The sequence below is a fragment of the Rufibacter immobilis genome, from assembly GCF_003721565.1.
Taxonomy (GTDB): Bacteria; Bacteroidota; Bacteroidia; order Cytophagales; family Hymenobacteraceae; genus Nibribacter; species Nibribacter immobilis.
The window spans coordinates 401,092-458,762 of record NZ_RJJE01000009.1 but is presented as its reverse complement, the minus strand read 5'-3'; the positions used below and the strand labels follow the sequence as shown (position 1 = coordinate 458,762).

General features: G+C 53.3%; 46 protein-coding genes (2 of these 46 only partly in view). 27 read left to right on the top strand and 19 right to left on the bottom strand.

What is annotated here, in order from left to right:
- On the top strand, positions 1-909 hold the 3' portion of the coding sequence (locus EFA69_RS09165) for an isoaspartyl peptidase/L-asparaginase family protein (protein ID WP_123132796.1). 135 nt of this gene lie to the left of the window's left edge; the window shows 909 of its 1,044 coding nt (coding positions 136-1,044); the start codon falls outside the window, past its left edge; its stop codon occupies positions 907-909.
- A 64-nt stretch (positions 910-973) separates the two neighbouring features.
- Here the strand turns inward: EFA69_RS09165 and EFA69_RS09160 are convergent, their stop codons facing one another.
- The gene (locus EFA69_RS09160) at positions 974-2,605 is read right to left on the bottom strand and encodes a hypothetical protein (protein ID WP_123132795.1); all 1,632 of its coding nucleotides are present in this window, start codon (positions 2,603-2,605) and stop codon (positions 974-976) included.
- A 157-nt stretch (positions 2,606-2,762) separates the two neighbouring features.
- Here EFA69_RS09160 and EFA69_RS09155 point away from each other — a divergent pair, with 157 nt between their 5' ends.
- Complete coding sequence (locus tag EFA69_RS09155) at positions 2,763-4,694, top strand: hypothetical protein (RefSeq protein WP_123132794.1); 1,932 nt, start codon at positions 2,763-2,765, stop codon at positions 4,692-4,694.
- A 123-nt stretch (positions 4,695-4,817) separates the two neighbouring features.
- Here EFA69_RS09155 and trxA read toward each other — a convergent pair whose 3' ends face one another.
- The 3 genes from trxA to dnaE all read right to left on the bottom strand — a co-directional run bounded on the left by trxA (position 4,818) and on the right by dnaE (position 10,130).
- The gene (trxA, locus tag EFA69_RS09150) at positions 4,818-5,144 is read right to left on the bottom strand and encodes a thioredoxin (RefSeq protein ID WP_062542637.1); all 327 of its coding nucleotides are present in this window, start codon (positions 5,142-5,144) and stop codon (positions 4,818-4,820) included.
- Positions 5,145-5,562: 418 nt separating this feature from the next.
- Complete coding sequence (locus tag EFA69_RS09145; RefSeq protein ID WP_123132793.1) at positions 5,563-6,108, bottom strand: REP-associated tyrosine transposase; 546 nt, start codon at positions 6,106-6,108, stop codon at positions 5,563-5,565.
- Between the two features lie 386 nt (positions 6,109-6,494).
- Positions 6,495-10,130: a DNA polymerase III subunit alpha gene (gene dnaE / locus EFA69_RS09140; RefSeq protein WP_123133431.1), complete on the bottom strand. Its 3,636-nt coding sequence runs from the start codon at positions 10,128-10,130 to the stop codon at positions 6,495-6,497.
- A gap of 287 nt (positions 10,131-10,417) precedes the next feature.
- Here dnaE and EFA69_RS09135 point away from each other — a divergent pair, with 287 nt between their 5' ends.
- The 5 genes from EFA69_RS09135 (at position 10,418) to EFA69_RS09115 (ending at position 14,928) form a co-directional block, all read left to right on the top strand.
- A complete protein-coding gene (locus EFA69_RS09135; RefSeq protein WP_123132792.1) occupies positions 10,418-10,726 on the top strand; it encodes a DUF3817 domain-containing protein in 309 nt (102 codons plus the stop codon).
- A gap of 242 nt (positions 10,727-10,968) precedes the next feature.
- A complete protein-coding gene (locus tag EFA69_RS09130) occupies positions 10,969-11,664 on the top strand; it encodes a response regulator transcription factor (RefSeq protein ID WP_317125627.1) in 696 nt (231 codons plus the stop codon).
- Positions 11,661-13,034: a sensor histidine kinase gene (locus EFA69_RS09125; protein WP_123132791.1), complete on the top strand. Its 1,374-nt coding sequence runs from the start codon at positions 11,661-11,663 to the stop codon at positions 13,032-13,034. Before EFA69_RS09130 ends, EFA69_RS09125 begins: the two co-directional genes overlap by 4 nt.
- A gap of 466 nt (positions 13,035-13,500) precedes the next feature.
- Positions 13,501-13,962: a hypothetical protein gene (locus EFA69_RS09120; protein ID WP_123132790.1), complete on the top strand. Its 462-nt coding sequence runs from the start codon at positions 13,501-13,503 to the stop codon at positions 13,960-13,962.
- Between the two features lie 39 nt (positions 13,963-14,001).
- On the top strand, positions 14,002-14,928 hold the full coding sequence (locus tag EFA69_RS09115; RefSeq protein ID WP_123132789.1) for a bestrophin family protein: 927 nt from the start codon (positions 14,002-14,004) through the stop codon (positions 14,926-14,928).
- A gap of 71 nt (positions 14,929-14,999) precedes the next feature.
- Here EFA69_RS09115 and EFA69_RS09110 read toward each other — a convergent pair whose 3' ends face one another.
- Positions 15,000-15,896 (bottom strand): cyanophycinase, encoded by an 897-nt coding sequence (locus EFA69_RS09110; protein WP_245964528.1) that lies wholly within the window; start codon positions 15,894-15,896, stop codon positions 15,000-15,002.
- A gap of 295 nt (positions 15,897-16,191) precedes the next feature.
- Between EFA69_RS09110 and EFA69_RS09105 the strand changes: the two genes are divergently transcribed.
- Entirely contained in the window at positions 16,192-17,535 is a 1,344-nt protein-coding gene (locus EFA69_RS09105) for an MFS transporter (protein WP_221175698.1), read from the top strand.
- Positions 17,536-18,062: 527 nt separating this feature from the next.
- On the opposite strand, the gene EFA69_RS09100 is transcribed toward EFA69_RS09105, so the two are convergent.
- From EFA69_RS09100 to EFA69_RS09085, 4 genes are all read right to left on the bottom strand, one after another.
- Positions 18,063-20,243 carry a LysM peptidoglycan-binding domain-containing protein gene (locus tag EFA69_RS09100; RefSeq protein WP_123132788.1) on the bottom strand — a complete coding sequence of 727 codons (2,181 nt, stop codon included), beginning with the start codon at positions 20,241-20,243 and terminating at the stop codon, positions 18,063-18,065.
- A 206-nt stretch (positions 20,244-20,449) separates the two neighbouring features.
- Positions 20,450-21,094, bottom strand: a complete 645-nt coding sequence (locus EFA69_RS09095; protein ID WP_123133427.1) for an O-methyltransferase — start codon at positions 21,092-21,094, stop codon at positions 20,450-20,452.
- Between the two features lie 952 nt (positions 21,095-22,046).
- Positions 22,047-22,640, bottom strand: coding sequence for a redoxin domain-containing protein (locus tag EFA69_RS09090; protein ID WP_123132787.1), 594 nt, complete (start codon positions 22,638-22,640; stop codon positions 22,047-22,049).
- 27 nt (positions 22,641-22,667) lie between these two features.
- Complete coding sequence (locus EFA69_RS09085; RefSeq protein WP_123132786.1) at positions 22,668-23,327, bottom strand: 4'-phosphopantetheinyl transferase family protein; 660 nt, start codon at positions 23,325-23,327, stop codon at positions 22,668-22,670.
- 84 nt (positions 23,328-23,411) lie between these two features.
- On the opposite strand from EFA69_RS09085, the gene EFA69_RS09080 reads away from it, so the two are divergent.
- From EFA69_RS09080 to folB, 3 genes are read left to right on the top strand one after another with little or no spacing between them, the layout of a single operon-like run.
- On the top strand, positions 23,412-24,344 hold the full coding sequence (locus EFA69_RS09080; protein ID WP_123132785.1) for a WD40 repeat domain-containing protein: 933 nt from the start codon (positions 23,412-23,414) through the stop codon (positions 24,342-24,344).
- The gene (locus EFA69_RS09075; RefSeq protein ID WP_123132784.1) at positions 24,341-25,366 is read left to right on the top strand and encodes a DivIVA domain-containing protein; all 1,026 of its coding nucleotides are present in this window, start codon (positions 24,341-24,343) and stop codon (positions 25,364-25,366) included. Before EFA69_RS09080 ends, EFA69_RS09075 begins: the two co-directional genes overlap by 4 nt.
- A 9-nt stretch (positions 25,367-25,375) precedes the next feature.
- A complete protein-coding gene (folB, locus tag EFA69_RS09070) occupies positions 25,376-25,747 on the top strand; it encodes a dihydroneopterin aldolase (RefSeq protein WP_123132783.1) in 372 nt (123 codons plus the stop codon).
- Positions 25,748-25,972: 225 nt separating this feature from the next.
- On the opposite strand, the gene EFA69_RS09065 is transcribed toward folB, so the two are convergent.
- Positions 25,973-28,402: a penicillin-binding protein 1A gene (locus EFA69_RS09065; RefSeq protein ID WP_123132782.1), complete on the bottom strand. Its 2,430-nt coding sequence runs from the start codon at positions 28,400-28,402 to the stop codon at positions 25,973-25,975.
- Between the two features lie 482 nt (positions 28,403-28,884).
- On the opposite strand from EFA69_RS09065, the gene EFA69_RS09060 reads away from it, so the two are divergent.
- Positions 28,885-29,913, top strand: coding sequence for an LLM class flavin-dependent oxidoreductase (locus EFA69_RS09060; RefSeq protein ID WP_123132781.1), 1,029 nt, complete (start codon positions 28,885-28,887; stop codon positions 29,911-29,913).
- A 94-nt stretch (positions 29,914-30,007) separates the two neighbouring features.
- Here EFA69_RS09060 and EFA69_RS09055 read toward each other — a convergent pair whose 3' ends face one another.
- From EFA69_RS09055 to EFA69_RS09040, 4 genes are all read right to left on the bottom strand, one after another.
- Positions 30,008-30,754 carry a DUF72 domain-containing protein gene (locus tag EFA69_RS09055; RefSeq protein ID WP_123132780.1) on the bottom strand — a complete coding sequence of 249 codons (747 nt, stop codon included), beginning with the start codon at positions 30,752-30,754 and terminating at the stop codon, positions 30,008-30,010.
- Between the two features lie 94 nt (positions 30,755-30,848).
- The gene (locus tag EFA69_RS09050; protein ID WP_148041312.1) at positions 30,849-31,220 is read right to left on the bottom strand and encodes a hypothetical protein; all 372 of its coding nucleotides are present in this window, start codon (positions 31,218-31,220) and stop codon (positions 30,849-30,851) included.
- Entirely contained in the window at positions 31,193-31,489 is a 297-nt protein-coding gene (locus tag EFA69_RS09045) for a hypothetical protein (RefSeq protein WP_123132778.1), read from the bottom strand. Before EFA69_RS09045 ends, EFA69_RS09050 begins: the two co-directional genes overlap by 28 nt.
- Before the next feature lie 11 nt (positions 31,490-31,500).
- Positions 31,501-32,019 carry a GAF domain-containing protein gene (locus tag EFA69_RS09040; RefSeq protein WP_123132777.1) on the bottom strand — a complete coding sequence of 173 codons (519 nt, stop codon included), beginning with the start codon at positions 32,017-32,019 and terminating at the stop codon, positions 31,501-31,503.
- 438 nt (positions 32,020-32,457) lie between these two features.
- On the opposite strand from EFA69_RS09040, the gene EFA69_RS09035 reads away from it, so the two are divergent.
- The 11 genes from EFA69_RS09035 to EFA69_RS08985 all read left to right on the top strand — a co-directional run bounded on the left by EFA69_RS09035 (position 32,458) and on the right by EFA69_RS08985 (position 47,289).
- The gene (locus EFA69_RS09035; protein WP_123132776.1) at positions 32,458-33,486 is read left to right on the top strand and encodes a quinone-dependent dihydroorotate dehydrogenase; all 1,029 of its coding nucleotides are present in this window, start codon (positions 32,458-32,460) and stop codon (positions 33,484-33,486) included.
- Between the two features lie 84 nt (positions 33,487-33,570).
- A complete protein-coding gene (locus EFA69_RS09030) occupies positions 33,571-36,234 on the top strand; it encodes a DNA translocase FtsK (RefSeq protein ID WP_123133426.1) in 2,664 nt (887 codons plus the stop codon).
- A gap of 42 nt (positions 36,235-36,276) precedes the next feature.
- Positions 36,277-36,930, top strand: a complete 654-nt coding sequence (locus EFA69_RS09025; RefSeq protein WP_123132775.1) for a LolA family protein — start codon at positions 36,277-36,279, stop codon at positions 36,928-36,930.
- A gap of 961 nt (positions 36,931-37,891) precedes the next feature.
- A complete protein-coding gene (pyrF, locus tag EFA69_RS09020; protein ID WP_123132774.1) occupies positions 37,892-38,719 on the top strand; it encodes an orotidine-5'-phosphate decarboxylase in 828 nt (275 codons plus the stop codon).
- 102 nt (positions 38,720-38,821) lie between these two features.
- On the top strand, positions 38,822-40,117 hold the full coding sequence (locus tag EFA69_RS09015; RefSeq protein ID WP_183906730.1) for a DUF2851 family protein: 1,296 nt from the start codon (positions 38,822-38,824) through the stop codon (positions 40,115-40,117).
- Positions 40,114-41,421 (top strand): hypothetical protein, encoded by a 1,308-nt coding sequence (locus EFA69_RS09010; protein ID WP_123132772.1) that lies wholly within the window; start codon positions 40,114-40,116, stop codon positions 41,419-41,421. The genes EFA69_RS09015 and EFA69_RS09010 overlap by 4 nt, the downstream gene beginning before the upstream one ends.
- Positions 41,422-41,558: 137 nt before the next feature.
- Entirely contained in the window at positions 41,559-42,191 is a 633-nt protein-coding gene (locus tag EFA69_RS09005) for a NeuD/PglB/VioB family sugar acetyltransferase (protein ID WP_123132771.1), read from the top strand.
- A 1,015-nt stretch (positions 42,192-43,206) separates the two neighbouring features.
- Positions 43,207-44,658 (top strand): circadian clock protein KaiC, encoded by a 1,452-nt coding sequence (gene kaiC, locus EFA69_RS09000; RefSeq protein WP_123132770.1) that lies wholly within the window; start codon positions 43,207-43,209, stop codon positions 44,656-44,658.
- A 65-nt stretch (positions 44,659-44,723) separates the two neighbouring features.
- The gene (locus EFA69_RS08995; protein ID WP_123132769.1) at positions 44,724-45,026 is read left to right on the top strand and encodes a circadian clock KaiB family protein; all 303 of its coding nucleotides are present in this window, start codon (positions 44,724-44,726) and stop codon (positions 45,024-45,026) included.
- A 300-nt stretch (positions 45,027-45,326) separates the two neighbouring features.
- Positions 45,327-46,295 (top strand): oxygen-dependent tRNA uridine(34) hydroxylase TrhO, encoded by a 969-nt coding sequence (gene trhO / locus EFA69_RS08990; RefSeq protein ID WP_123132768.1) that lies wholly within the window; start codon positions 45,327-45,329, stop codon positions 46,293-46,295.
- A 130-nt stretch (positions 46,296-46,425) separates the two neighbouring features.
- Positions 46,426-47,289, top strand: coding sequence for a nucleoside phosphorylase (locus EFA69_RS08985; RefSeq protein ID WP_123132767.1), 864 nt, complete (start codon positions 46,426-46,428; stop codon positions 47,287-47,289).
- Positions 47,290-47,369: 80 nt separating this feature from the next.
- On the opposite strand, the gene EFA69_RS08980 is transcribed toward EFA69_RS08985, so the two are convergent.
- Positions 47,370-47,669 (bottom strand): hypothetical protein, encoded by a 300-nt coding sequence (locus tag EFA69_RS08980; protein ID WP_123132766.1) that lies wholly within the window; start codon positions 47,667-47,669, stop codon positions 47,370-47,372.
- A 154-nt stretch (positions 47,670-47,823) separates the two neighbouring features.
- Positions 47,824-48,843, bottom strand: a complete 1,020-nt coding sequence (locus EFA69_RS08975) for an acyl-CoA reductase (RefSeq protein WP_123132765.1) — start codon at positions 48,841-48,843, stop codon at positions 47,824-47,826.
- A 123-nt stretch (positions 48,844-48,966) separates the two neighbouring features.
- Here EFA69_RS08975 and EFA69_RS08970 point away from each other — a divergent pair, with 123 nt between their 5' ends.
- Together EFA69_RS08970 and EFA69_RS08965 are read left to right on the top strand one after the other, a co-directional pair.
- Positions 48,967-49,314 carry a 4Fe-4S binding protein gene (locus tag EFA69_RS08970; RefSeq protein ID WP_123132764.1) on the top strand — a complete coding sequence of 116 codons (348 nt, stop codon included), beginning with the start codon at positions 48,967-48,969 and terminating at the stop codon, positions 49,312-49,314.
- Positions 49,315-49,675: 361 nt separating this feature from the next.
- A complete protein-coding gene (locus EFA69_RS08965) occupies positions 49,676-52,309 on the top strand; it encodes a valine--tRNA ligase (protein WP_123132763.1) in 2,634 nt (877 codons plus the stop codon).
- Between the two features lie 126 nt (positions 52,310-52,435).
- On the opposite strand, the gene EFA69_RS08960 is transcribed toward EFA69_RS08965, so the two are convergent.
- From EFA69_RS08960 to EFA69_RS08950, 3 genes are all read right to left on the bottom strand, one after another.
- Positions 52,436-52,978, bottom strand: coding sequence for a hypothetical protein (locus tag EFA69_RS08960; protein WP_123132762.1), 543 nt, complete (start codon positions 52,976-52,978; stop codon positions 52,436-52,438).
- A gap of 189 nt (positions 52,979-53,167) precedes the next feature.
- A complete protein-coding gene (locus EFA69_RS08955) occupies positions 53,168-54,541 on the bottom strand; it encodes a dihydrolipoamide acetyltransferase family protein (RefSeq protein WP_123132761.1) in 1,374 nt (457 codons plus the stop codon).
- A gap of 159 nt (positions 54,542-54,700) precedes the next feature.
- Complete coding sequence (locus EFA69_RS08950; RefSeq protein ID WP_123132760.1) at positions 54,701-55,963, bottom strand: competence/damage-inducible protein A; 1,263 nt, start codon at positions 55,961-55,963, stop codon at positions 54,701-54,703.
- A gap of 58 nt (positions 55,964-56,021) precedes the next feature.
- Between EFA69_RS08950 and EFA69_RS08945 the strand changes: the two genes are divergently transcribed.
- A complete protein-coding gene (locus tag EFA69_RS08945; protein WP_123132759.1) occupies positions 56,022-56,768 on the top strand; it encodes a DUF4197 domain-containing protein in 747 nt (248 codons plus the stop codon).
- Positions 56,769-57,029: 261 nt separating this feature from the next.
- Positions 57,030-57,671 carry the 5' portion of an erythromycin esterase family protein gene (locus EFA69_RS08940; RefSeq protein WP_123132758.1) on the top strand. Its footprint extends 639 nt past the window's final position, so only the first 642 of its 1,281 coding nucleotides appear in the window; the start codon lies at positions 57,030-57,032; its stop codon lies off the right edge, out of view.

The following is a 57,671-nucleotide window of genomic DNA, read 5'->3' as shown; positions in this document are numbered from 1 at the left end:
ATGACCCCAGAGCGGGAGAAAGCCTATCAGGAGGTCCTGAACCAAGCCTTGCAGACGGGTTATGCCATCCTGAAGAAAGGCGGCTCCAGCCTGGATGCCGTGGAGGCTACCGTGCGGGTCATGGAAGATTCGCCGCTGTTCAACGCCGGTAAGGGCGCGGTGTTCACCAATGAAGGCAAGAATGAACTGGATGCCGCCATCATGGACGGGAAAACCCGCAAAGCCGGGGCCATTGCCAGCGTGACCACCATCCGGAATCCCATTTCCACGGCCCGCGCCGTCATGGAAAAGTCTGAACACGTGATGATGATTGGTTCCGGCGCCGAGAAATTCGCGAAAGAGCAGGGTCAGACTATCGTAGATCCGTCTTACTTTCGTACCGAGACCCGTTTCCAGCAGCTCCAGAAAGCCAAAGCCAATGAAAAGGTGCAACTAGACCATACAGACACTACCAGCAGCATCATCAAGAGCGAGAACATCTTCACTGAAGGCCGGAAATTCGGGACTGTGGGCGCCGTAGCCTTGGATGCCAACGGAAACTTGGCCGCCGCTACCTCCACCGGTGGCATGACCAACAAGCGCTACGGCCGCGTGGGCGATGCGCCCATCATTGGTTCCGGCACCTACGCCGACAACGCCACCTGCGCGGTATCGGCTACGGGGCACGGGGAGTTTTTCATCCGCGCGGTGGTAGCCTATGACATTGCCGCCATCATGCGCTACAAAGGTGCCTCTGTGAAAAAAGCCGCCGATGAGGTGGTTATGGACAAACTGGTGAAGTTTGGCGGCGAAGGCGGGGTCATTGCCCTTGACAAAAACGGAAACTTCGCCATGCCTTTCAACTCAGAGGGCATGTACCGCGGCTACATCAACAATAAGAAAAGCGAAGTGCTCATCTACAAAGACTAACGCCAGTTTCCGTTTAGGGGCTGTTTTTTCAAAAAGAGGCCGGAAACGCTCCGGCCTCTTTCTTTTACCGGGTGCTGTCTTTGGGGAGCACGAAGAGCTTCACCTTCCCCCGCCGGGCAAGCAGCCGTGCCGAAGGGAACTGGGGCAGAATGGTTTTCTCTTTCTCGCGGGCCATCAGTTCAGGGTGTTCCAGCACGCCGTTGTTGATGAGCAGAAACACCGTGTCCGTTCTCTGGGCCATGGAGGGCAAGTAAGCCGAATATTTCTGATAGGTATAATTCTGAGGGGTATCAAACCCATAGAAATAGGGGTGCCGCCGCAGCATGATAGAATCGGTTAAGACTATATAATTCCCTGCGGGATGCTTGAGGTGCCGGTCAATGATTTCTTTCTGTTCTGCGTAGTAAGAAACCGTGGGCTTAAAGATGAAATAGACGGGTCTAATGCACAGCACCAGCGCCACCACGGCCAGCCCCAGAGCAAAAGGCACCGGCTTTCTGTAAAGAAACAGCCCCATAAAGAAAACCACCAGCGGCGCATACATAACCGCCAGATTCTTCTCACCCAGCCCGGCACACAAGCCAAACAGCAAGACCAGCACAAGAAAAGCAGCGCGTTGGGGCCAAACTTTTTCCAGCGCCAGTCCGGCGGCTAAGCAGAACGTGGGCAGCAGCGGGTGGAACATGCGGGGCAGCAGGGGCATGGGTTTGTAGAAATCTACCGTGGCCGTCCCGAACCAGATAGGCAAGAGCATGCTCAGCAGCGCCACCAGCCAGAAACTGTGCGACCGGCGCAGGTGCAGCAACGCAGTCCGGCCTGTGCGGAAAAAGGAAAGCGCGGCAAAAGCCAAGGGAATTGCCAAACCAGACCCAATGAAGAAGAGCAGCGGTTTATAGGTGAGGCGTGGCAGCAGCGTAGTTGCCCGGGAGTCTAGGTATTCCTGTTTGGTTTCAAGGGTATTGGTGGCCTTGATGTCATAGAGCCGTTGCAGAGCATCGCCGGAGAAGATTTTGTACAGGAGAAAATAGGCCGCCAGCAGCAAAGCGCCCGCCAGCAGGGCCGCTGCCCAGAACCGCCAATTCTCCCGCCGTTTCAGATGGTACAGAAGCACACACAGGTAAAAAGGCACGGTATAGACAATGGTTTCCTTGGTGAGAAACGCCAGCAGGTTCAGGGCCGCAAAAGTAACTCCCCAGAACACCTCCTGTGTGGAAGACGGAAACGGTTGCCGGGCCTTGTAGAGTACCATGAGGCAGGCCGTAGTGAAGAACAGCACAATGTTGTCTGGGTACAGGTAGTTTGCCGTGTTTAGCTGGAAGTAGTACAGGCCCAGCAGCACCAAAGCCCAGGCCGTAGCTGCGGGGTGCTTCCGGTGCAGCCCCGCGTACAGCAGCAAAAGAGTGCCCAGGGTGCATAGCAGCGGCCATAGGGTAGTGGTATAGATGTTCATGCCCCATAGCCAGTAAAACAGAGACGTGGGCACAAACACCATAAACCGGTGGCAGAAAGAATAATTGTCAAAATGGAAGCCGCCGTGCAGCAATTGGTGGGCGTACAGGCTATAGGAGTAATCGTCTCCGAAGTAAAAGCCTTCATGCTCCGCGAAAAAGTACAGCAAAGTGAAACCACAGACAAATAGAAGCCAGAAAAGCGGGCTTTGGCCGGTGCGGCGAATGTTCTGTAAAAAAGAATGCACAGGATTCTGTTAATTTAAGCGGTAAGTTCAGCAAAAGGCCTGCGCTTTGCAACAAACTCTTCTTTGGAATGCTCTCACTTTCAGCGAACTTTGCATTTGCATACTGGGTTGGGTAGTATCTTCGTTAGAGGAATAATCATAAAAATCAGTGTTTTTCATGAGGTTAGGGAATATTGGACGAATCTGCTTGCTGTTTCTGTTGCTGTGCTCTTTCAACACGCGGGCGCAGGTCATGATAGAAACCCGGCTAGGGTATAATTATCTGGACAAGTTTGAGTTCACAGACGAGTGGCAGTACCTCACCACTGACATGTACCTGTTCAATGCCGGGCAGTTCACCAAAGTGATCAACGAACTGGAGCAGGGCACCACCAAGGCCCGCCGGCGCGATTACATTAACCTGGAGTCTCTGTTTATCTCGGCGCAGCTCAAGAACGCGAAGCTATTTGGGCAGGAACCGGTGGTGTACCCGCTGTATAACTTCGCGCTGGAGCCCGCCAACGACAAGAAAAACTACTCCACCCGCATCTCAGACAACATTGACGCCATCCGGATTATTGACAAACTCCCTCTGGCCGCCGATGAACGCAACATTGACGCTACGGTAGAAGCCAAACTGTTTACCTCAGACAGCCGCGAGCTTTTCTTCAACATCATTGCCAACCAGCTCACCAATATAGCCAAGCAGGTAACTCCGCAGGCGGCCATGCTTTCGCTGGTGGGGGAGTTTGGGAACCTGATCCGGAACAGCGCCCAGCGCAAAGAATACAAATTCAGCTCCACCATCAGGCTGTATGAAGGCCAGAATTTTGATACCCGGCTGCACTCAGTGCGGGTGTATATCTTTGTGCCGTCGTTTGCCAAACTGCCCGCGCTGCGCACGCCCCGGCTCACCGAGTTGCTGAGCAACAGCCCGCAGGGGTTTGAGCGCCAGAAGCTGGAGGCGGCCCTCAACTACAAAGACTACCCGGTACTGGTGGTGGCCAACTACAAGTCACTATACCGCATGGATGCCCTCTCGGGCAGCGACATCACCTCTGAGACCATTGAGCGCCGCCGCATCAGAATTGAGCAGGCGTTCACGGCCGGTCTGGTCACCGAAGATGCCTACAAGCAGGAAAAGCTGTTCATTGAGTTCCTCCGCAACTTCTCTGACCTGAAGCAGAACCTCAACAACTACCGCCTCAACTACAAGAACAACAGCCCCGAGGTAAACGCCAAAACGCTGTTCACCGTCATTCAGGAATACAAACGCTTGCGCGCCCTTGCCGGGCAGCGCGACCGCGAGTTCTCCCGCAATTACACTTACCAACGGGTGTTCAAGAACGAGTACAGCACTATTCTGGCCGCCGCCGACAGCTACCTGGAAACCGATTACAACCTCAAGAACGGAAAAGAGCTGGTGAACACCGTACTGGATCTGGAGCAGGAGCAAACCCGTTCCTATTCTGTGGCCCAACGCGAGCAGTACCTGAGCAAACTCTACGCGGTGGAATTACCTACCCCGGAGTTTTTGGCCAGTACCCTGGAAGGCGAGGGCATCTACCGGCACCTGAACCGGCTGGAGTCTGCCCAGTTCAATGACGTATACGCCAAAGAGGTAACCCGCCTGCGCGATGCCGCCCCCACCGAGGAGAACATCACCTTGCGGAATACCCTTTTGGAGAAAGCAAACTCCACCAAATGCCGCAGTTGCCGCGAAGAGGTGAAGCTAGCCGCCCGTCAGTTCAACCAGCGCCTGGAAGAGCAGCAGTTGGAAAAAGAGAAAGTACGTTTGCAGGAACTCAATCTTCAGGCGGAACGAAAAATCCTAGCCTATCTCAAGCAGGACGACTGCATGGACAATGCCTTTAAAACCCAGTACCCTTCGGAAGCTCTGCCCGAGTACGTGCAGCGCCTTTATGAGAAGAAAGTGGAACTGAAGAAGCACGTGGCCGAACTGGATACCCTGTACAAAACCCCGCCCAAAGAACTGAAACTGGAGACGGTGCGGGAGCACAACCAGCGCCTCAACGGTTTCATGCGCCGCCTGGACCAAGCCTACGCCGATATTTGCACCGCCGAAAAGAACCTCTGCGGGTGTGAGTAGAAGAGTCAGCTTTTTCAACTGGCCCAGTTGCGTTTAGGGGCTGTTTTTCCAAAAACAGCCCCTAAACAGAAAAGCCCCTCCTGAGAAAGGAGGGGCTTTTCTGTTACAGCGGAGCAGCTATGCTTAGGCTAACTGACCGTCTAATTTCTGAGCCAGTACGTTCTTAGGAACGGCGCCCACTTGTTTGTCTACCACCTGTCCGTTTTTGAAAACCAACAGCGTAGGAATGCTGCGGATACCGAATTTGGCAGAAGTCTGCGGATTGGCATCTACGTCTACTTTCCCTACTACCACGCGGCCTTCATAGTCGCCGGCTAGTTCTTCCACTACCGGACCTACCATGCGGCACGGACCGCACCACTCGGCCCAGAAGTCTACAAGAACGGGTTTATCTGAATTGATGATCTCCTCAAAGTTGGCATCGGTGATCTCGATTGCTTTATGTGCCATAATCGTCTGGTTTATATAAGTATCTAATTTGAGTAAAGGCTCTGTTCAAAAATAGAACCAAAGCCAAAGAACAAGTAAAATAACGCTTTTGTGTCAGGTTTGTCAATATCCTTAAGGATACCGTTTAGCGGCCGTTTTTCTGAAACAGGGCCTGAAACGTCAGTATATCTACTGATTTAATTCTAAAAGGTTAGACAGACCAAAGAAGATCACCTATGACAGAATGTCAACTGCTGTGCTCAGGTGATGCCGCTATTGCTCCAGTCCCAGGGAGAGGCTATAAAAAACTTGGCTTTTCTAGTAAAAAGAGGTGGAAGCCAACTTTAAACCGGAAAAGCCAAGAACCCGAAGGTTTGTTACAAAGGTAGGGAAAGTTTGTGGAAGGGCCAAAGGATTGGCGAGACTACGTTGTATAGACTTACTCAACGGGTAAGATTTTTAGCAGCCCTTTGCTGCCCGTATAATCAAGCGCTGAACTGTACAGATAATGTGCTGGTTCCTGTACTAGTTCTGCCCAAACCGGATTCTGGTGAATGTACTCTATTTTCTGTTGTAGAAACTCGTTGGAGTGAATCTCCTTCGCCTCGTTGCCGTCTTGCCAGAATTTATGGTTGGTCACTTTGCTGTGCACGTTGGCCGGGAACCGAAACCGGTGCAACATCCATTCCCTCCGACTTTCATGTTCTTGCTGAATGGCCTCCACTATGCTTCGGCTGGTAAACTTCTTAAAATCCCGCAGAATGTCTGACAAGTGGAATCCTTCTTTGGCCGAAGCAATTAGATGTAGGTGGTTGCTCATGAGGCACCACGCGTACAGTTCTAAGCCTTTCTTTTCCTGGCAAAACTTAAGTGAATCTAGAATGATGTGGCGATACACGGGTCTGGTGAAAACATCAACCCAATCAACCACCGTCAAGGTCAAATAATACAGATAACCTTCATGGATTTTGTTCTTGACGCTCATGCAGAAAAGTACGTCACCTCTGTCATTCCTGTTTCTATTTGGCGTACTAGTTCAGGTGTTGCTATTTGCTGTCAGGGATTTACCAATCCCGAATCACTCTGTCGGGGATTTCCTAATTCCCGTTGCTGACCAATTGAGAAAGTGTGGGCACGGGGATTGATAAATCCCTGACAGAGAACTTCCGGATTAGTAAATCCGGAAGAGCAGAAAGAGCGGGAATAAGTCCGGAAGAGCGGGAAATGGCTGATGTCGTTTTGTCCATTCCGTTTTCAGCCTCTTTTTACAAAAACAGCCCAAAAACAGAAAAGCCCAGCCAAAGAACCAATGTCCTCAGCTGAGCTTTCAGAAGTCTTGCTACTTGATACGTGCTACCTGATACCGCGAAGCTATATCAACTGGCAAGTAGCCACCTCCAAATCCTTCACGTTCTGCAAGAACGCCTTTGGGTCAATGCGGTAACGGCGGGAGAACAGTTCCACCGTTAATCGTTCGCCGGGTTCGGTTAAGACCAGTTCCAGTTTCTTCTGGCCGGGGCTGTTGATGGCGGCTTCCTCCAGGCGGTCAATGAGCAGGGCGTTGATGTTCCGGATGTCAATGTCCATGCGCACGCCTTTGGCCATTTTATCGGCCACGTCACTGAGTAGTTGCATAGAGACAGGCTTCAATTCCCACTGGTCTTCAGACTTATAGCGCAGGGTTACTTTTGCCCGGATGAACAGGTACATGCCTTCTTTGATGTACGGTGAGAACTTCACGAAGTCTTCGCCGAACAGCGCCAAACCCATGGTATTGTCATAGTCTTCAAAAGAGAAGAGCATGAACGGGTTGCCATTTTTACCGGTGCGTACCACCACGTTGCTCACAATGCCGGCCACATTCACATCGCGGTTCTTGAATTCGGCAATGCGGTCCAGACTACAGGTGCAATAAGAGTCAATCTCCAGCTTGAACTGGTCTAGTGGATGTCCGGAGAGGTAGAAACCAATTACTTCCTTCTCGCGGCGCAGCATTTCCGTCAGGGTCCAGGGCTGCACGTCTGGTACTTTGGGCAGCGGCATGTCCACGGCTCCGCCTCCTCCGAAGAGCGACTGCTGGGCAGCATTTTTCTCGGCCTGGAACTGGTTCCCGAAGCGAACGGCCTTTTCAATCAGGTTGATGCTTTCACCTTCTGGGGTTTCCAGATATTGGGCGCGGTGGTAGCGTTCAAACGAATCAAAAGCACCGGCTTGGGCAAGACTTTCAAATGTCTTTTTGTTCACGGCGCGCAGGTTCACGCGCTTCGCGAAGTCAAAAATATCGGTGTACGGGCCGTTCTTTTCGCGTTCCTCAATGATGGCTTCCACGGCGGCTTCACCAGTGCCTTTCACAGCGCCCATCCCGAAACGGATTTGCCCCTGCTGGTTCACGTTGAACTGGTGGATGGATTCGTTCACATCGGGCCCCAATACCTGAATCTGCTGCTTGCGCGCCTCCTCAATAAAGAACGTCACCTTTTTGATGTCGTTCATGTTGTGGGTGAGCACCGCGGCCATGTATTCCGCAGGGTAGTGCGCCTTGAGGTAACCGGTCTGGTAAGCGACTACGGAGTAAGCGGCGGAGTGCGAGCGGTTGAAGCCGTACTGCGCGAACTTCTCCATCACGTCAAACACCTCAGAGGCGTGCTTGGCCGGAATGTTATGAATCTCTTTGGCACCGGCCACGAATTTCTCGCGCTCCTGAGCCATCTTCTTCATGTCCTTCTTACCCATCGCACGGCGCAGCAAGTCGGCACCACCCAGAGAGTAGCCCGCCAGAATTTGGGCCGTTTGCATAATCTGCTCCTGGTACACCATGATTCCGTAGGTATTCTTCAGGATAGGTTCCAGCAGGTCATGCGGGTATTCCACTTCCTCCTTGCCTTGCTTCCGGTTAATGAAGTTCGGGATGAACTGCATCGGGCCCGGACGGTACAAGGCGTTCATGGCAATTAAGTCCTCAATATTGGTGGGTTTCAGGTCTTTGAGGTACATGCGCATGCCCTCAGACTCGAACTGGAACGTCCCGATGGTATCGCCGCGCTGGTAGAGGGCGTAGGTTTTCTCATCGTCCAGCGGAATGTTGTCAATGTCAATCTCCACCCCGTGATTCCGCTTGATGAGGGCCATGGCGTCTTTCAGTATGGAGAGGGTTTTCAGGCCCAAAAAGTCCATCTTCAGCATGCCCGCGCTCTCAATCACCTTCCCGTCAAACTGCGTCACCAACAAGTCAGAGTCCTTGGAGGTAGACACCGGTATGTAGTTGGTGATGTCATCTGGCGCGATGATCACGCCCGCCGCGTGAATACCGGTGTTCCGCACGGAGCCTTCCAGTTTTTCAGCGAGCCGAAGGGTTTCACCTTTCAGGTCGTTCCCTTCTCTAAACGCAGCCAGTTCCGGAGACTCCATAAAGGCCTTGGCTAGCGTAGTGCCCGGTACTTCGGGGACCAGTTTTGCCAGTTCGTTCGCTTCTGACAACGGTAAATCAAGGGCGCGGGCTACGTCTTTGATAGACGATTTGGCAGCCATGGTACCGAAGGTGATGATCTGGGCCACCTGCGTTTTGCCGTACTTGTCTACCACGTAGTCAATCACGCGCTGGCGGTTCACGTCATCAAAGTCAATATCAATATCGGGCATGGATACCCGCTCCGGATTCAGGAAACGCTCGAACAGCAGCGAGTACTTGATGGGGTCAATGTTGGTGATCCCCACGCAGTACGCCACGGCAGAACCCGCCGCCGAACCCCGGCCCGGACCTACGGCCACCCCCATGTCACGGCCTTTGTTGATGAAGTCCTGTACGATCAAGAAATACCCGGCAAAACCCATGGTCTCAATGATGCCCAGCTCGTAGTTCAGGCGTTCCTCTACCTCAGGGGTAATGTCAATGTACCGCTTCTTAGCGCCCTCAAAGGTGAGGTGGCGCAGGAATAAATCGGCGGTAGGGTGCTCCGGAGGGAGCGGGAAGTTGGGCAACAGGATATCGCGCTGCAGCTTGGGTGGCGTGATTTTGTCTACAATCTCGTTGGTGTTGTCTACGGCAAAAGGAACGTCCTTGAACAGCTCGTTCATTTCGGCCTGAGACTTGAAATAGAACTGGTCGTTGGGGAAGCCGAAGCGGTCAGCCGGGCGTGGTTTCTGCAGTTCTTCGTCAATGCGGTAAAGCATGCGGCGCACGTTCTCGTCGTGGCTGTAACTCTGCCGAATATTATCTAAGGTGTCATAAATCACTTCGCCGCGGCCGCTCATCAACCGGAAGTAGTTCGTCCTGAAGTCGCCCACAGGCACGCTCTGCTGCTCACCGGTATTTACGCACAACAGAATATCATGCGCGCTCCAGTCGGTTTGGTCTACGTAGTGCGAGTCATTGGTACAAATGACTTTCACGTTATACTTGATGGCCCACTTGAGCAGCACCTGGTTCACGTCTTCCTGAGACATGCCGGTGCCGTCAATGTTCATGAGGCCGTGGCGCTGAATCTCAATGTAGAAATCGTCGCCGAATAAATCCAGCCACCACTTCAACAGCTTTTCGGCTTCTTCTTCGCCTTTCCACAGAATGGCCTGCGGCAACTCGGCGCCAATGCAGCAACTGGTGGCAATGAGGCCTTTGTGGTATTTCACCAGCAGTTCCTTGTCAATGCGGGGCCATTTGCTGTAGAGGCCGTCAATATAGGAGTAGGAGCAGAGCTTGGCCAGGTTCTGGTAGCCTTCCTGGTCTTTGGCCAAGAGCAACTGGTGGTGGCGTACATCTTTCTGTTCTTTAGAGAAACTCTTCTGGTGCCGGTCTTCCACCAGGTAAAACTCGCAGCCCACAATGGGTTTCACGTTGTACTTGTTGGCCTCGGCCACGAAGTTGAACGCCCCGAACATGTTGCCGTGGTCGGTCATGGCCACGGCTTTCATGCCGTCGGCCTGGGCCTTTTTCATGAGCGCGCCAATGCTGGCGGCCCCGTCTAGCAAGGAGTACTGGGTGTGGGTATGGAGGTGGGAAAAATCTGGCACGGAAGCGGTAATTAAGAATTGAGAATTATGAATGAGGAATGACCAGAAAGCCACCCCAAATTCCCGCCGAAACGGACTACGAAGATACGAAGAAAACACCGGAAGCAGGACTAAAAGTTGCGCCTGTAAAGGGCGTTTAGCGCTTGTTTTCTGTAAATCAGGCCCAAACCAGAAACGCGGGGAAGCATGTGTTAAAATAGGGTTTACACTATGTTAGCAGGTTCTTGCGTTAGAAGGGAAGTAATTTAAGCCGGTGGCGTACCTTTGCATCAGCTAATCAAATTTTTATGAGTTTCCCGTTGAATACTTCCCTGGGCCGCTTCCGGCTCATCGCCTTTATTGAAGGTATTTCCTATCTCATTCTGTTGTTCATTGCCATGCCCATGAAGTACCTGGGAGGTATGGAGAAAGCGGTGCGTTACCCAGGCATGGCCCACGGCGTGTTGTTTGTGCTGTTCGCGTTCCTGTTGCTGCAGGTGTGGGTGGAGTACCGTTGGTCTTTCAAGAAAGCGGCCGCGGCCTTCTTCTGGTCCTTGATCCCTTTCGGGTCGTTCTACTTTGACAAGAAAATAGCCAACGACAAGCCTGCCCGGTAAAATCTGTTTAGGGGCCGTTTTTAGAAAAACAGCCCCTAAACGTCATTCCACAACCAACAACCTTCATCAGTAACTGGTCCGGCAGCGGTACTGCCACTGGCAAGCCGAAAGCTGATTTTATTTTGTCTGCGTACGTACATCAAATTTGCTTTTTGAGGGGTAGAAAGGGACGGGCAAACAAAGGCTGCTTTGGCTTGTTGTTCTTCAGCAACTATTTTTGACACACGGACTAAGCAATTCCTATGGGGCTGAAGATACTTTTGGTGGAAGACGAACCTTCTTTGGCGGCCATGCTGCAGCGCGGCCTGAAGGAAGAAGGTTATCAGGTGAGTGTGGCCATGAGCGGCCCCATGGGGCTGGAGATGGCGCTGGCCTTCGGCTTTGACGTAATCATTCTGGACATCATGCTGCCGGAGATGAGCGGGTTGGAGGTTTGTAAAAAACTGCGGGAACAGGATAGCAAAACCCCCATTCTCATGCTTACGGCGCTGGATTCGCCGGAGAACATAGTGATGGGGCTAGACAGCGGGGCAGACGGTTATCTAAGTAAACCCTTCAATTTCGCTGAACTGAGTGCCCGCATCAGAACGATGGCGCGCAGGCTCCAGAACGTACCAGTTTCCCCCAAACACCTCATTACCATCGCTGATTTGGAAATCAACACCCAGAGCAAGACTGTGACCCGCAGCGGCCAATCCATTACGCTTACCGCCACAGAGTTCAGGCTGTTGGAGTTTTTAGCTCAGCGCACTAACCTGGTGCTTTCCAGAATTGAGATTCTGGAGCATGTCTGGAACATTGACTTCAACATGGGCACCAATGTGGTAGATGTGTACATCAATTATCTACGGAAGAAACTGGACCGTGATTTTCAACCTAAGCTGATCCATACCGTCATTGGCATGGGGTACGTGCTTAAAAATGGGGAGGCCGCATGAAAATCCAGACCAGGGCCACCCTGCTTTTCTCTGCGCTTACCTCACTGGTGATTCTGGTATTCAGTGGTTTTATCTATTTCTTCACCAACCACTACGCCTTTGAAGATTTCTACCAACGGCTGGAGACGCGGGTGAACATTGCTTCTGACCTGCACCTCAATTTTACCCGAGACGCTGCCTTGGTGCGCCAAATGCGGCAGGCCTATCTGGAGAAACTGCCCGCCGAGAGAGAATACCTGCTGGAAGTGCCGGACCAAAGTCGGCAGGAAAAACTGAAAAACAGCCACCTTCCGCAGGCGCTCATCACAGACATCCTTCAAAACGGAAAGGGGCGTTATAGGGAAGACCATACATTCTATGTGGGGCAGTTGCAAAAGGTCAAGGGCAAGGCGTATCTGGTAGTGGTGTCTGCCCAAGACCCATATTGGCTGGATGAATTGAACCGCCTTTCCAAGATTCTTCTCATTGGGTTCATTCTCTCCATTGGCGTTGTCTATGTCATTGGGCTCCGGTTCACGCGACATACGTTCAAACCGGTGCGGGATATGATTAGGGAGGTGCGGGGAATTTCAGTAGAGAACCTGAACCAGAGGCTGCCGCCCCGCAAAGGCAATGATGAGCTGGCTGAGTTAGAACAGACCTTCAACGACATGCTCACGCGTCTGGAGACCGCCTTTGAAACCCAGAACAATTTTGTGAGCAATGCCTCACATGAGCTGCGCACCCCGCTCACCATCATCAAAGGAGAGGCAGAGTTGACCTTAGCCAGCGAAGGCTTGTCGGCTACCCAGCGGAAAGCTTTGGAGGTGATTTTGCATGAGGCCGATGTCCTGAAAGACATCCTGACCAGCCTCCTGGGGATGGCCCAGAGCGGGTTTGATGGCAAAAAGCAGAACTGGGAGGTGGTCCGGATTGATGAGCTTCTGTGGCTGGTAAAGGAATCTACTGATCAGCTGTACCCCGAAAGCAACATCCGGATGGATTTCAGCCAATTGCCCACCGAAGAGGCGCAATTGCAGGTGCTGGGCAATATCAATCTGCTCAAACTGGCCATCAGTAACATTGTCATGAACGCCTGCAAATACTCTAACAACCAGGAAGTGGTGATTGGGTTGCAGAGCGAGAAAGACATGTTGGTGATTGTAGTGCAGGACAAGGGAATCGGGATTCCGGAGCAGGAACTGTCTTACATCTTCGTGCCCTTCTTCAGGGCCTCCAACACTTCAAACTTTGAGGGCCACGGTGTAGGTTTGCCGCTGTCGCTCAATATTATCCGGCTGCACAAAGGAAGCATTGGCATTAATACCCGGGAGGGCGCGGGAACAGAGATACGGGTCCTGCTGCCAACCGCGCAAGCGAGTTTAGTTTGATCGCTCGTTCCAAAGTCTTCCTCCTATAATCCGCCAGGATTAAAAATCTGTCTCAAGACGTAACAATTGTGTGAGTAGGGAAGGGAGAGTTTCCGTTCCAGTTCGTCCTGTTTTAAGGAAGCCGTCCTTAGCTAAGAAGGATAGGTTTTGTTAGAAAAGCCATGATTCCTTTCTCCATTCTCATCTTTAAAAGTATTTTTTGCCATTCGGTTTAACCGTTTTCCTTAAAAGCAGATTAAAACGCAGTTGCTGCTAGGTTTTCTAAGGGGAATTTCGCTCTAATTCAGGGGCAAAAACAATTGTTTTATAAGATAATAAGGTGTTAATTAAATTTAAGTTCTTGATAGTTAGTTAGATAAATATTGTGTTAAAAGCCTGTGATTGATTCTAATTAGATTTTAATTCGGCTCTTAAATGGGCTTAATGGGCGTGGCGTAAGTTTGCTTATATCAGTTGAGTAAATGCTATGACCCATATTTTGATCCCTTCCAATTTCAAAGAAGACACACTGGGCTGCTTGCGCGAAGTAACCCAAACTTTCCCCGGGCTGCAGGTGAACGTGACGCTGTTCCATGCTATGGGGTTGTCTGGTTCCATCACAGACCTACTCATGCTGCCTAGAGAGGGACAGGAGAAGAAGCTGGTGTCCAGGCATTTCTTACAGGAGTGTGCGCAGCTGAAACAGGAGCTGGACGAGATTGCCTCTGTGGAGCACTGTTTCTTTTACGGCACTACCATGGCGGCCTTCCGCAATTTCCTGAAAGCCAATAAGACTGAATTCATTGTGTGGCCCGCCAACTACAAACATGAGGCCATTGATCGCCTGAGCCAGGACCCTTTGCCATTTCTGGAGAAGTGTGGCCTGCCTCTTATTTCTGTCTCACCCCGCGTGCCCCAGCCCCAGCCAGCTATGGCGCAACTGCTGTAGTGGTTCCGGTTCATTTTTTACCCATTATTCTAGAAGGCTATGTTACTGAAGAAGAATATCCCTATCAAATATGTGTTTGGAAAGATCAAAGTAGAGGTGATGCTGGTAGCGGTATACGCTGTGCTGGTGGCGGTGGCCTACGTGAATTTCCATTTCACCAGAATCTCTATTCCTATCGCGGTGCCCGCCATGCTGGGAACTATCTTGTCGTTGTTGCTGGCGTTCAGGTCCAACCAGGCGTATGACCGCTGGTGGGAGGCCCGTACGCTGTGGGGAGCTATTGTGAATGACTCCCGAACCCTGGCCCGCCAGATTCTCAACTTCGTGGAGACGCCCTATAATTCAGTGGAGGCGCTGTACTTTAAAGAAACCTTCGTGAAGCGGCAGATTGCCTGGTGTTACACCTTGGGGCAGTCCCTGCGGGGCGTAGATCCTTGGCAAAACGCTGAGAAACTTATGCCTGGTGAGCAGAAAATGTACCTCATGGAGTACACCAACAAGCCCGTGGGACTTCTGGAATTGCATGGGCAGAGCCTGCGGAAGGCGTACAAAGAAGGCTGGATAAACAAATACCAGCAGGTGGAGATAGACCGTACCCTTACGCGCCTCTGTGACGCCATGGGAGGCTGCGAGCGTATCAAGAACACGGTTTTCCCGGCTACCTACAGCCTTTATACCCACCTGGCCTTAATCCTTTTCATCCTGATGCTGCCATTTGGCGTGATAGATGTGTTTGGAGTGATGATGGTGCCCTTGGTAGTGGCCATTGCGGCGTCTTTCCTGCTTATTGAGAAGATGGCCATTCATCTGCAAGACCCGTTTGAGAACAAACCCACTGACACCCCCGTGACCACCATTGCCCAAACCATTGAGCGCGACCTGAAACAGATGATGCGGGAGTACCCGCAGGAAGTGGAACAACCTAAGCCAGCTGTGCAGAAAGTAGCCAGCTTCTATATTCTCTAACGGTAGGTTTCCCAGAGACGAACTTCCCGTTTAGGGGCTGTTTTTCCAAAAACAGCCCCTAAACGGGAAGTTTATTTTAACTGCAGGCGGGCGTAGGTGGGGATGAGGTATTCGTCTGCGTCGCCTAATAGGTGCACCCGCAGGCCTTTGGTGGTGAACGGCTCACCGTTCTGGATGTCATAGATATTGGTCTCCGTGATGCCCATTCCGTCTACCACGGTAATCAGGCCGCTGCCTACCACTTCCACATTCCCGCCCAGAGTAACTAAAATGGCGGTGTCTTCCTCCAGGCCAATGCCAATACATTCTGGGTTGGTGGCGATGGCCTGCGTCATGCGTACAATGCGGCCGCGGGTAAGGAAATGGGTGTCAATGGCTACGTCTTTCAGAAATTCAAGGCCGGTCGTGATCCGGACATCGCCTTTGATATAGCCGCCCTGTGATTCGCCCTCGTAGATCATGGGGGTAGATAAGGCGGCCGCCCCAGCGCTGGTACCGGCAATGATGATGTCTGAGAACGCGTAACGCTCTTTCATGAGGTTCAGGATCTCCGTGCCCCCAAAGATGGCCGTCAGGCGCAACTGGTCTCCTCCGGTGAACATGATGCCCGCGGCTTGCTTAATGACCTCCAAATGATCTGGTTGCGCGGCGTCCTGACGGTTGCGGATGTCCAGTACCTGAATATTTTTAACTCCCAGCTCAGAGAAGACCTTCACGTAATCTTGGGCAGACAACTCGGGCTCCTGCGAAGCCGTCGGGATCACGGCCACCAGTGGGTTTTCGCCTTTTAGTTCGGCCACAAAGCGCTTCAGAATCTGCTCACTGATGAAATTAATGTTCTTGCCTTTGCCCTCTGATTTATCATCTAGGTCTTTGCTCTCTTTTCCGCCAATAGCCAGCAGTTTTCCCTTGGGGATCATCCTTCCGCCCTTGGGTTGCGGCATCTTCTGTGCTGTTTTCTCGGTCATGTAATGATCTGTAGAGATAAAGTAAGTACGAAATGGAAAGAAATAACCCGTATAAGTACGGAGTGGGGCGCGGAAAGGTGTTACAAAACTAAATATGGTATAATTTATTGATAATAAGATAATTATTTTCAAGCATAATGGCCTAAAGTAGCCTTGAAGGGCAAAGTGGCAGGGCAAGCCGATAGAAAAAGGTGGGGTGGGTAGTGCTGTGCGCGGCTTGGGAGGGAAACCGTCTGCAGAACACAAGGGCAGGAACTCCACGTACACATAATACGCTCAAAAGGGCTTCACCCACATGGAAGAGACTCTCACCACCAATAAACCGTCAAAACTGGGCGGCATGTTTCGGGCCTTGAACTACCGCAATTACCGCCTGTTCTTTATGGGGCAGAGCATTTCGCTCATTGGTACCTGGATGCAGCAGATAGCCATGAGCTGGCTGGTGTACCGCCTCACAGATTCTGTTTTTCTGCTGGGCATGGTCAGCTTCGCGAACCAGATTCCGGCTTTCTTGCTTGGCCCCTTTGCCGGGGTTATCTCAGATAGGTTTAACCGGCACCGCCTGTTGCTGCTTACCCAGTTCCTGTTCTTAATAGAGGCAAGCACGCTGGCCGCGCTGGTGCTCACCAACACCGTCAACATTTACTACATTCTGGGGCTGGGCGTGTTTGCGGGCATCATTAATGCCTTTGACATGAGCGCCCGCCAGTCTTTTGTGGTGCAACTGGTAGAAAAGCGCGAAGACATGAGCAACGCCATCGCGCTCAATTCCTCAATGTTCAATATGGCGCGGCTGGTGGGGCCTTCGGTGGCCGGTGGGCTCATTGCCGCCGTGGGCGAAGGGATTTGTTTCCTGATCAACGCCATCAGTTATTTTGCCGTGCTGGCCTCCCTGTTGCTCATGCGCCTGCCTAAAGTGGAACGGAAAGTGCAGGATACCCAAATCCTGAAATCACTGAGCGAGGGCTTCCGTTATGCCTTTGGGTTTGCGCCCATCCGCGATATTCTGGTGCTCATTGCCACACTCAGCCTCTTCGGGATGCCGTTCACGGTGCTCATGCCCGCCTTCGCCCGCGACGTGCTGGGCGGCGATGCCAGTACCTTGGGTCTGCTCATGGGCGCGTCAGGCGTGGGTGCCTTGCTGGGTGCGCTGTACCTGGCCTCCCGCAAAACGGTCATTGGGCTGGCCCGGGTGATTGTGGTGGCCTCGGTGCTGTTTGGTTTGGGACTTATGGCCTTTTCCTTCGCCCAGACTTTGGTGCTGGCCATGCTGAGTATTTTTGTGGTAGGCTTGGGGATGATTCTGCGCATGGCCTCCAGCAACACCCTCATCCAGACTATTGTAGACGAAGACAAGCGGGGCCGCGTCATGAGCTTTTACTCCATGGCCTTTATGGGTATGGCTCCCATTGGCAGCCTTCTGGCCGGTTGGGTGGCCGAACGGATTGGTGTGGGTTACACCTTGCTGGGCTGCGGGGTGATCTGCCTGCTCAGTATTATCCCGTTCGTGTTGGGCTTGCCCAAGGCCAGGGAGCAGGTGAGGCCCATTTACCAGCGCTTAGGCATTCTACCCGAGATTGCGTCAGGGTTGCAGGTTGCTTCCAATTTAACATCGCCGCCAGAGGGAGGAAAAATGTGAGGGCGTTTAGGGGCTGATTTTAGAAAAAGAGGCTCTAAACGTGATGTTTAGTTGGTTGTTTCCTTGGAGTACCACTTGCCGCGTGGGTTCATAAACTTTACTATTCCATCTTTTCTGGTAAGCGCTCACGGCCGCGGGGCCCCGTCTTCCCCTCTCGCAAGCCCTTGCGGCCAGGTAGCGGTGGTTGGTTCTTAGCTTCTTTCTTACCTGGCCACAAGCGAGGCGCTCTAGGGAAAGACCGGAAATGGTGCGTTTAACATGGGCGGTTCTTATGGGAGACTAATCTAGTTTTCTCATGAAGAGAAACGAATCATTCAAGGCTGGCGCGAGTCTCCAGACTCGTGCCTTTGGATGAGAGGGAAGTCTCCAGACTCTCCTCCCTGCCGTGCAGCGAAACCGGGTAAGTAGAAAACATGAGAAGGAACCTTGTTTCCGTTTAGGGGCTGTTTTTCGGAAAAGGGGCCCTAAACAGCAAAGCCGGCTGTGGGGCCGGCTTTGCTGTTTGTAGTTCCTGGAAAAGGACGTGATTATTGTTTTGGCTTGATCACTAAGCTTTCGCCCACGCGGACACTGGTATCGGTTTTACGGTTCCATTCCATGATCTGCTCAGGGGTAACACCGTATTTGCGGGAGATGGCGTACATGGTTTCGCCGGTAAGCACTGTGTGGGTAAGATCTGCGGCAGTGGTTGGGCTGGCGGCCGGTTGCGCGGCTGGAGCTGCTGCCGGAGCGGCAACAATCAGTTTCTGCCCAATGGAGATGCCCGTGTTTTCTGCCATATTATTCCACTTCTGCAGGTCTGCCAGGGTAACGCCGTATTTGCGGGAGATGGCGTAAAGCGTCTCGCCGGTGGCTACTGTATGCTCAACGGTAGAAGCGGTGGCGGCAGGTGCTGCGGCCGTAACCGGTGCGGGAGCCGCCGTAGTTGCCGGGGCAGCGGCTTGGGTAGAAGCGGAGCCGGAAACTACCAATTCTTTGCCAAGGGAGAGAGGAGCGCCTTCTTCCATGCCGTTCCAGGCCAGCAGATCATTCACGGTGGTGCCGTACTTTTTAGAGATAGAGTACAGGGTCTCGCCTTTCTCCACCACGTGCTTGCCCGTAGCAGATACCGCAGCCGGTTGTGCGGCGGGAGCCGATGCGGTCACCGCAGTGGCAGGCTTGGCGGCAACAGCGGTCGTGTTTTTTACCGGGTAAGAGGCCGAAGGAGCCACTGTCTCTTCTTTCTCTGGGATCTTGCGCACGTACGGGGGAGCGGTGGTGTCTTCTACTTCAACACTGATAGAACCTTGCTTAGGCGCTGCGGTGGGTTTGGCGGCGGCGACTGGCGCCGATGGCTGGGCGGCCGGGGCTGGTTTCTGTGCCAGTATCTCAGTGGCGGCCGGTGCGGTTTCTTCCTCCTCCAATGGTCTGATCTCCACTGGAATGCTGGTGGGTCTGGTTTCCTTCAGCCAAACGACGCGGCCGGGTTGCAGGCTTTCGGTTTTCTCCATGCGGTTCTTGGCCAGGAGCTTGTTCAGCTTAATGGCGTATTGCTGGGAGATGTCATGCATGGTCTCGCCGCGCTGGGCCACGTGGAATTCCTCGGTTTTAGATTTAGCGCGCTTGCCTTGCAGGTAGTACGTTTTACCGGCTACCACCTCCTGGTTGGCTTGCAAATCATTCACGCGGGCGAATTTGCTCGTGGAGATATTTCCTTGCAGGGCCAGCATGTCTTTGGTGTCGCCGGGTTGGGCTACCACAGATGCAGGCTCATAGGTATTGTTCAGTTTAGCCTTGAGCGTGGCGAAGAAGCCTTTGATGCGGCCAATGCTGTCCTGGGGCTTCGCCACCTGGCCTTTAGCGCTGGCAGCGGAAGTTGTTCTGGTAGGGGATCCTGCCTGCGCCAAAACCGGCCGCGACGCGCCAGACACATACGGCACCATCACGGTATATTCCTTGTCTGAGGGAACGGTGGAGGCCATGAGCCATTTGTTATAGCGCTCTACCTCGGCGGCATCGGCTTGGGCGGCCATCGCAATCTCCGTTAAAGACTGCCCTGGGGCCGCTTTTACCGGCTGGAGGGTAATAGTAGGGTTTGGGTTCTTGCCAATGGCGTTTTCATAGGCCACTTTGTGCGCCAGGAACGTGAGCAGGTACTTGTTCGTCTGGCTGGTCACCTCCATTTTCTTAGCCCCAATGTCTGATGTTTTGGTGAGGGCTTTGGTGCCGGTAAGTCCTTGGTAATAGGAAAGCAGCGTATTGAACCAGTTTTTGTAGTAGGCGTTGCTGCGGAGCATGTAACGGGCGGCGCCGCGGCTAGACTCAATAATGTGCTTGCGCTCATCTACCTGGCTGTTCACCTTAATGCCCAGTTCTGTGGCAGAACCTTCTTTGAACTGCCAGAAACCTACGGCATTGGAGGTAGAAACGGCATCAGAAACCAAACCGCTTTCCTGCAGCACCAGGTATTTGAAATCGGTGGGAACGCCTTCTTCTTTAAACGCTTTTTCTATAAACGGGAAATAGGCATCGGCTAACTCTACTTTCTTCTGGAAGTACCCCGGGTGTTTGGTAAGGGCGTCCACCAGTTTCTGGATGTCGGCCCGGGCACCTTCCTGTATCTGCAGGTGGATGTCTGCAAAGTACATGTTGTTGGGAACTACGGGAGTCTGGGCTTGCGCTACCCAGCACAACAGGCTGAGTAACAGGAGCGATAAAGATTTTTTCATCTAATTATCGTGGCAAAGGGTAAAAGAATAGTAAAAAGCCTATGTTCTTGTAACACTGGAATTACCACGCGCTAAATAGCTAATGTGTAAAGAGTTGTACAGAAGGCTTATTTACAAAGTAGGCGATTTTGGGAGGGCAAAGGAAGCAGAGAGGGAGTAAAAATTTTTCCACCCGGTTATCCACGGGCTTATCCACAGAATGTGGATTACTTTTTCCGGGCCACCAGAATCCCGTCCCGGATGGGCAGCAGCAGATTTTCTACCCGCGGGTCTTCGTGCACTTTGCGGTTGAAGTCCAGTACCAGCTCAGTGTCTTTGTCCAGCTTGGGCCGGAATTTCTCCACCACTTTGCCGCTCCAGAGCACGTTGTCGGTGAGGATGAAGCCGCCGGGGCGCACCTGGTCAATGATCAGGTCAAAGTACAGGCCGTTGCTTTTCTTGTCGGCGTCAATGAAGACCAGGTCCCATTGTTCCTCCAGGGTAGGAATCACGTTGGCGGCCTGGCCAATGTGGAGTTGGATTTTCTGTGCTAAACCGGCCTCAGAGATATAGCGGCGCACCATGTCTTCCAGCTCGTCGTTCACGTCAATGGTGTGCAAAACGCCGTCTTCGGTTAAACCCTCGGCCAGGCAAAGCGCCGAGTAGCCGGTGTAGGTGCCAATCTCCAGGACTCGGCGCGGCCGCAGCATCTGGGAAAACATGGCCAGGGTTCGTCCCTGCAAATGCCCCGAGAGCATGCGCGGTTTCATCACGTTCAGGTGCGTCTCGCGGTTGAGGCGGTGCAGGAGCGGCGTTTCGGGCGAGGTGTGTGCCTCTGCGTAGGCATGAAGGTCTGGGTCCAGGAAATCCACGGCGTGAGGGAATTTAGAATTGGTAAAAGAATTAGGAGTTTGTTCCTGCGGCAAAGGTACAGGAGGGACGGGAAGGAAGCGCTGTTTTGACCCTGTTTTTGAAAAAAGAGCCGCTAAACGGGAACCCACCCCTACCCCTCCCAAGAGGGGAGTCCCGCAGTCAAGGGGCAACACGGAGTACCTTGAACTCCTGAGCTCCACTCCAGCCACCTCCGCAGGACGGTGAAGGCATGCAAAAGGCCTCAAAGCAATTCCCCAGGCAGTAGGTTTGCCTGCGGGAGCGGGCAACGCAGGGGCGGTACGCCCCGAGGCGCTTAGCGGGAGCACGCTTAGACCTTAAAAACTCAGCAATGGCCCACGTTCCCTATGGAACAGAGGACGGTGCCCGGTGGTACAGAACCGAAGCTCCGCCTGTCCGAGCGTCAGCGAGTCCGGAGCTTCTTGATTCTTTTGGTTACTTTTCTCATCAAGGAGAAAAGTGACAGATGGTTACTTTTCTCATCAAGGAGAAAAGTGACAGACGTTGACAGAAAGTAAAATGATAAGAGGTTCGGCAGGAACGGCAATGGAAAGCAAAGACGGATAGAGCTAACCGGAGCGGCAGTCTTGGTTGTCGGTGAGAACACCAACAACGGCGAGAGTGACAGACGCGGGCGGAAGGTAATATAGCCCGAGGTTCGGCTAGGAAGGTAATGGAGAGTAGCTGCAAGACATCACCGCTAAGAGCAGAAGATGAATCAGCATGTGTAAATATCCTCCTACCCCCTTCAAAGGGAGAATCTGCGTTGGCAAAGGCAGTATTCCCAGCTACTGGCAATTACAGAAACAGCAGCAGCAGAGATCAAGTATCAACCGCAAGAATGCATGAAAAAAAACAAGCATGCCGCTTCCGCCACAGGCTTGTGCTGGTTTTGGGCAAATTCAGGAAAAAGAGCCCCTAAACGCAGATTCCTTAGAACCGCTTAATCAAGCAGCCGGTAGCTCTGAGCTCAGCCGCTGGCACGGAACGGCCCGCCAGGAGCGCCTCCAGGGCATTGGCCAGGTACCGCTGCTTCACGTAAGCCTCAGCCTGCGGATTATCATCTATGGCGCCTTTGTAGCGGAGGTAGAAGCCGTCGGCAGAGTTCTGGAGCACAAAAACCTCGGGGGCTTTGGTGGCGCCAAACTGTTTGCTCAGTTGCTGGCCCTCGTCAATCAGGAAGGGGAAGTTCTGGGTGCTGGGCCGGTCGGGCTGGGCTTTGGGGGCCTGGCCGCCTTCCTCCAGGCCAATGGCGGTATTCACGTACACAAAGCGCGCACCTTTGCCTGTGTACGTTTGCGCCAGGTCCTGTAAGCGGTTCTCGTAGAGTTTGGCGTAAGGACAGTTCACACTGGTGAACACCACCACCAGTACCTGGGCATCTTTGAAGTTAGCCAGCTCCACAGATTGGTTCTGGCCGTCTTTTAGGGTGAAACTGTTCACTTTGGCGCCAATGCGGTAACCGCTCTGGGCAAAGGCCAGGCTGGAGAAAAGAAGGGCCAGCAGGAGGGTAGTAGCTTGTTTCATAGGTTCTGTGGATAGCGTGAGCGTAGGCTAAGGTTCTAACGTTACCTGAGCCGGTGCCAATACATACGTAAGCACGTACTCAGGGTAATTTTCATAATGGATCTGGTACTGTTGGGCAAAGTCAGGAGTGCTAATCTGGCCCCCAAAAGTGCCCGCCGCTTGTAGGTAGAAGTCTTCCAGCAACAGGTTCTCCCTGAAGAAAAGCTGCCGTTGCCGGTATACTTTATACAGGGTCTCCTTGGCGCTCCAGTACAGATGGAGTTTGTCTGGATGACCGGCCGCCGAGGCCAGTTCATTTTCGTTCAGGAACCGGTGCGCCAGCTTCGGCACCTTTTCTCCTTTTAGTTCAAGATCTATGCCAACCTTGTGCGAACTGGAGACGAGCGCGCCCACCCATGCTCCCGAGTGCGTGAGGGAAACCTGCCAGCGCTGGTCAGAACACACCGGCTCTCCGGTTTCCAGCGTCTCCAGGTTAACGGAAGGAGCTTGCAGTTGGTCCAGCAGGGTGTAGGCCAGCACGCGGGCCGCCAGCCACTCATGGGTGCGCGATTCGGCTTTGAAGGCGGGAATCTGGTGGCCTGGGCGCAGCGATAGTAACTGTGCCTGAAGTTGCTCAACCGTTTCTTCTGCCCGCCAAAGACCTAAAAGTGAACCAGATGGAAGAGGCTTTAGCAGGTGAAGCGGCATACGGCAGAACCTAGGGAAACGGGTTTATGAGCTGTTTTTGGTAAATTTAGGCAAAAATAGGTTCCCACCACTTTTCTATACGCCATGGCCAGCCCGTTTCAGGTTCAGAAAATCACCACGCTCACCGGTCACCGCGACTGCGTTTACACGCTGGAGCGGGCTCCTGAACCCCAGAAGTTCTTCTCGGCCGGGGCCGATGGCCTCGTAGTGCAATGGGATCTGAGCCAACCCGAGAATGGTGAGCTGGTAGCTCGCGTGAGTAGCAGCGTGTACGCGCTCAAATACGTGCCAGAACAGAACTGGCTGCTCATTGGGCACAACCACAACAGTCTGGAGGTATTGGATTTAGCCGCGAAAGCCATTGTGAAAACCATTCCGCTGCCCGCTGCTGCCGCCATTTTTGATATCCATTATTCCTGGGAACGGCGGCAAATCTTTTTAGCGCTAGGTGACGGAACGTTGGCGGTGGTGGGGTTAGAGAAGCTGGACGTGCAGAAAGTGGTGCGGTTCTCTGAGAAAAGCGTCCGTTGCCTGGCGCTGCACCCGTCTGGAAAAGAGATGGCCGTTGGCCTGAGCGACCATAGGATTCTGGTGCTGGACCTGGAGACTCTGGCAGTAAAGCAGACCTTGGCCGGGCACACCGGTTCTGTGTTCACGGTGGCTTACACGCCAGACAGAAACTACCTGCTCAGCGGCAGCCGCGATGCCCATTTACGCGTCTGGGACGTAACCCAACACTACCAAGAGCATACCAGCGTCATTGCCCACCTGTTTACCCTAAACCACATCACGTTCAGCCCCAACGGGCGGCTGTTTGCCACCTGCAGCATGGATAAATCTGTGAAGGTATGGGATGCCCAAACCTTCAAACTCTTAAAAGTGATAGACAAAGCCCGGCACGCGGGGCACGGCACCTCCGTGAACAAATTGTTTTGGTCGGGTCATTGGAATCAGTTAGTTTCGTGTAGTGATGACCGCAGCATTGCGGTTTGGGCGTTAACCTTGAAGGAAATATGAAGATTACACCGTTAGAAATCAGACAGAAAACGTTTGAGAAAGCGTTTAGGGGCTTGGACAAAGATGAGGTACAGGCGTTTCTGCTTACGCTTTCGCAGCAGTGGGAGAAGTTGCAGGACGAGAACAAAGACCTGAAAGTGAAGTTGGAAGTGGCGAACCGCGAAGTCCAAAAACTGCGTGAGGTGGAATCATCGCTCTACAAAACCCTCAAGACCGCCGAAGACACCAGCAACAGCATGGTGGAACAAGCCTCCAAAGCCGCCGATCTGCAGATTAGGGAAGCCCAGCTCAAAGCCGACCAACTGCTGGAAGCCGCCCGCCAGAAAGCCCACGGGGTGCTGGAGAACGCCTATCAGCAGGCCGAGAAAACCGTGTCTGAAATGCATACGGAGGTGAAGAACCTGGAGCAGGATTACCTGCGCCTGGAAGACTACCTGGAGAACATGGTGCGCGACCTGCAGAACCTGGCCTCCGACGCGCTGGACAAGGTGGAGAAAACCAAGGCAAAACCCAAAACCTCCATTGGCAGTATCTTACAGAGGGCCGCACAGGTAAAAGTGCAACGGCCCGACAACGAAAAAGATACGACCATGAACGCATTCACCACAGCACCCATACAACCCGTAACGCCAGCCGCTAAACCGGCCCCTGTTCCGGCTTCGGCGTTGACAGACCAGCCGCAGGCCTACGGCATTGGCGGCGGAGGCAGCCGCGAGTCCATTCCGTCTACCCCGGGCACCATCCCTGAGATCCATACGCCCAATCCGGCCCCGGATGTGCAGCCACGCACCCCAGAAATTGTGCCACCGCACATTCCTACGCCTTCCATTGACCCTCCCAAGAGAGAGGAACCAAAACCAGATATTCCGCCGGCGCCAAGCCCAACCCCTGTAGAGGAACCGGAGCCGGAGCGTGAGCAACCGGTACCTACCACCCCAGAGGTGCAGCCGCCCATGACCACCCAAACCAAACCCGCCCCGGCGGTTGCGGTAAGCGGCGGTTCGTTCTTTGACGAAATCTAAGCGCACTACATGGGACAGATTGCACTGGAGGGCATGGAGTTTTTCGCCTTCCACGGGTTTTATGATGAGGAGCAGAAAATAGGCAATAAGTACGGGGTAGACCTCTACCTCCAGATAGACCTGCAAGATGCCGCCGCCTCAGACAACCTGGACCAGACGGTGAACTATGAAGTGCTCTACAAACTGGTACTGCATGAGATGAGCCAACCGGCCCGCTTACTGGAACACCTGGGGCACCGTATCATTGAAGGCGTGTACCGCGAGTTCCCGTTTGTGGAGCAGGTGAAAGTGAGCGTCTCCAAGTTCAACCCACCGCTGGGCGGCATCTGCCACAAAGCCAAAGTAACGCTGGAGAAAAACAAAGAGTGGTATCAACTGTAATGGCGTTTAGGGGCTCTTTTTCCAAAAACGGCTCCTAAACAGGAAATAAAGAAAAGCCTCACTGGTAATACCGGTGAGGCTTTTTCATTGGTCTTTCCCTTGTAGGGGCAATCCCTTGTGGTTGCCCTTCGCTAGAAGTACGGCAAGTAGTTTTTTGATGAAGTAACCCAAAAAAGGGCAACCACAAGGGATTGCCCCTACACTTGCCAAGGAAGTTCAGCTTCCTCAATCCTCGCCTCTGCGGCCACGCCCTCTGCCTTTATCCTTGTCTTTCTTCTCTTTTTTGTCTTTCCGTTTGAACAGGTCTTTCAGCTTTCTGCCGCCGCGTTTAAAGAAGCGCTCAATACCGCTTTCCGGCCGGAAGGTCTCCACGGGGAGCGGTGGCTGGTACGGCGGGCAGTTGAGATAGCCCTCCAGATACGGCGGCAGCGGCGCGAAGCGGCCCGAGGCGTAGCGGCGGTAATCCCGGTCTTTCTGGAGCCGCTGGAAGAAATTTCCCCAGATGGGCAAGGCCGTGTTGGCCCCACCGCCCTGTTCCAGGTCCCGGAACCGGATGCGCCGGTCTTCGCCCCCTACCCAGGCACCGGCCACCAGATCACGGGTAAACCCGATAAACCAGCCATCGGCCTGCGATTGGGTGGTGCCGGTTTTGCCGGCAATGTCCATAGTGAGGCGGTACTGGTGGCGCAGGCGGCGGCCCGTGCCCTCGTTGATGACATTCTCCAGCATGGGGCGCAGCAAAGACGTAGTTTGGTTAGACAGCACGTGCCGGCCATGGCCGTTGGCGTTGGTTTGGTCCAGCAGCACGTTGCCCTGCCGGTCTGTGATGCGCAACAGATAGCGGGGCGTGATCTGGTACCCGCCGTTGGCCAGAGCGGCGTAGGCGGCCACCATCTCCAGCAAACTGGCATCGGCGGTGCCGAGGGCGAGGGAAGGCGTGGCGGGCAGTTCTCCGGTTACGCCCAGGTCATGGGCCACTTTCACTACGTCAGGAATGCCGGCTTGCAGCGCCACGTTCACGGCTACCGTGTTCACCGAGTGCGTGAGCGCCCCCAGCATGGAGTAAGCCCCGCCGTACTGGTCATCTGCGTTGCGCGGCGACCAGTTGTCGTACTCCGGGAAAACGCGGCGGTCATTGGGGAAGTAGGAGCAGGGGGCAATGCCTTTCTCCAGCGCGGTGGCGTACACCAGGGGCTTGAAGGTGGAGCCCACCTGCCGCCTGGACCGCACATGGTCATACTGGAAGAAGTTGTGGTTAATGCCGCCCACCCAGGCCCGCACGTAGCCGCTGTTGGGCTCTAGGGCAATAAACCCGGCATTGAGGTAGCGCAGGTAGTGCCGCAACGAGTCCATGGGGCTGAGGGTGCGGGTCACTTCGCCGCTCCACCTGAACACCTGCATCTTGCGGGGCGTGTTGAAAATTTCGTCAATCTCTTTGTCTGAGAGGCCGGCGGCTTTGTGGCGTCTGTAGCGGAGGGAGCGTTCTTTGGCGGCTTTGAGCACATCGGGCTGGCCCGCCCACGGCGATTTTTTGCCCCAGTGCTTGTCAAAATCTACCTGGAGGGCGTACATGCGCTGCTTCAGGGCCTGCTCTGCGTAACGCTGCATCTTGCTGTCTAGGGTAGTGTAGATTTTGAGGCCGTCGGTGTAAAGATTATAGGCATCGCCCTCGCGGTTTTTCTGTTTGGCGGCCCATTTCTTGAGTTCCTCCCGCAGGTGTTCCCTGAAATAGGTGGCCAGGCCGCTGTGGTGCGAGTAAGGGTTGTAGTCCAGCTTAAGCGGAAGTTTCTGCAGGGAGTCTTTCTGCGCGGGGGTGAGGTAGCCGTATTTAGCCATCTGGGCCAGCACCACGTTGCGGCGCTGCACCGCGCGCTCGGGGTTCAGTTTGGGGTGGTAATAGGTGGTGCCCTTGAGCAAGCCAATGAGCATGGCGGCTTCCTCGGTTTTCAAAGAATCTGCCGAGGTACTGAAGAAGCGCCGCGCCGCCGATTCTATGCCGTACACGTTGCCGCCCATGGGCACCGTGTTGAGGTACAGCTCCAGAATTTCCTCTTTGGAATAGATCGCCTCAAACCGTTTGGCCAGAATCACTTCGCGCATTTTATTCACGGGCATGGAGAGAAACCCTAAGTCTTTGCGCGGGAACAGGTTCTTGGCCAGCTGCTGGCTGAGGGTGCTGCCCCCGCCGGAGCTTTCGTTCTGCAGCAACAGACTTTTAAAGAACACGCGGGCCACGCTGCGGTAATCTACGCCGCTGTGGTCATAGAAACGGACGTCTTCGGTGGCCACCAGGGCCTGGATGGCGGGCTCGGCAATCTGGTCATAGGCTACGTTGGTGCGGTCCTGGATGAAGTAGCGGCCAATAAGCACGCTGTCGGCGGTGTAGACTTCGGAGGGCATGGAGTTCTGCACTTCCTTGAGCTGCCGTTTGGTGGGCAGCCAGCCGAACAACCCGAAGTACACGGCCAGGTAAAACAGGAAAAACACCATGCCTCCGGCGGCCAGGCCTTTGCCCAGTACCCGTAACCAGCCTCTCCGGTCCAGCGACTTCCAGTAGTGTAGGGTGAGTTTCTGCCCATGCCGCGCCAGCCACCTTTTGCGGCGGGTGTTGAGCCAGACAGAAAATGCACCAAAGTAGGAGTTAAAAAGGGGCATGCGGTGTGATTTTGGTAACCAGCATCAAGCAGCACGTAAGAGGAGATTGTACCTCTTTCCGATCAGCACATGGCGTCTTGCTACCTGATACGTGCTGCTTGATACGAGCATCAGAGGCTATGCTTACCCCAATGATACCGCTAAGGTTACGCCGTTTAGGGGCCGTTTTTCGCAAATTAGCCGTAAACTGGAACCAGCGCGGCAGCTTGCGCCCAATTAACAGTGAGTTGCCAACTCCTTGATGGGCTTCTTCCGGGAGAAATATGGGCGGCAGGTACGTCTGCGGTTTCGGTTACTTGCGGCCGGCTAATCCCTGGCGCAAGTTCCGTATATAGGTTAACAGTGTAGGCGCAAGCAGACATTGCTATCGTGAAAAAGACATCGACCCGATGAGGTTCCCGTTTAGGGCCGATTTTTGGAAAAACAGGCGCTAAACGCAAAAAACACAAAAAACACAAATCTTCACCTCCACCTGAACAGACATGGCAGAAGCAAGAAAGATAAAATTGAGCGTGCTGGACCAATCGCCGGTACGGGAGGGCGGCACCGCCGAACAGGCCCTGCGCGAAACCCTGGAACTGGCCCAACTCTCCGACAGGCTGGGCTACACGCGTTACTGGGTGTCAGAGCACCACAATTCCCTGGGCTTGGCGGGCCCCGCCCCCGAAGTCCTGATTCCGCACCTGGCGGCCCATACCAAACACCTGCGCGTAGGCTCGGGTGGGGTGATGCTGCCGCACTACAGCGCGCTCAAGGTGGCCGAGAACTTCCGCCTGCTGGAAACCCTTTACCCCAACCGCATAGACCTGGGCATTGGCCGCGCCCCCGGCACCGACCGCAAAACCGCTGCTTTGCTCAACCCTTACAACCAGTTCAACGAGCAGGACTTTATTGGGCAGCTCATGGACCTGGACCGTTACCTGCAAGACGGGCTCCAGGGCGCGGAAGCCGCCGGGGTGAAAGTAACGCCCCGTTCGGCCACTACCCCAGAACGCTGGCTGCTCAGCTCCAGCGGGCAGAGCGGGGTGTTTGCGGCCCACTTCGGGATGGGGTTCTCCTTCGCCCACTTCATCAACCCCAACGGCGGGGCCGAGGTCATGCGCGCGTACCAATCCAGGTTCAGCCCTTCGGCGCTGATGAAGGAGCCCGCGGGTAACTTCGGGATCTTTGTGATCTGCGCCGATTCTGAGGAGAAAGCCCAGCAGCTGCAACTTTCCATGGACATGCTCATGCTGCACATACGGCAGGGCAAAGCGGGCGGCGTGCCGTCTTATGAGACAGCCAAAGCCTTCTATGACGATTTAGCCGAGGACGAGCTGGCCCAGGTCCAGTACAACCGCCAGCGCACCGTGGTGGGCACCCCGGCCCAGGTAAAAGCTAGGCTGGACGCTCTGGCCGAGGAATATAATGTAGACGAGATTGTGGTAGTCACCATCACCTATGACTTCCAGGACCGGCTGCGCAGCTATGAATTGTTGGCCGAAGCCTATGGATTAGAGCCGAGAAACTAAAGGTTTACACATGGCCGGAGCCGTTGCGTTTAGGGGCCGTTTTTCCAAAAACGGCCCCTAAACGCAACGGCATTTCTTCTTCTAATCGGCAGACTCAAGACTCAGAATTAAACCTAACCAGTTCCTGCAACCGGATGGCGTTGAAGGCGGCATATCCGTTCTGGTCATTATCGAAGTAGAGATACACATCTTTGCCTTCTGCGGCCCAGGTGCAGCAGGTGTTGGCCCACCATTGCAGGGCGCTTTCTGAGTAACTGCCGGCATATTTCCCCTCGGGGCCGTGCAGCCGGACGTAGACAAAATTGGCGGTGACTTCCAGCGGAGACATGTGCCCGGCCAGCTCATAGATGCAGAAGGCGTGGTTATGGGCGCGTAGCAGGTCATACACCTGCGGGTGGTACCAGCTGGGCTCCCTGAACTCAAATGTGTAGCGGTAATAAGGCGGCAGCGCCCGCAGAAATTCCTCAAAGCGTTCCAGGTTCAGGCGCCAGGCCGGAGGCAGTTGGAACAGGACAGGACCCAGTTTCTCTTCCAGCGCCTGCGCGTTGCCCAGCAGCTGCGCTAAACCCTGTTGTGCGTCTTTCAGCTTTTTCATGTGGGTGATGTACCGGCTGGCCTTCACGGCGAAAAGAAAGTCTTGGGGTACGCTGGCGCGCCAGTTGGCGAACGTCTGGGCGGTTGGGAGGCGGTAGAAGGAATTGTTGATTTCCACTGTCTTGAAATAGCGTAGATAATGTTCTGTGAACTGCGCAGACGTAACGCCCTTGGGGTAGAAATTGCCTTTCCAGTGGTTGTAGTGCCACCCAGAGGTGCCTATGTAGATGCTTCCTAGTTCCTGCATAGCCTCCTTATACCCAGCGGCGCGGAAAGTGGTTAACCCATCCGGCAGGCGTTTTGGCCCCGATTCTGGAAAAAGAGCCCCTAAACGGCTTTGCCTATCTGTTCAGGAAACGGTGAAAAATGCCGCCGCCCAGGGCGTAGCAGAGAACGTCCCAGAGGTCTGCGGTGTACCGGGGCATGAAGGTGGGGAGGAGACACTCAAACACCAGCGAGACGTAGGTCACCACAAACAACACGTGGTAGACCGTGAAACGTACGCGCGGGCCGTACAGCAGGCGCATCAGAAATAAGGTAACGGTAAGGAGAAGCGGCAGGCAGAGGAGGTCATCCAGGTAAAACTGTAGCCAGGAGGGGCGGGGAAAATCCAGCCAAACCGTTGCGCGGTGCCCCAGGTACAGGGTGGCCAGCAGCCAGAACAAGGGCGAGAACGTGGCCCAGTTTACCCGGCTAGCAGCGCGATGAGCCATAAGATAAAGGAAACAATGCCCACAAACGCCAGCTGAAACCCCAGCCCTATGCTTTTGAAGAACTTCACCAGCGCAGAATCATCGGGGTTGATCTGGATGAGGTCCACTGAGAACCGTTTTTCTTCCTCTTCCTTGCGTTCGGCCTGGGCCTGTTGCCGTTCAAAGGCGGCGGGGTCTAGGAGACCTTGGCAGTGGTCGCAGCGGTCAGAGGGGTTGTGGGTCCAGGCCGACCATTGGCCGCAGTGGGGACATTTTTTGCTTGCTTTCATGGCATGTACAACTAAACGGGCTTTTCCAGCAACGTTTCCAGTGGGGGTGAAAGAATAGTGAGCAGCAGCTCCAACAGGTGCGGGTGCGGAAGCGGCTTGTGGTGCAACAGCGATACAATGCCCACCAATTCCCCGCTAGCGCCCAGAATAGGAGCCCCAAAGTAGCTTTCTATCCTGAATACGCGAAGATAGTGGTCTTGGGGGAATTGCTTCTGCACGCCCTCTGCAAAATACAGGATGCCGTGCCGGTTTACGTTGGCGCAAGGGGTGCCTTGCAGCGGGTAATACGCTTGCAACGCCATGGATTCACCTTTGAGCAGGAGGTGGCGCACCTGCATTTCTTTGGGCAGCGTAGTTTTGCGGCAGAGCATGACCACATCTGCCCCAGAGTGTTGGTGCAGGAAAGAGAGCAGGTCGCTAATGTAAGATTCTTGGTTTACCTGCTGGGCTAATAAAACAGCTGCATCCAGAATGAGTTTCTCCTCCGTTGACCATGCTACCTCTATTCTCGGATTCCACGACTTCAGCATTCCTTACCCTTTTGGTGTGTACATGCCGTGCTTTACAAAAGCCGTGCCTATTTCTGGCTTTTTGTGATTATTCAATAAATCTATTGGGCTATAAGAAGAGGAAAGCCAGTTTAAACGGTTTAAAGGCACTGTTTTCCCCAGATAAATTAAGACCATTGCGTTTAGCGGCTCTTTTTTGAAAAACAGCCGCTAAACGCAACTTACCGTGAGATGGAGGATGGGACATGCCAAATTTCACCGGTATCACTTTCTCGTTCTCCTAGGCCGAAGGAGGAAAATGCCAGAGAGCAAACAGTTGCTGTCAATGAGCCGGGTAATAACTGGTAAAGCGCAGTCAGGATGTGCAGGCTGAGGGAAGTCTCTTAAAACCGCAGATAAGTTACTTTGGTCACCCCAGAAGAAGGCTAATTCTTTATCTTTGCCCAAACCTCTTTTGCCGTGTACAAAAACATTATCCGTCCGTTGCTTTTTCAGGTAGATCCTGAAAAGGTGCACCATTTCACCACTTCAGCGCTTAAAACCGGTTTCCAGTTGCCCTTGGCCAAGACCATTAGCCAGAACCTGTTTCAGGTGGCAGACCCACGGCTGGAGCGGAAGGTGTTCGGGCTCACGTTCCCCAATCCGGTGGGGCTGGCCGCAGGCTTTGACAAAGATGCCCGCATGATAGATGAGTTCGCGGAGCTGGGCTTCGGGTTTATTGAGATCGGGACGCTTACGCCTAAACCGCAGGCCGGCAACCCCAAACCGCGGTTGTTCCGGTTACCGCAGGACGGGGCCATCATCAACCGCATGGGCTTTAACAACGAAGGCGTAGACAAAGCCGTAGAGCGTCTGCGCAGCCGCAAGAGCCACGTGATTGTGGGCGGCAACATCGGGAAAAACAAGGTCACGCCCAATGAGCAGGCCCTGCAGGATTATCTCTACTGCTTTGATGCCCTGTATGACGTGGTAGATTACTTTGTGGTGAACGTGAGCTCGCCCAATACCCCAGACCTGCGCGCCCTCCAGGAAAAAGAGCCCCTGCGCGACCTGCTTAGCAATTTGCAGGACCGCAACCACGGCAAAGCCAGGCCCAAGCCCCTGCTCCTGAAGATAGCGCCAGACCTGAACCACGCCCAGCTGGATGATATTGTGGAAATTACCGCCCAGACCAAGTTAGCGGGCGTGATTGGCACCAACACCACCATTAGCCGGGCCGGGCTTAGGACTCCGGTTAAAGCCGTGGAGGAAATGGGAGCCGGTGGATTAAGCGGCAAACCACTCACCAGCGCCTCTACCCAAGTACTCAGGTACCTGCGCCAACAGCTGCCCCAGGAGGTGCGATTGGTAGGCGTGGGCGGAATCATGACCCTCGAAGACGCTTTGGAGAAGCTGGCCGCCGGGGCAGATCTGGTGCAATTATACACCGGCTTCATTTACGAAGGACCGGGATTGATTAAACGGATTAACGAGCGCCTACTCAGTTAATTACTATATAGAATAAACCATATACAGAGAGAATGTGTACGGCTTATTGATTGGAATAGTGTAGATTTGAAGTTTGGAGACAGCATGGCAACGAACACATATAAACGCGATGTAGGGACTGGTCCGCGGCCTAAGAATACGCCCCGGAGCCAAAATGAACCGAAGGGAAAGACAGAGACACGCGCCCCCAAAGAGGCCAAACCCAGAAAGTCTTTCCCCAAACCGCAGATTTCCTTTAATTTTTTGAAAGATAGGCGGCTGCAGCTGTTCATCGGGTTTTTCTTTCTGCTGTCTTCGCTGTACCTCACCATCGCGTTTGTCTCTTTCCTGTTCACGGGCACCGCAGACCAAAGCGTGGTAGAGTCTGTAACGGCGCAGGACGTGAAGGAATCTGGGCTGGAGTCAGAAAACTGGCTGGGCCTGTTTGGGGCCTGGATCTCAGATTACTTCATCAATCAATGGTTTGGGGTGGCCTCCTTCTTTTTTGTGCCGGTGGTGTTCTACATCGGTTACAAGATCGTTTTCCGGCGCACGTCCATCACGCTGTCTTCTGTGGTAACGCTATGTTTGTTCGGGTTGCTGTGGGGCTGCATAACCGCCGGTTACCTGGTGCTGCTGAACCAGGCTACAGATACGTACGGTTTCCTGAGCGGGGCCATCGGGTTTGAGACGGCTCTGTGGCTGCAAAGCTTGCTGGGCTGGGGAACGGGGCTGCTCATGGCGTTCGCGCTGGTGGCCTTTGTCATGTTCTTCTTCAACATCACCACGCTGGGCCGCCCCAGATTTGCCAGGCAGACAGCTCCGGCGGCTCCCGTGGCCGAAAAGCCCGAAGGCAATGTCTACGCTTCGCCCTCAATGGGCATGAACCACTTAACCAATCCATCGGGTACTTTTGAGGAGGAACCTGAGTATCCGGCCCCGTTTGCCTTGCAGGCCCAGCCTGAGGAGGAAGAAGAACCTTATGAGGAAGACCTCTACCACCAGGAAGAGGAACCGGAGCAGGACGATTTCTACGAGGAGGAGCCGGAGGAAGAGGTGCAAACCCGGGAAGAGAACCTGTTTGCTTTTAATGAAGGTCCAGTGACGGCCAAACCTGTGGTGCCCCTGGCAGCCGTGCCTCTGTCTCTGGAAGTGGAGCAGGACGATGACGTACTCATTGAAGAGGAAGAGCCCTCTGCTGAACTGGACCTGGCCATTGAAAAGGTAGCCGCAGAGGAAGAATCTGATGACCTGGTGAGCGAGAATTATGACCCTACCCTTGACCTGCCGCGTTACCAGTATCCGTCACTGGAGCTGCTCATTGACTACGGCGTGGGCAAAGTGCAGGTGAGCAAAGAAGAGCTGGAGGCCAACAAAGACCGCATTGTAGAAACCTTGGGCAATTACAACATAGGCATTGCCAGCATCAAGGCTACCATTGGCCCCACCGTGACCCTCTATGAAATTGTGCCCGATGCCGGGGTACGTATCTCCAAAATCAAGAGCTTGGAAGATGACATCGCGTTGAGTTTGGCAGCCTTGGGCATCCGGATCATTGCGCCCATTCCGGGCAAGGGAACCATCGGGATTGAGGTGCCCAACAAGAAGAAGGAGATGGTGTCCATTAAATCTATCCTGAGCACTGAGAAATTCCTGAAAAGCGAGATGGATCTGCCTATTGCCTTCGGGAAGACCATCACCAATGAAGTCTTCATCGCTGACTTAGCCAAAATGCCGCACTTGCTCATGGCGGGTGCCACGGGCCAGGGGAAATCGGTGGGCTTGAACGCCATCCTCACGTCGTTGCTCTACAAGCGGCACCCGTCGCAGCTCAAGTTTGTGCTGGTAGACCCTAAGAAGGTGGAATTGTCTTTGTTCAACAAGATTGAGCGTCACTTCCTGGCCAAGTTACCTGATACCGATGAGGCCATCATCACCGATACCAAAAAGGTAGTAAACACGCTGAACTCGCTCTGTATGGAGATGGACCAGCGTTATGATTTGCTCAAAGACGCCGGTTGCCGCAACCTGAAGGAGTACAACCTCAAGTTTGTGGAACGCCGGCTGAACCCTAAGAAAGGCCACCGCTTCATGCCGTTCATTGTGCTGGTCATTGACGAGTTAGCCGACTTGATGATGACGGCGGGGAAAGAGGTGGAAACGCCTATTGCGCGTCTGGCGCAGCTGGCCCGGGCCATTGGCATTCACCTGGTGGTGGCTACGCAGCGCCCGTCGGTAAACGTGATCACGGGTATCATCAAAGCCAACTTCCCAGCCCGTATTTCCTTTAAGGTAACGTCTAAGATTGACTCCCGTACCATTCTGGATACCGGCGGCGCCGATCAGTTGATTGGCCAAGGCGATATGCTGTTCTCGTTGGGCTCTGACCTGATCAGGGTGCAGTGCGCGTTTGTGGATACCCCCGAGGTAGACCGCATCTGTGAGTTCATTGGGGAGCAGCAGGGTTACCCAGACGCTTATCTGCTGCCAGAATTTGTGGGCGACGAGAGCGGCAATGACAAAGCAGACTTTGACCCGAGCAACAAAGACGCCATGTTTGAAGAGGCGGCCCGCATTGTGGTCACGCACCAGCAGGGCAGTACCTCTCTGTTGCAACGCCGCCTGAAGCTGGGTTACAACCGCGCCGGTCGCCTCATTGACCAGTTAGAGGCTGCCGGAGTTGTAGGGCCGTTTGAAGGCAGCAAGGCCCGCGAAGTTTTAATTCCAGATGAGTACAGTTTGGAACAGTTATTGAATAGCATGCAGTAGTAAATTTTACACGGCATTTATATTCAACTTAAATAGACACACATGAAACGATTCTTTTCTTTTCTGCTCGCCCTGCTGGCGGTGGTTCAACTAACCCAGGCCCAGAACGTGCAGAAAGACCCACAGGCCGAGAAGATCCTGGATGCGATGAGCAAAAAATACCAGGCCCTCAACGCTTTCAAAGTGAATTTTACCCAAACCCTGGAAAGCCCTTCGGCCAAGGTGAAGGAGTCCATTAGCGGCGATATTACCATTTCCGGTAACAAGTACCGCCTGGCGGTAGCGGGGCAGGAAATCATCAACAACGGCGCCACTATCTGGACCTTCATGAAAAAGGAGAACGAAGTGACAGTCTCAGACAATGACCCAGATGAGCAGGAAATGACGCCAAACCAGATCTACACGCTCTACAAGAAAGGTTACCGGTACGTGTATGGCGGGGAGGAGAAAGAAGGCGGTGAGGCCGTACACGTCATTGACCTAACCCCCAACGACCGCGAAAACCAGATCTTCAAGGTGAGGCTGCACATCAGCAAGAAAGACAACTCCATCAAGTCATGGAAGATGTTCCGGAAGAACGGCAACCGCTACACCTACAAAATCACCAAATTCACTCCTAACCCACCGGTAACGGCTACCACCTTTGCCTTTGACAAGAGCAAGTACAAAGGCGTGAAAGTGGTAGACCTGAGATAGTAGCACGTATCACGTATCAAGATAAATGCTCCCGCTGAATAGCGGGAGCATTTGCGTTTAGGGGCTGTTTTTCCAAAAACAGCCCCTAAACGCAAATGCATGGCCCGATGCCCGGCTCTCGCCAGAAGGTAGCCGGGCTTCTGTTTTAGGCCAGATTCCAGAAAAAGAGCCGCTAAACGCAAATCAGCGCGGACGCCTGTAGGTTGAAACAAGTCCTGAGTCTTGAGTTCTGAGTCTAGAGTTTGGTTTTGGCTTAATTTGGGAAGACAGAGGCGGGAGTTGGCGCAGACGCTCACAGGTCCTCCAGACGCTGCGAGGTCTTTGGTTGATTGTTGATTGCTTACTGCTGATGGTTTGAACAAGTGCTGACGCAAGACTTCTGTCTCGTGCCAAAGGATGGGGCGAGTCTCCAGACTCGCCGGGAACCGCGGGAAGATTAATACGCGTAGAACCCACCCCTACCCCTCCCAGGAGGGGAGTATCTGCACGAGTAAGGAAAGATTACTAATGAAGTCAGCTCACGCAGTCATTCTTCTGCCGTCTCCACGCCTATACCACCTTTCCCATCATTGCCGCCTCATCCTCTTTGAACCGGAACTCCCCTCCTGGGAGGGGTAGGGGTGGGTTTACGTTAGCAGAGTTTCAGCCGCCAAGTTCCAACAGCCTCTACTAAACGCACCTATTCCAGTCTTACCCATCGAGCGCCTCGCTTGTGGCCGAAGGATAGCGGGAGCTAAACACCAACTGCACTAGCTTGGCCGCAAGGGCAGTGCGAGAGGGGAAGAAGGGGGCCCGCGGCCGTGAGCGCTTACCGCCAAAGATGGAATAGTGAAGTTTATGAACCCACGCGGCAAGCGGTTACTCCAAGGCATCAGCTTAAAAGCATTGCGTTTAGCGGCCATTTCAACAAAAAAAGGCAAAAACGGTTTAGCTTTGTGTCCGCTATCAATTAGATCCTTCCATGACCAGACAACAGCTTTTTGAACAGATACAGCGCAAACGGTCTTACCTGTGCATTGGGTTAGACACAGACATCAAGAAAATACCGCCGCACCTGTTGCAGTTGGAAGACCCCCTCTATGAGTTCAACCGGCAGATCATTGAGGCAACGGCAGACCTGTGCGTGGCTTATAAGCCCAACATCGCGTTCTATGAGGCCCACGGCCCCAAAGGCTGGGTAAGTCTGGAGCGGACCCTGAGCGTGATTCCGGAGGAGCTCTTCACCATCGCCGATGCCAAGCGTGGCGACATTGGAAACACCTCGGAGCTGTATGCCCGCGCGTTTTTTGACCAGATGAACTTTGATTCCATCACCGTGGCCCCGTACATGGGCGTCGACTCCGTGTCGCCGTTTCTGCAGTTCCCCAACAAGTGGGTCATCCTGCTGGCGCTCACCTCCAACCCGGGCCACGAAGATTTCCAGCTGCTGAGCGTGGTGTCTGAAGGCAAATCGTATTTCATGTTTGAGAAAGTGATCCATAACAGCCAGACCTGGGGCTCCGCCGAAAACATGATGTACGTGGTAGGCGCCACCCGCCACGACTATGTGGAGCGCATCCGGCAACTGGCCCCCGACCATTTCCTGCTGGTGCCCGGCGTGGGCGCGCAGGGCGGAAGCCTGGAGGAAATCTCCAAGTTCGGGATGAACAAAGAATGCGGGTTGCTGGTGAACTCATCCAGACAGATTATTTACGCCTCGCAGGGCGAAGACTTCGCGGAGAAAGCCCGCGCCGCCGCGCTGGAGGTGCAGCAGCAGATGGACCGTTACCTGAACGAGTACCTGCCGTAATAGCCGTTTAGCGGCTCTTTTTCCAAAAACGGCCCCAAAACGGAAACAGCCTTTCGGGTTCTGCTGCGTATGTGCAGAGTAAACCCGGGAGGCTGTTTTTTTATGAAAGAAGATTTCCTGCACTACCTCTGGCAATACCAGTACTTCCGGAAGGAGGACCTCTGTACCACGCAGGGCGAGGAAGTGGCCGTGCTGCACCCGGGGTTCTACAACCGGTCAGACGCCGGGCCAGATTTTTCCAGCGCCCGCCTGCGCATAGGCGGGAACCTCTGGATTGGCAGTGTGGAGCTGCATCTCAGAGCCTCAGACTGGCGCCGCCACCAGCATCAGCATGACCAGAAATACAACCAGGTGGTGCTGCATGTGGTGTGGGAAAACGACGAAGTGGTCTATCGGGAAGAAGGCACGCCCATGCCCACCCTGGAGCTGAAGGACCGGGTGGCCCTGCCGGTGCAGGCGCAGTACCAGGAACTGCTGTGGAGCCAAACCGCCATTCCGTGCGCCGCCCAGGCCCCGCAGGTAGAGAGCATCTTTAAGTCGGCCATGATGGACAAAACCCTGCTGGAACGGCTCACGCTCAAAGCAGATCTGGTGCTGGAACGTCTGGCGCAGAACCAGCAGGACTGGGAAAGCACCGTTTACCAGAGCATGGCGGCGGGGTTCGGGTTTAAGATTAATCAGGAGGGCTTTCTACGGCTGGCGCAAGTGCTTCCCTATAGCTTAGTGAAACGTTATCGGCAAAGCCCGGGGCAGTTAGAGGCGTTGGTGTTTGGGCAGGCGGGTTTCCTAACCGGGGAAATTGCTCACGATGGCTACGCCGAAGTTCTGGCAAAAGAGTATGCGTTTCTGGCCCATAAACACCAACTGGAGGCTCCGCTGCCTATAAGTGCCTGGAACATGCTGCGGCTGAGACCGGCCAATTTCCCGGGCATACGGCTGGGGCAATGGTACGCGGTGTTGCAGGCCCAGGAGCATTTGTGGTCGGGATTGGTGGCCTGTGAGACCAAGGAAGAGTATTTCGGCTTTTTCCGGCAGACGCCCCCGGTCTATTGGCAAACCCATTACGCGGTGGGGAAACCATCGGCGCAGCCGTTCCCTCAGATGGGGGAGGAAAGCATTGCCGGGCTGTTGATCAATGTGGTGGCTCCCTTGCTGGTGGCCTACAGCCGGCGCATGGATAATGCGGCGTTCCAAGAGAAGGCGGTACGGCTTTTGGAGGAACTGGGCAAGGAGCAGAACAAGATTACGCGTTTGTACCCGCCGCTGGGCTTCCCCAACGCCTCCGCCGCCGATTCGCAGGCGTTGCTGGGACTTTACCACACATACTGCGCACCTAAGAAATGCGTACATTGCGTCATTGGGCACCGCCTGATGAAACAGAACCTCACCCTGGCATGAACCTGCTCTCCTGGCTGCATCTTCCCGCTTTTCTTTTTCTGGTGTACCTGCTATGGCGGACCGTGGGGAAGGGACCGGGCCTGAAACCCGTTTTCTGGACTGCCTTGCTCCTGAAGTTAGGTTGCGGGGTTGCGCTGGGTTGGCTGTACCAACATTACCTGAATATTGGCCCTAACTGGCACCAGATGGGCGATACTTGGTCCTACCACGCCGAGGCGCTGAAAGTGGTAACTGCGGCTAAGGAGAACCCAGCCTGGTACCTCAAGTTTCTGTGGCAGAATGACGTGAGCGAGGTGAAGCTGCTCTGGAAGGTCTATTCAAACTCGTTCTTCTTCCTGAAGCCCTTGAGTGGGTTGTACCTGCTTACGGGCAACTCTTATTGGGGGAGCGGGCTGTACTTGTCTTTGTTCAGTTTCTGGGGGAGCTGGTTTCTGGTGGGTCAGCTAAGAACGTATTTCCCGGCATATGGACTGGCGGCGGCAGTGGCCTTTCTCTTCTTTCCTTCTACTGTTTTCTGGGCCAGCGGTGTGCTCAAAGATGCCTTGTTCATGGGTAGTCTCTGCCTTACGGTAGGCTTATTCCTGAAGCTGTATAAAACGGAAAGTTCTGCCGAGTCCGGAAAATATATCCTGTTCCTGTTGCCCTGCGTCTGGCTGCTCTGGCGCATTAAATTCTTTCTGGCGGCGGTACTAGTGGTGCTGCTGGGGACTTATGTGCTTACCAAATGGCTTGCGGAACGGGTGGAAGGGCTGCGTTCGCGGCATAGGCAGCTGCTGGTGTGGCTAGGACTGCTGGGGGGAGGGGCCTTTGCTGCTTCGTTCGCGCACCCCACGTTCAACCTGGGCTTCTTTGCCCGGCACATCCTCTGGAACTACCGGAACATTCTGGAGAAAACAGATCTTTCCAAGCCCCATTTGTCTTTCCCTGACTTGCAGGCCACCCTCGGTTCCGTACTCCTGCACGCTCCGGAGGCAGTGGGGCAGATGCTCTCCCGTCCGTTTCTCTGGGAAGTGGGGCCTTTGTCTTATCAGGCCATGGGCCTGGAGAACCTGTTGCTCTTCCTGCTGGTACTGCTGTGCCTCTTAGAAAGGATAAAGGAACGGAAACTCCCGCCGCTGCCCTCATTTCTGGCGGTGTTGCTGGTGTTTTTCTGCGTGGCCGGGGTGCTGGTGACCTTGCCCACGCCCAACCTGGGTTCTCTGCACCGGTACCGGGCGCCGCTGCTGCCCTTCTTTCTGACGGTGATTATTGCCTGGGGACCCTTGCCCGCCTGGGGCCGAAAGCTGGCAAACCGCTGGGGCTAAGCTATTCCGTTTTCTTTGCCTATTTTTGCACCGGAATAGTTTTGGCCGTAAATCAGAAAAACGGCCGCTAAACGGAAAGCAGGTCGCCTGAGCCATTCGGGAACGGCGGCCAGTTCCAATACAAACCAGAGAGACCTATGCAGAATCCAGTTATTATATTAGGCGCCCAGGAGTTGGGCGTGTTGGCCTTAGATGCCTTCCAGAGCAACGATGTAATTGTGTATTGCTTCCTGGACGACCAAGTGGCCCTCCAGCAGAAAGAAGTGAACGACATCACCGTGATGGGCAACACCGAGGACGAGAATTTCCTCAAGATGCTGGGCAAGAAATGTGATGTGTTTGTGGCCGCCGAAGACAATGCCACCCGCAAAAGCCTCACCAACATGCTCAAGGAAGATTACAAAGTGGTGCCAGTGAACGCCATCCACAAATTCAGCTACGTGTCTGAGCACGCCTGGCTAGGCCACGGCAACTTTGTGCAGGCTGGGGCCATTGTGAACGCCAACGCCAAAGTGGGGAACGGCTGCATCATTGGTGCCCGCGCCGTGGTAGACACCACCGCCGTGCTGGATGATAACGTGCAGCTAGGGGCCGGCGCCATGGTGAACGCCGGTGTGACCATTGCCGAGGGAGCCTTCATTGGGACCGGGGCCGTGGTGGTAGCCGGCGTCAAAATTGGCAAGAACGCCCGGGTTGGCGCCGGAGCCGTGGTAGTCGCTGATGTGCCCGCCAAGCAAACGGTTTTCGGGAACCCAGCCAAACCTGTTTAACCTCCTTAGTTGCCGCCACTAGGATAACTATTTTCTTAGGAAGAGCCTGTTTATTATTTTCTTCCGGGTAGAAAAGAAACTCTTTCTCTGGCGCAAGCGTCCACTTGTTTTTTAACAGGAGAGACTGTTTCTGTTTTAAGTCTGCTTATATAAAAATCTAAGGTGCGAATTACCATCTTCTAGGAATTTAACCCACCTGACCCTCTTGGGAGGGGTGGGTTACCATATAAATTACAGTGAACATCGCAATTGGCGTTAAATAGCTTTAAAACGGAGGTGAAAGCGGACGCTTAGGTCGTCTAGGTCATTTATGAGAAACCTTTAATAGGCTCTTAGAGTAATTTGCGTTCTTATTACCTTCAGAAAGAAGCTGTTTAAAGTTTTTATCTCATGGCTGGCGCAAGCGTCCGCTTGTGCCTTAGTGGGCAAGGAAGCTTCTGTTTAGAGGCTGTTTTTCTAAAATTTGCCTGAAACCGTGGTTCAAGCGGACGCTTGCGCCAGCCATGCCATTGGCAATAATTGAAAAGGAAAACTCCAAACAGGTTCGAAATATCTTTTTATTATTTATTTTATAGAAACCATTAGAGTCTTCTTCCAAGTTTCCCTTCTTCTTCTTCTAGAATAAGACTATTTCTTTGCTTCTGCAGAAATGCGCGCAAGTAACTTCTTCATATACTGAAATTAAAAAACATAAATTGGCTCTATGTATATGGGTTTATGCGCATATCTTGACCTAAAGGCGTTTTTTCACTCCAAGTAATAGATCAATCCTTCTCCCAGCCACTCTCCTATAACATAAATTTGATCTTTTCAAAGAATTAAATAGGTTGCTGTTAAATAAAATAGTACCTTTACTAATACACCAATCTCTGTGAGGCACTCATAACTCCTTCTGCCTCCCTTTTTTGACATTTCCTTACTGCTTCTGTTTCCTGACACTGGAACACAATTAGTCTATCACACTTATAGGCCTGATACCTTTCGGCCTGCCCTTCATTTTTTTAGCTACACATTTATGAACATCCCCAAATTAGAAACAGGTATTGCGGCTTTTGATCTTATTTCAGAGGGCGGTTTGCCTATTGGCCGAACCACATTATTAGCTGGCAGTTCTGGAAGTGCCAAAACATTGTTTGCTGCTCAGTTCTTGGCCATGGGTATTCTTAAGTTCAACCAAAATGGGGTATTCGTTACCTTTGAAGAACAGGTAGAAGATATCAGAAATGATCTAAAGAGCTTTGGTTGGGACATAGACCAATGGGAATCTGAGGGGAAGTGGACGTTTGTAGACGGCTCAGCCAAAGAAGAAGACGTGATTACCATTGGCGAATTTGACTTAAGCGCTTTCAGGGTTAGGCTGGAGAGATCCATCATCAAAAATAAAGCCCAGCGGGTAGTCATTGATTCTATTGGCAGCATCTTTACCCACTTTCCTGAGCACAATATTATTCGGCAGGAAATGTCTAAGGTGTCTATGACGCTTAGGCGAATGAAAACCACGGCCATTATCACCACAGAGCGTACAGAAGAGTACGGGGCCATTTCAAGGTACGGAGTAGAAGAATTCCTAACCGACAATGTCATGATTCTGCGCAACGTGCTTGTCAACGAAAGACGCCGCCGCACTATTGAAATTCTCAAATTCAGGGGCAGCAACCACGTGAAAGGGGAAAACCCTTTTACCATTGTGCCCATGAAGGCGGTGGTGATTGTTCCTGTCTCTGCCATGAACCTGAACCAGCATTCATCAAGCCAACGCATTACTTCTGGAGTTCAAGAACTAGACCAAATGTGCGGTGGCGGTTTTTTCAAAGGCTCTATTGTCTTAGTCTCCGGAGCTACGGGTGCCGGCAAAACGCTGCTGGCCGCTAACTTCATGAATGGCGGTAAAGATAAAAACGAGCGCTGCCTGCTCTTGGCATTTGAAGAAAGCCGTGAACAGATTTTCAGGAATGCCAAAGGATGGGGCCAGGATCTGGAACAGTTGGAGGCAGATGGCTTCCTGAAGGTGGTATCAAACTACCCAGAGGTCCGCTCGCTTGAAGATCATCTGATCAACATTCAGGACCTTGTTCAGGAATTTAAGCCAGACCGTATTGCCATTGATAGCATTTCGGCCTTGACCCGCAACCCATCTGAGAGAGGGTTCCAGGAATTTGTGGTGGCGCTCACTAATTTTTTGAAGCACGAGGGAATCACCTCTATGTTCTCTGCCACTACGCATATGCTCACTGGAGGCGCCTCTATCACAGAAGGTGACATTGCCACCATTACAGACACCATCATTTTGCTGAGGTATGTTGAGTTGACTGGTGAAATGCAACGCAGTATTACAATGCTTAAAATGCGCGGCTCCAGACATGATGCTTATATCCGCAGAATCTTAATAGATGAGGAAGGAATGCGCATTGGAGCACCCATTACAGGCATAAGCGGCCTGCTCTCTAACAACCCAATTGTTGCCTAGCAAAGAACCTGATAGGCAATGGGGTTGATGAAAGACAAAATGCGAAGCACCTAGAACAAAATACAATGACTAATTATTGGATACAACTATTTATAAATAGAAACAGCACTACATCTGTTGGTGCTGAAGAAAATTTAAATGCTATCCTCAAAAAATACTTCCCTGGTGATTACCAGCTTGAGATAATTGACATTCAGGAACACCCAGACAAAGCCGAAGAAGCCTGCATTCTGGCAATCCCCACCTTGATTAGGAAATGGCCTCAGCCAGAGGTACGTTTAATTGGAGCTTTAACAGTGCAAACGCGCGTATTGGCAGGTTTAGGAATTGCCAATGTTGACCATTTACTTAAACAGAAAGAAAATTAGCAGGGAAATAGAAGTCCTTAGCAGGTTTATTCTGAAAAGGTCATGTGGGCAAGCTAATCGCTCTTTGGTTAGGGCAAGTGCCATTCAACCTGAGAGCTAAGTTAGATTGTGATTATTCAGCATAACAACTAAATAGCTCTAAGATCATGGAATTCAAGTTTAATTCTTGATGAATGCCATTTTTCCGTTTTAGGGCTGTTTTTCCTAAATTTGCCTGAGACCAGCGAAGGAACTTAATAACGAAAGTCTAACGTCTAGAATCTTAATATCCATTTTACACTTAGTCTGAAACTAAGCCGTATGAAAAAGTACAGTATCTTACTCTATTACCACTACACCAAGATTGAAGACCCAGAACTGTTCCGCGAAGAGCACCACCTGCTGTGTCTTAACCTGAACCTGCTGGGCCGCATTATTGTGGCCGCCGAGGGCTTGAACGGAACCATCTCTGGGCTGGTAGAAGACTGCGAAGCCTACATGGCCGCCGTGAAAGCAGATCCCCGTTTTGAAGGCATCGACTTCAAAGTGGACTACGCCGACGAGCACGCCTTCACCAAACTGCACGTGCGCCACAAGCCCGAGATTGTGCACGCGGGCCTGCACAACATAGATCCCACAGAACGTACCGGAGTGCACCTGTCGCCGCAGGAGTTCAAGGAGATGAAAGACCAGGAAGACGTGGTCATTCTGGATGTGCGCTCAGACTATGAGCACAGCATGGGTAAATTCAAGAACGCCGTCACCCTGGATATTGAGAACTTCCGGGAGTTCCCGGAGAAGCTGGACGAGCTCAAAGAAAAGTACGACGGCAAGAAAATCCTGACGTACTGCACCGGCGGCATCAAGTGCGAGAAGGCCAGCGCGTTCCTGCTGGAGAAAGGTTTTGAGAACGTGTACCAGCTGCACGGCGGCATCATCAAATACGGCATGGAAGTCGGCGGCGAAGATTTTGAGGGCAAATGCTACGTCTTTGACAACCGCGTGGCCGTAGACGTGAACAAGGTGAACCCGGTCGTGATTTCAAGGTGCCACGTGTGCAGCACGCCCTCGGCCAGAATGGTGAACTGCGCCAACCCGCACTGCAACCTGCACGTGCCTATCTGCGAAGCCTGCGGTACCAAAATGGACGGCGCCTGCTCCACCACCTGCCAGGAGCACCCAGACAAGCGGCCGTATGACGGTACCGGTTATTACCAGAAAAACACCAACGGCTACAACCCGTACAAAGGCTTGAACCGCCGCAAGACGGAGCAACCCAAGGCCGTATAAATAAAATGATTTTGTGACCAAAGCGCCTGATGTTGCGGAGATACAGCAGCATCAGGCGCTTTTGTTTCCAGCTTGCATCTTCCGCCAACGACGGAAAAAGAAATACACCACCTACTAAAACTATGAACCTATGGCCCGAATTCCGGAATCTGAGTTAATCCTGAACCCCGACGGCAGTATCTACCACCTGAACCTGCTGCCCGAGATGATTTCCGATACCATCATCACCGTGGGCGACCAGGACCGCGTGGCCCGCGTGAGCCGTCATTTTGATTCCATTGAGGTGCAGGTGGCCAAGCGTGAGTTCGTGACCCACACGGGCTATTACAAAGGCAAGCGTATCTCTGTGGTATCTACGGGCATTGGCACCGACAACATCGACATTGTGCTCAATGAGCTGGACGCGCTGGTGAACATAGATTTTGTGAGCCGCGAAGCGCTGGAGCCCGAAGACCGCATCTCCCTTAAAATAGTGCGCATAGGCACCTCCGGGGCTTTGCAGGAAAGTGTGCCGTTGGGCAGTCACCTGGCCACAGAGTACGCGGTGGGGCTGGATACGCTCATGCAGTTTTACCCGCTCATGGAAACCGGCTATGAAACCGAGATCGCTGTGAACCTGCAATTGGCGCTGGGCCTGGGTTTTCTGCCCTACTGCGTGAAAGGCTCAGATTTGCTGCGGGAGCAGATCGCGTATGACATGATTCCGGGGAACACGTTTACCTGCCCCGGTTTCTATGCCCCGCAGGGCCGCTTGCTGCGCCTGCAACCCAAGATTGAAGCCGTCATTGAAAAATTGAGCGCCTTCCGGTTTGAAGATGTTCGGTTCACCAATTTTGAGATGGAAACGGCCGGTATCTACAGCCTGGGCCGCCTGCTGGGGCATGAGGTGCTGTCGCTCAACGCCATTGTGGCCAACCGCATCACCCACCAGTTTGCCCAGAACGCCGATGAGGTGATTGATGACCTTATCCTGAAAGTGCTGGACCGTATCTAGGAGCTAACTTCCTCCAATAAGAAAGGCCTTTGGTTGAGCACCAAAGGCCTTTCTGCTGTATAATTGTAAACATTACGTGATTAGAAAAACTCCACTCCTAAAATGGCGTGCGTGGGCAAGGTAACCCCAGACTTGATGGTGGTAAACTCCTTGTCTACCTGCCAGATGGTAGTCTGTACGCGGAGAATGTCTCCGGTGGCTACCTGAAACGTAAGCTCCACTTTGCCTTGGTACCCATTGCCTAGGCGGCTGGCCCGTTCCAAGTCATGCTGACGTCTCACCTTTAACTCTTTTTCCTGAAGCACATCCTCTTGGCGGAACTGCAGTTGCGGAATAATTTCCTTCTCTATCAGTTGGTGGTGGGGCACAATCTTTTCCATGGTAAGCGTGTTTAATGTTAGTCTGTAGACCAATGAATAAATAACTTATCAAAAATACAAACGGTATTTAGCACAATAAGGCTGGAAAAAATCAGTTGCAAATCTTGAAAAAGCCGTTTAGAGCCTGTTTTTCCAAAATTGGCCCCAAACGGATTTACAACTTTTTCAGGAATTCCATGGTGTCTATGCCGTCTGCATAATCACTGACGGCCGGGCACTGGGCCTGCCCAAACGCGAAGCTGTTTTCCCAGTCTCCTTCTTTGGAAACCACACACTGCAATTTTTCATGCACCGCCTCCAGCTTCTGTGCAAGGTCCTGCTTAGTGGCATAGGTTTCATAGAACAGCACGGAGATGGGGGAGACCAACTGTTTACTCTCGGTCACCATCAGGAAACCGTTGTCCAGGTGCGGTACGCCGTTTACTAGGTAAATTGACTTGTTGTAGTCATAGTTGTTCTGGTACTTGTGGTGGTTCACAACTTCCTTCTTGTATTCAATGGCCTCAAAGAACGGAGTGAAATCATACCCTTCGGGCACGTAGGCCTTGGCCACGTTGCGGCAGCCCAGGCCGTAGTAGCGCAGAATGTCATCGCCTAAGGCGGTAAGTTCTTCCTTGGTTTCTTTGCCGGTGAGCACGGCTACGCTGGTGCGGTTCTTTCTGATGATGTGGGGGCGTTTGGCGAAATAATACTCAAAATAACGGGCGGTGTTGTCTGAGCCGGTGGCAATGATGGCCTCAGAATCTTTCAGCATCTGCACCAGTTGGATCTGCGGCTCAAAACCAGGTTCTATCTCCACCAGTTTGCCCAGCAGGTGGGGCAGCAGGAAAGGATCGTCTGAGCTAGGTTTGGCCTGCAGCACATGGCCGGCCAGCAGAATACAGAGCGCATCATGGAACCCCACCGCTGGGATATTGCCCGCCATCACCACGCCCACTTTCTTGGGGTTCTCATTCACCTGCGGCAAATCATACCGGTTTACCCAAGCCGTGAGTTGCTCTTTTCCCAACATGCCGGCAAGTCCGTCCAGGGCCGCTGAAACATTAGGCAGGTCAAAGAAGTTATTGTGCTGACCCGCCCGGCGGGCCAGGTATTCGCGCTCTTCCTCCGGAAGATTCCGGAGATAATCGCCTAATTTTATGAATGCGGAAATTCTGTTTTCTAAAGTTAACATGAAGGAGTAACAGTGGATGCGTGAGAAACGTTTGATTCAATGCGCGCTAGGTATTACTTTTGCGCGCAGAATGGCGTACCTATAGTGGTGCAAAATTACTAAAAAGAAACAGGAGATACGATTATGGCTATAATGATCACGGATGAGTGTATCAACTGCGGCGCTTGTGAGCCGGAGTGCCCCAACACGGCCATTTATGAAGGTGGCATGCAGTGGACCTGGGGAGACGGTACCTCATTAACCCAAGTGGAGATTGACGGTGGTGCAATTGTGGACGGCAAAGCCCCGCAACCCCCTATTTCTGATGAATTCTACTACATTGTCTCAGACAAATGCACCGAGTGCTGCGGTTTCCATGAGGAGCCCCAGTGCGCTGCCGTTTGCCCCGTAGACTGCTGCGTAGATGACCCAGACTACCGTGAAACCGAGGAAGCCCTTTTGGCCAAGAAAGAATGGCTGCACGCCAGCTAAACTGTTCATAGAAGCTTTTGAGAAGACCCGCCCCGTGCGGGTTTTTCTGTTTTTATCCTGAAGCCATCTTCTCCGCAGCTCCAGAGATAGAACGGCGTTTAGGGGCTCTTTTCCAAAAAACAGGACCTAAACAGAAATGCTCATTTAAGCTTGAGGAAAGAGAAGACGCAGCGGCGGTGATTTCCGTTTAGCGGCTCTTTTTCCGGAATTAGCCCCAAAACAGCAAAGCCTTCGGCGCGGCCGCTAATATCTGGCACCTGAAGTCTTGTAATTTGCTATTTTTGCTTTTCAATTGTGGCGTTGCGTCAGGTGATCTACATTTTCGTGCTACCTGATACGTGCTACCTGATACCAAAACAAGATGTCGATTCCGAAGACCTATAACCCCAAAGAAGTAGAAGACAAGTGGTACGCCACCTGGCTGGAGCGCGGCTTTTTCAAGTCCAAGCCAAACCCTAAGAAGCAGCCCTACACCGTGGTGATTCCGCCGCCCAACGTAACGGGCGTGCTGCACATGGGCCACATGCTCAACAACACCATTCAGGACGTGCTGGTGCGCCGCGCAAGAATGCAGGGCAAAGAAGCGTGCTGGGTGCCCGGCACAGACCATGCCTCCATCGCCACCGAGGCGCGCGTGGTGAACATGCTCAAGGAGAAAGGTATCAATAAAAGTGACCTTACCCGCGAGGAGTTCCTGCAGTACGCCTTTGAGTGGAAAGAGAAATACGGCGGCATCATTCTGGATCAGCTGAAGAAACTGGGCGCCTCCTGCGACTGGGATCGCACCCGCTTCACCATGGAGCCAGACCTGACGCAGGCGGTGATTGACGTGTTCGTGGACCTGTACCGCAAAGGCCAGATCTACCGCGGCGTGCGCATGGTGAACTGGGACCCCCAGGGCCTCACCGCGCTGTCAGATGAGGAGGTGAACTTCAAGCAGGTGAACGGCAAACTGTACTACCTGCGCTACGGCATTGAAGGATCAGACGAAGTGCTCACCGTGGCTACCAAACGCCCCGAGACCATCATGGGCGACGTGGCCATCTGCGTGCACCCCGCAGATGAGCGCTACAAACACCTGGCCGGCAAGAAAGCCATTATTCCGCTGGTGAACCGTGCCATTCCTATCATCTTTGACGAGTACGTAGACATTGAATTCGGGACCGGCGTGCTGAAAGTGACGCCCGCGCATGACATCAATGACTATGAACTGGGCGTGAAACACAACCTGCCTAGCATTGACGTGCTCAACGACAACGGTACCATTCATGAGCGCGCAGGCCTGTACGTGGGCGAAGACCGCTTTGTGGTGCGCAAGAAAATCACCAAGGACCTGGAGGCCGCCGGGCTGCTGGAGAAGGTGGAAGACTCTGTGACTAACGTAGGTTTCTCTGAGCGCACCGATGCCGTGATTGAGCCCAAGCTTTCCATGCAGTGGTGGTGCAAGATGGACCAAATGGCCAAACCGGCCCTGGAGAACGTCATGAACGACACCATCAAACTGCACCCGCCTAAGTTCAAGAACATGTACCGCTCCTGGATGGAGAACGTGCATGACTGGTGTATCTCGCGTCAGCTGTGGTGGGGCCAACAGATTCCGGCCTATTACCTGCCAGACGGCACGTTTGTGGTAGCGCGTACCGCCGAGGAAGCCTTGACCGAAGCCCGCACCAAAACCGGAAACCCAGATCTGCAGCTCTCTGATTTGCGTCAGGATGAAGACGTGCTGGATACCTGGTTCTCTTCCTGGCTGTGGCCTATCTCCGTGTTTGATGGTTTCAAGGACCCAGACAACGAAGAGATTCTGTATTATTATCCCACCAATGACCTGGTAACGGCCCCTGAGATTCTGTTCTTCTGGGTGGCCCGCATGATCATGGCCGGTTATGAGTTCCGCAAGGAGCTTCCGTTCCAGAACGTGTACCTCACCGGTATTGTGCGTGATGCGCAGGGCCGAAAAATGTCCAAATCATTGGGCAACTCGCCAGATCCGTTGGTACTGATGGACCAGTACGGCGCCGATGGCGTGCGTGCCGGTATGCTCTTCAGCTCACCCGCCGGGAATGACCTGCTGTTTGACGAGAAACTCTGCGAGCAGGGCCGTAACTTCAGCAACAAAATCTGGAACGCCTTCCGGCTCATCAACGGCTGGGAAGTAGACGAAACCCTGCCCAACCCCAACGAGAAAGCCATTAAGTGGTTTGATTCCAAGTTCAACGAAGCATTGAATGTGCTGGAAGATCACTTTGACAAGTTCCGGATTTCCGATGCCTTGCTCACGGTCTACAAACTGGTGTGGGATGATTTCTGCTCCAACTACCTGGAGATGATCAAACCAGCCTTCGGGTCACCCATTGATGCGGCTACTTTGCAGGCTACAAATGAGTTCCTGGAGAAGCTTATGAAGGTGTTGCACCCGTTCATGCCGTTCATCACGGAGGAAATCTGGAACACTATGAAAGAACGCGCGCCTAAAGACTGTCTGGTGGTGGCTTCGTGGCCGCAAGCGGGCCGGGTAGACGCCGATCTGCTCAAGCAAACGGAGTACGTGCTCAACGTGGTAGGGCAGGTGAGAAACATGCGTAACAGCAAGAATATCTCTCCGGCCAAAAAGCTGGAACTGCACGTGCGTCTGGTAGAGGGCAAAAACGCCATTGCCGGGTATGAAACGCTGGTGAGCAAACTGGCCAACCTCTCGGAGATTCAGGAGACCGAACAGCAACTGGACAACGCCCTTTCCTTTGTGGTGGACAGCTCCGAGTTCTTCATCCCCATGGAAGGCAACATTGACGCCGCCGCCGAGCGCGAACGCATCCTGAAGGAACTGGACTATACCAAAGGCTTCCTGGCCAGCGTGGAGAAGAAACTGAGCAACGAGCGCTTCGTGGCCGGAGCCCCGGAGGCGGTCATCAACGCCGAACGCAAAAAACGTTCAGACGCCGAAGCCAAAATCGCGGCGCTGGAGCAGAGCCTTGCCGCCTTACCGGCCGAATAACTTAAATAGATACCAAAACAAAATCGGCTGCCCTCAAAGAGAGAGCAGCCGATTTTGTTTTGTAGCTTAGGCAAATTGCGGCGAAGTGCGTTTAGGGGCTCTTTTTCTAAAAAGAGGCGCTAAACGCTACAGGTCAGAAGAATCTAATCTGGTCCAGGAGATGGTGCCGTTGTTAACGGCGTATTTGAGCAGCAGGTAACCGCCGTTGTGCCCGTCTTCATAATAGGCCATGGCGTGGCGGTCGTTGAGGATACGGATGTCTCTAATGGCCATGGTGCCGCCCATAGAACCCGTGGCGGTGAGCAGACTTTTCTGCTTGCGCATGAGGTCGTTCATGAGATCAGCCTCCGGGTTTTTAAGGCCTTTGCGCTTCAGCCGCTGAATGTCTCCCTCCGTCAAGGTGCCAATTTCTTCTTCAAAGGAAGTAGATTCCGGTGGCGTGACGGGTTCTACTTTTTCAGGGGTTTGCAGCGCGGGCTGTTCAGATTGCTTGGGAGGCAAAGAGTCCATAGGGGCCGGTTGCGTGAAGCGCCGTACCTGTTGCTCCAGACTGGTTATTTTCTCGTTGGCGGCCGCTAACTGGCTTTCGGCCTGGCTGTTTCGCCAGTAGAAAAAGATGGCCAGAAACAGTAGAAAAGCAATGATGATCAATAAGAGCGTATTTTTCATAGTTGGCTTAGGTGTAACGGAAGAATGATCTGGTAAGATAAGGCTTTTACTATATTCTGGCAGGGCGGGTTGTGCATTTTCGTTTAGGGGCTCTTTTTCCAAAAACAGCCCCTAAACGGAAGCCATAAAGAAAGCCTCTCCGGCAAAGGAGAGGCTTTCTTATTTAGGAGATGATTCTCAAATCTTAACTTAGATGGCCGTATTGGGGTCAAAGCCTTCCAGATAATCCGCCACGCGGCGTACGAACATGCCACCCAAAGAGCCATCTACCACGCGGTGGTCATAGCTGTGCGACAGGAACATGAACTGACGGATCCCGATCAGGTCGCCTTCCGGAGTCTCAATCACGGCCGGTTTCTTCTTGATGGCACCCACCGCCAGAATAGCTACCTGCGGCTGCATGATGATAGGCGTACCCATCACGTTCCCGAAAGAACCAACGTTAGAAACGGTGTAAGTTGGATCAGCTAAATCAGCCGCAGTCAGTTTATTGATACGGGCGCGGTTGGCCAGGTCATTCAGCTTTTTAGACAGACCGTTGAGGTTCATCTGGTCGGCGTTATGGATAACTGGTACAATCAGGTTTCCGCTTGGCAAGGCCACGGCTACCCCAATGTTGATGTCGCGCTTCTTGATGATTTTGTCACCGTCTACGCTCACGTTGATCATAGGGAAGTCCTTGATGGCTTTCACGATGGCCTCAATGAAGATAGGCGTGAAGGTGAGGTTCTCGCCCTCGCGCTTCTTGTAGGCATCTTTGTGCTTGTTGCGCCAGTTCACAATATTGGTCACATCGGCTTCCACAAACGAAGTCACGTGCGGAGAGATCCGCTTGCTGTCTACCATGCGCTGCGAAATCATCTTGCGCATGCGGTCCATTTCAATGATCTCCACGTTGCCGCTGTAAGACTGAGCCGGAGCGGTGGCTGCCGCCGGAGCTTGTACAGCTGGAGAAGCTTGCTGCGGTGCCGCTGCCTGGGCTTGCGGGGCCAGGGCGGCAGCTGTCTGGCTAGCCGCTGGCTGAGGAGTCTGCGTGCCTCCGCTTTGGCGGTTAGCTACGTACTCCAGAATGTCTTTCTTAGACACGCGGCCCTCTTTTCCGGTACCCGGAATGTATTCCAGCTCTTGCATGGAAATGCCTTCTTCGCGGGCAATGTTCATGACCAGCGGAGAATAGAAACGGCCCGAAGCAGGTTGCTCCAGACGCTGGGAAGTTTGGGCAGTGGCCTGAGGCGCTTCGGCGGCCTGGGCAGCTACCGGAGCTGCGGCAGGCGCAGTTTCCTGGGCCGGAGCGGCAGAAGAGGCCGGTTGGTCATCGTCACCGCCGGTGCTAATGATGGCGATGGGAGCGCCTACCGCTACCACCTGGCCTTCCTGCACCAGTATTTCTTTGAGTACCCCACCTTGTATGGCAGGCACCTCTGTGTCTACTTTGTCAGTGGCTACTTCCAGCACAGACTCGTCTTGTTCAATGGTATCACCTACTTGCTTTAACCATTTAAGCACGGTGCCTTCCATGATACTTTCGCCCATTTTGGGCATCACCATTTCTACAAGAGCCATAGTATGAGTACGTCAGTTTTTGGTTTACAAGGAATAGAATACCCCAGTTAGGGGGAAGAGGTACCTGCAATGATACAGAAAAAACAGGGAATGCTTACTGCTAGCGGGCACCAGTTCAGGAGAACCTAACTGTTGTTAGGCAAATTTATGCTTTTTTGCTTATTCCTCAACCCGCTTCGGCAAACTTTGCCGCACCAGATTTAAGACCTGCAGCACCGTGTACTCAATGTTGAGCAGGCGGGTTTTGTTGTAGCTGAGTTTTTTGGCAATGGTTTGGTGGGCATCTGCGTAGGCGATCCAGATGGTGCCCACCGGTTTTTCAGGGGTGCCGCCGTCTGGTCCGGCAATGCCGCTGGTGGCAATGCCTATATCAGTATTCAGCAGCTGGCGCACGCCCTGGGCCATGGCACGTACGGTTTCCTCACTCACGGCTCCGTGTGTCTCCAAAGTTTGGGCCGATACCCCCAATTGCGCCTGTTTTACCCCGTTGCTGTACGCCACCACGCTGCCCATGAAGTAGGCGGAGCTGCCGGGTACGCTGGTCAGTTTATGGGCCACCAGGCCTCCGGTGCAGCTTTCGGCGGTGGAGATGGTGAGGTTGCGGTCTTTGAGCAACTGGCCAATGGCTTCTTCCAGCGTCACTTCGCCGTAGGCGAAAATATGCTCAGAGATAAGATGGGTGAGTTTGTCCACCTCAAGTTGCAGCTGTGTTTCTAGGTCACTGTTTCCGTCTGACATGCCCGTTAAGCGCAGACGCACGCCGGCCAGGTGGGGCAGGTACGCCAGTTTGAGGTTAGGCGGGAGGTTGTCTTCCCAATCGGCGATGGCTTCGGCCAGAAAAGACTCGCCAATGCCAATGGTCTGCACTACTTTATGGATGATCTGGGGCAGTTGGAAATGCTGTTGCAGGCGGGGCAGGATAGAATCTGTCATCATCTGCTTCATCTCAAATGGCACGCCCGGCATAGACACAATCAAAGCGCCTTGTTCCTTAAACAGCATGCCGGGAGCGGTACCCAGCGCATTGCGGATGGGGGTGCAGGAAGCGGGCAGAAACGCCTGCTGCCGGTTTACCTCCAGCATGGGGCGGTTGTAGCGCTTGAAAATTGCTTCCACATCGTCTAAAGACGGTTGGTGCAACTGCAACTGGGTGTTAAAGTAGCGGGCCAGCGTGTGTTTGGTAAGATCGTCTTTGGTGGGGCCCAATCCGCCCGTAATCAGAATCACCTGTGCGCGCGAGATGGCCTGGGTTAAGGTGGCGCAGATGGCGTCTGGGTTGTCTGAGATGCTGGTGATCTGCTTTACCTTGATGCCTATTTTCCCTAGTTCCTGGCCCATCCAGGCGGAGTTGGTGTCAATCACTTGGCCGTACAGAAGCTCATCGCCAATTGTGATGATTTCTGCTGAGATTTCTTTTTCCATTTATTTGGCTTGATTTATGCGTAAGCCTTTTCACCTTTGTAGAACAAAAGTAATACACATGTACGCACGTATAAAGAAACTAGTCTCGCCGGTATTTGTTTTGGGCACCTTTATTTTGGTTGGCCTTTCTTCCTGCACCACCGCCCAGGTACAGCAGGCATTGGGCGGGGTAATGCAACAGACCGGCCAGACCGGTACCCTTACGCAGTCTGAAGTGGCCTCTGGCCTGAAACAGGCTTTGTCGCAGGGGGTAACCAAGGGCGCAAATGAGGCTTCGCAGACAGATGGTTTCTATAAGAACAGCTTGATCAGAATTCCGTTTCCGCCAGATGTGCAGCGCGTGGAAAGCACGCTCCGTTCCCTTGGCTTGGGCAATGAGGTAGATAAATTTATCCTGAGCCTGAACCGCGGAGCCGAGGACGCCGCCAAAAGCGCTGCCCCTATTTTTCTGAACGCCATTAAACAGCTCACCATTGCCGATGCCTGGAATATCCTGCGCGGGGAGAAAGATGCGGCCACCCAGTTTCTGAAGCGCACCACCACCAGCCAGCTTACGGCAACCTTCAGCCCTATCATGAAGCAGTCTCTGGACAAAGTGAGCGCCACCAAATATTACTCAGAACTGGTAACCCGGTACAACAAGATTCCGCTGGTGAAGAAAGTGAACCCAGACCTGGAATCCTACGCCACCCAGAAAGCCATTGACGGTCTCTTTACCTTGGTAGCCCAGGAGGAAGCCAACATACGGGAGAACCCAGTGGCAAGAACCACGGAGCTTCTGAGACGCGTCTTCGGGTCCAGATAATCTGCTCTATCATTTGCCATTAACAAGGCTGGTACGTTCGCTTCGGCAGAACCTACCAGCCTTTTTTATTTCTGATCTGCCGGAATTTTGAGAAATGAGCCAGCGGTAAATGTTAGACAATCCGCTTACAAAACGAGGAGGAGTCGCTTGGAGGTAAATTCTAGTTTTGACCTTTTTTTGAAAAAATAGGCTTAAAACGGGTAAACCTTCTCAGGCAATGCGGGGTAAAAGGCAGGGAGTTCATTATTGCCTCTTAATTCCATGACTTATTTGAAACTGCCGTACCACCGGCTAGAGAACAAAGCTGATTTAGATGTTCTGCTGGAGGATATCGGGAATGCCCGCATCGTGATGTTAGGCGAAGCCTCGCACGGTACCTCAGAATACTATTCCTGGCGCACCGCCATCTCCAAACGCCTCATTGAGGAAAAGGGCTTCACGTTCATTGCCGTGGAAGGTGACTGGCCAGATTGCTACCAGATAAACAAATTCATTAGAGGATACTGCAAGCCCGGCACCAAGGTGTCTGACGTGCTCAAGCACTTCAACCGCTGGCCCACCTGGATGTGGGGTAACTGGGAAGTGGCTGCCCTGGTGGAATGGCTCAAAGAACACAATGACCGGCCTAATACCAACAAGATAGGCTTCTACGGTTTGGACGTGTACAGCCTCTGGGATTCTCTGCAACGCATCATGAAGTACCTGGAGAAGAAAGACGGGCAGGCTGTGAAAGCGGCCAAAGAAGCGTTCAAATGCTTTGAGCCCTACAGCTCTGATCCGCAGGAATATGCCCGCGCCGTGGCCTACGTGTCTGAAGACTGCGAAGAGGAGGTGATCTCTATGCTGCAGGAGCTGGGGAAACGGGAACAAGGCGATCCTACCAACTCTGAGGCCGTCTTTGAT

Coding starts and splice junctions, on each gene's coding strand:
- EFA69_RS09155 (WP_123132794.1), top strand. CDS start 2,763: ATGAGGTTAGGGAATATTGGACGAATCTGCTTGCTGTTTCTGTTGCTG.
- trxA (WP_062542637.1), bottom strand. CDS start 5,144: ATGGCACATAAAGCAATCGAGATCACCGATGCCAACTTTGAGGAGATC.
- EFA69_RS09145 (WP_123132793.1), bottom strand. CDS start 6,108: ATGAGCGTCAAGAACAAAATCCATGAAGGTTATCTGTATTATTTGACC.
- EFA69_RS09135 (WP_123132792.1), top strand. CDS start 10,418: ATGAGTTTCCCGTTGAATACTTCCCTGGGCCGCTTCCGGCTCATCGCC.
- EFA69_RS09130 (WP_317125627.1), top strand. CDS start 10,969: ATGGGGCTGAAGATACTTTTGGTGGAAGACGAACCTTCTTTGGCGGCC.
- EFA69_RS09125 (WP_123132791.1), top strand. CDS start 11,661: ATGAAAATCCAGACCAGGGCCACCCTGCTTTTCTCTGCGCTTACCTCA.
- EFA69_RS09120 (WP_123132790.1), top strand. CDS start 13,501: ATGACCCATATTTTGATCCCTTCCAATTTCAAAGAAGACACACTGGGC.
- EFA69_RS09115 (WP_123132789.1), top strand. CDS start 14,002: ATGTTACTGAAGAAGAATATCCCTATCAAATATGTGTTTGGAAAGATC.
- EFA69_RS09110 (WP_245964528.1), bottom strand. CDS start 15,896: ATGACCGAGAAAACAGCACAGAAGATGCCGCAACCCAAGGGCGGAAGG.
- EFA69_RS09105 (WP_221175698.1), top strand. CDS start 16,192: ATGGAAGAGACTCTCACCACCAATAAACCGTCAAAACTGGGCGGCATG.
- EFA69_RS09100 (WP_123132788.1), bottom strand. CDS start 20,243: ATGAAAAAATCTTTATCGCTCCTGTTACTCAGCCTGTTGTGCTGGGTA.
- EFA69_RS09090 (WP_123132787.1), bottom strand. CDS start 22,640: ATGAAACAAGCTACTACCCTCCTGCTGGCCCTTCTTTTCTCCAGCCTG.
- EFA69_RS09085 (WP_123132786.1), bottom strand. CDS start 23,327: ATGCCGCTTCACCTGCTAAAGCCTCTTCCATCTGGTTCACTTTTAGGT.
- EFA69_RS09080 (WP_123132785.1), top strand. CDS start 23,412: ATGGCCAGCCCGTTTCAGGTTCAGAAAATCACCACGCTCACCGGTCAC.
- EFA69_RS09075 (WP_123132784.1), top strand. CDS start 24,341: ATGAAGATTACACCGTTAGAAATCAGACAGAAAACGTTTGAGAAAGCG.
- folB (WP_123132783.1), top strand. CDS start 25,376: ATGGGACAGATTGCACTGGAGGGCATGGAGTTTTTCGCCTTCCACGGG.
- EFA69_RS09065 (WP_123132782.1), bottom strand. CDS start 28,402: ATGCCCCTTTTTAACTCCTACTTTGGTGCATTTTCTGTCTGGCTCAAC.
- EFA69_RS09060 (WP_123132781.1), top strand. CDS start 28,885: ATGGCAGAAGCAAGAAAGATAAAATTGAGCGTGCTGGACCAATCGCCG.
- EFA69_RS09055 (WP_123132780.1), bottom strand. CDS start 30,754: ATGCAGGAACTAGGAAGCATCTACATAGGCACCTCTGGGTGGCACTAC.
- EFA69_RS09050 (WP_148041312.1), bottom strand. CDS start 31,220: ATGGCTCATCGCGCTGCTAGCCGGGTAAACTGGGCCACGTTCTCGCCC.
- EFA69_RS09045 (WP_123132778.1), bottom strand. CDS start 31,489: ATGAAAGCAAGCAAAAAATGTCCCCACTGCGGCCAATGGTCGGCCTGG.
- EFA69_RS09040 (WP_123132777.1), bottom strand. CDS start 32,019: ATGCTGAAGTCGTGGAATCCGAGAATAGAGGTAGCATGGTCAACGGAG.
- EFA69_RS09030 (WP_123133426.1), top strand. CDS start 33,571: ATGGCAACGAACACATATAAACGCGATGTAGGGACTGGTCCGCGGCCT.
- EFA69_RS09025 (WP_123132775.1), top strand. CDS start 36,277: ATGAAACGATTCTTTTCTTTTCTGCTCGCCCTGCTGGCGGTGGTTCAA.
- pyrF (WP_123132774.1), top strand. CDS start 37,892: ATGACCAGACAACAGCTTTTTGAACAGATACAGCGCAAACGGTCTTAC.
- EFA69_RS09015 (WP_183906730.1), top strand. CDS start 38,822: ATGAAAGAAGATTTCCTGCACTACCTCTGGCAATACCAGTACTTCCGG.
- EFA69_RS09010 (WP_123132772.1), top strand. CDS start 40,114: ATGAACCTGCTCTCCTGGCTGCATCTTCCCGCTTTTCTTTTTCTGGTG.
- EFA69_RS09005 (WP_123132771.1), top strand. CDS start 41,559: ATGCAGAATCCAGTTATTATATTAGGCGCCCAGGAGTTGGGCGTGTTG.
- kaiC (WP_123132770.1), top strand. CDS start 43,207: ATGAACATCCCCAAATTAGAAACAGGTATTGCGGCTTTTGATCTTATT.
- EFA69_RS08995 (WP_123132769.1), top strand. CDS start 44,724: ATGACTAATTATTGGATACAACTATTTATAAATAGAAACAGCACTACA.
- trhO (WP_123132768.1), top strand. CDS start 45,327: ATGAAAAAGTACAGTATCTTACTCTATTACCACTACACCAAGATTGAA.
- EFA69_RS08985 (WP_123132767.1), top strand. CDS start 46,426: ATGGCCCGAATTCCGGAATCTGAGTTAATCCTGAACCCCGACGGCAGT.
- EFA69_RS08980 (WP_123132766.1), bottom strand. CDS start 47,669: ATGGAAAAGATTGTGCCCCACCACCAACTGATAGAGAAGGAAATTATT.
- EFA69_RS08975 (WP_123132765.1), bottom strand. CDS start 48,843: ATGTTAACTTTAGAAAACAGAATTTCCGCATTCATAAAATTAGGCGAT.
- EFA69_RS08970 (WP_123132764.1), top strand. CDS start 48,967: ATGGCTATAATGATCACGGATGAGTGTATCAACTGCGGCGCTTGTGAG.
- EFA69_RS08965 (WP_123132763.1), top strand. CDS start 49,676: ATGTCGATTCCGAAGACCTATAACCCCAAAGAAGTAGAAGACAAGTGG.
- EFA69_RS08960 (WP_123132762.1), bottom strand. CDS start 52,978: ATGAAAAATACGCTCTTATTGATCATCATTGCTTTTCTACTGTTTCTG.
- EFA69_RS08955 (WP_123132761.1), bottom strand. CDS start 54,541: ATGGCTCTTGTAGAAATGGTGATGCCCAAAATGGGCGAAAGTATCATG.
- EFA69_RS08950 (WP_123132760.1), bottom strand. CDS start 55,963: ATGGAAAAAGAAATCTCAGCAGAAATCATCACAATTGGCGATGAGCTT.
- EFA69_RS08945 (WP_123132759.1), top strand. CDS start 56,022: ATGTACGCACGTATAAAGAAACTAGTCTCGCCGGTATTTGTTTTGGGC.